The organism is Pseudoalteromonas rubra, assembly GCF_004212645.1.
Lineage (GTDB): Bacteria > Pseudomonadota > Gammaproteobacteria > Enterobacterales > Alteromonadaceae > Pseudoalteromonas > Pseudoalteromonas rubra_G.
Window position 1 is genome coordinate 57672 of sequence record NZ_PPUZ01000046.1, and the last position, 57671, is coordinate 115342.

50 protein-coding genes and 3 tRNA genes (1 of these 53 only partly in view) are annotated in these 57671 nt (G+C 49.1%); 23 read left to right on the forward strand and 30 right to left on the reverse strand.

The annotated features are described in order from the left end of the window. Positions 1-235: 235 nt before the first annotated feature. From C3B51_RS16750 to C3B51_RS16785, 8 genes are read right to left on the reverse strand one after another with little or no spacing between them, the layout of a single operon-like run. On the reverse strand, positions 236-967 hold the full coding sequence (locus C3B51_RS16750; RefSeq protein WP_130245807.1) for a DUF3379 family protein: 732 nt from the start codon (positions 965-967) through the stop codon (positions 236-238). Beyond that, on the reverse strand, positions 967-1482 hold the full coding sequence (locus C3B51_RS16755) for a sigma-70 family RNA polymerase sigma factor (protein ID WP_046005947.1): 516 nt from the start codon (positions 1480-1482) through the stop codon (positions 967-969). Before C3B51_RS16755 ends, C3B51_RS16750 begins: the two co-directional genes overlap by 1 nt. Before the next feature lie 51 nt (positions 1483-1533). After that, positions 1534-3165, reverse strand: coding sequence for a BatD family protein (locus tag C3B51_RS16760; protein WP_130245808.1), 1632 nt, complete (start codon positions 3163-3165; stop codon positions 1534-1536). Next, positions 3159-5066: a vWA domain-containing protein gene (locus C3B51_RS16765; protein WP_130245809.1), complete on the reverse strand. Its 1908-nt coding sequence runs from the start codon at positions 5064-5066 to the stop codon at positions 3159-3161. Before C3B51_RS16765 ends, C3B51_RS16760 begins: the two co-directional genes overlap by 7 nt. Next, complete coding sequence (locus tag C3B51_RS16770) at positions 5063-6052, reverse strand: vWA domain-containing protein (RefSeq protein ID WP_130245810.1); 990 nt, start codon at positions 6050-6052, stop codon at positions 5063-5065. Before C3B51_RS16770 ends, C3B51_RS16765 begins: the two co-directional genes overlap by 4 nt. Next, positions 6045-6473, reverse strand: coding sequence for a DUF4381 domain-containing protein (locus C3B51_RS16775; protein ID WP_165389180.1), 429 nt, complete (start codon positions 6471-6473; stop codon positions 6045-6047). Before C3B51_RS16775 ends, C3B51_RS16770 begins: the two co-directional genes overlap by 8 nt. Before the next feature lie 6 nt (positions 6474-6479). Next, the gene (locus C3B51_RS16780; RefSeq protein WP_130245852.1) at positions 6480-7418 is read right to left on the reverse strand and encodes a DUF58 domain-containing protein; all 939 of its coding nucleotides are present in this window, start codon (positions 7416-7418) and stop codon (positions 6480-6482) included. 24 nt (positions 7419-7442) lie between these two features. After that, the gene (locus tag C3B51_RS16785) at positions 7443-8399 is read right to left on the reverse strand and encodes an AAA family ATPase (RefSeq protein WP_054013946.1); all 957 of its coding nucleotides are present in this window, start codon (positions 8397-8399) and stop codon (positions 7443-7445) included. 316 nt (positions 8400-8715) lie between these two features. On the opposite strand from C3B51_RS16785, the gene fadI reads away from it, so the two are divergent. The 6 genes from fadI (at position 8716) to C3B51_RS16815 (ending at position 15763) form a co-directional block, all read left to right on the forward strand. Further along, positions 8716-10026 (forward strand): acetyl-CoA C-acyltransferase FadI, encoded by a 1311-nt coding sequence (fadI, locus tag C3B51_RS16790; RefSeq protein WP_046005954.1) that lies wholly within the window; start codon positions 8716-8718, stop codon positions 10024-10026. Further along, positions 10026-12125: a fatty acid oxidation complex subunit alpha FadJ gene (fadJ, locus tag C3B51_RS16795; protein ID WP_046005955.1), complete on the forward strand. Its 2100-nt coding sequence runs from the start codon at positions 10026-10028 to the stop codon at positions 12123-12125. Before fadI ends, fadJ begins: the two co-directional genes overlap by 1 nt. 96 nt (positions 12126-12221) lie before the next feature. Continuing rightward, a complete protein-coding gene (locus C3B51_RS16800) occupies positions 12222-13727 on the forward strand; it encodes a GGDEF domain-containing protein (protein ID WP_165389181.1) in 1506 nt (501 codons plus the stop codon). Between the two features lie 77 nt (positions 13728-13804). Further along, positions 13805-14359, forward strand: a complete 555-nt coding sequence (locus C3B51_RS16805) for an elongation factor P hydroxylase (RefSeq protein WP_130245813.1) — start codon at positions 13805-13807, stop codon at positions 14357-14359. Then, on the forward strand, positions 14349-15476 hold the full coding sequence (locus C3B51_RS16810; RefSeq protein WP_125716449.1) for an ATP-NAD kinase family protein: 1128 nt from the start codon (positions 14349-14351) through the stop codon (positions 15474-15476). Before C3B51_RS16805 ends, C3B51_RS16810 begins: the two co-directional genes overlap by 11 nt. Before the next feature lie 8 nt (positions 15477-15484). Further along, positions 15485-15763 (forward strand): YfcL family protein, encoded by a 279-nt coding sequence (locus tag C3B51_RS16815; protein WP_046005959.1) that lies wholly within the window; start codon positions 15485-15487, stop codon positions 15761-15763. A 215-nt stretch (positions 15764-15978) separates the two neighbouring features. On the opposite strand, the gene C3B51_RS16825 is transcribed toward C3B51_RS16815, so the two are convergent. Together C3B51_RS16825 and C3B51_RS16830 are read right to left on the reverse strand one after the other, a co-directional pair. Continuing rightward, a complete protein-coding gene (locus tag C3B51_RS16825; RefSeq protein ID WP_130245854.1) occupies positions 15979-17154 on the reverse strand; it encodes an NRAMP family divalent metal transporter in 1176 nt (391 codons plus the stop codon). 165 nt (positions 17155-17319) lie between these two features. Further along, positions 17320-18165 carry an HDOD domain-containing protein gene (locus C3B51_RS16830; protein ID WP_130245814.1) on the reverse strand — a complete coding sequence of 282 codons (846 nt, stop codon included), beginning with the start codon at positions 18163-18165 and terminating at the stop codon, positions 17320-17322. 214 nt (positions 18166-18379) lie between these two features. Between C3B51_RS16830 and C3B51_RS16835 the strand changes: the two genes are divergently transcribed. After that, complete coding sequence (locus tag C3B51_RS16835; protein WP_130245815.1) at positions 18380-19933, forward strand: AbgT family transporter; 1554 nt, start codon at positions 18380-18382, stop codon at positions 19931-19933. A 571-nt stretch (positions 19934-20504) separates the two neighbouring features. After that, on the forward strand, positions 20505-21407 hold the full coding sequence (locus C3B51_RS16840; RefSeq protein WP_130245816.1) for a LysR family transcriptional regulator: 903 nt from the start codon (positions 20505-20507) through the stop codon (positions 21405-21407). Here C3B51_RS16840 and C3B51_RS16845 read toward each other — a convergent pair. Beyond that, positions 21404-23623 carry an EAL domain-containing protein gene (locus tag C3B51_RS16845; RefSeq protein ID WP_130245817.1) on the reverse strand — a complete coding sequence of 740 codons (2220 nt, stop codon included), beginning with the start codon at positions 23621-23623 and terminating at the stop codon, positions 21404-21406. The genes C3B51_RS16840 and C3B51_RS16845 overlap by 4 nt on opposite strands. 536 nt (positions 23624-24159) lie before the next feature. On the opposite strand from C3B51_RS16845, the gene C3B51_RS16850 reads away from it, so the two are divergent. The 5 genes from C3B51_RS16850 (at position 24160) to C3B51_RS16870 (ending at position 28639) form a co-directional block, all read left to right on the forward strand. Further along, positions 24160-24636, forward strand: a complete 477-nt coding sequence (locus C3B51_RS16850) for a sterol desaturase family protein (protein WP_130245818.1) — start codon at positions 24160-24162, stop codon at positions 24634-24636. A 220-nt stretch (positions 24637-24856) separates the two neighbouring features. After that, entirely contained in the window at positions 24857-26923 is a 2067-nt protein-coding gene (locus C3B51_RS16855) for an LruC domain-containing protein (protein ID WP_130245819.1), read from the forward strand. 9 nt (positions 26924-26932) lie between these two features. Continuing rightward, on the forward strand, positions 26933-27508 hold the full coding sequence (locus C3B51_RS23620) for a hypothetical protein (protein ID WP_165389182.1): 576 nt from the start codon (positions 26933-26935) through the stop codon (positions 27506-27508). A 298-nt stretch (positions 27509-27806) separates the two neighbouring features. After that, positions 27807-28196 (forward strand): hypothetical protein, encoded by a 390-nt coding sequence (locus C3B51_RS16865; RefSeq protein WP_125716458.1) that lies wholly within the window; start codon positions 27807-27809, stop codon positions 28194-28196. Positions 28197-28309: 113 nt separating this feature from the next. Continuing rightward, positions 28310-28639 carry a hypothetical protein gene (locus C3B51_RS16870; protein WP_130245820.1) on the forward strand — a complete coding sequence of 110 codons (330 nt, stop codon included), beginning with the start codon at positions 28310-28312 and terminating at the stop codon, positions 28637-28639. Positions 28640-28679: 40 nt separating this feature from the next. Here the strand turns inward: C3B51_RS16870 and C3B51_RS16875 are convergent, their stop codons facing one another. Continuing rightward, positions 28680-31082, reverse strand: coding sequence for a hypothetical protein (locus C3B51_RS16875; RefSeq protein ID WP_130245821.1), 2403 nt, complete (start codon positions 31080-31082; stop codon positions 28680-28682). Between the two features lie 66 nt (positions 31083-31148). On the opposite strand from C3B51_RS16875, the gene C3B51_RS16880 reads away from it, so the two are divergent. Both C3B51_RS16880 and C3B51_RS16885 read left to right on the forward strand, forming a co-directional pair. Further along, entirely contained in the window at positions 31149-32921 is a 1773-nt protein-coding gene (locus tag C3B51_RS16880; RefSeq protein WP_130245822.1) for an MFS transporter, read from the forward strand. Positions 32922-33036: 115 nt separating this feature from the next. Then, the gene (locus C3B51_RS16885; RefSeq protein ID WP_130245823.1) at positions 33037-34314 is read left to right on the forward strand and encodes a metal-dependent hydrolase family protein; all 1278 of its coding nucleotides are present in this window, start codon (positions 33037-33039) and stop codon (positions 34312-34314) included. A gap of 66 nt (positions 34315-34380) precedes the next feature. Here C3B51_RS16885 and C3B51_RS16890 read toward each other — a convergent pair whose 3' ends face one another. Beyond that, positions 34381-36093 (reverse strand): serine hydrolase, encoded by a 1713-nt coding sequence (locus C3B51_RS16890; RefSeq protein ID WP_240701917.1) that lies wholly within the window; start codon positions 36091-36093, stop codon positions 34381-34383. 455 nt (positions 36094-36548) lie between these two features. Here C3B51_RS16890 and C3B51_RS16895 point away from each other — a divergent pair, with 455 nt between their 5' ends. Continuing rightward, positions 36549-37685 (forward strand): helix-turn-helix domain-containing protein, encoded by a 1137-nt coding sequence (locus C3B51_RS16895; RefSeq protein WP_130245825.1) that lies wholly within the window; start codon positions 36549-36551, stop codon positions 37683-37685. Positions 37686-37826: 141 nt separating this feature from the next. Next, entirely contained in the window at positions 37827-38504 is a 678-nt protein-coding gene (locus tag C3B51_RS16900) for a DUF4386 domain-containing protein (protein ID WP_130245826.1), read from the forward strand. A gap of 49 nt (positions 38505-38553) precedes the next feature. Here the strand turns inward: C3B51_RS16900 and C3B51_RS16905 are convergent, their stop codons facing one another. The 5 genes from C3B51_RS16905 to C3B51_RS16925 all read right to left on the reverse strand — a co-directional run bounded on the left by C3B51_RS16905 (position 38554) and on the right by C3B51_RS16925 (position 41958). Continuing rightward, entirely contained in the window at positions 38554-39261 is a 708-nt protein-coding gene (locus C3B51_RS16905; protein WP_130245827.1) for a hypothetical protein, read from the reverse strand. A gap of 4 nt (positions 39262-39265) precedes the next feature. After that, the gene (locus tag C3B51_RS16910; RefSeq protein WP_130245828.1) at positions 39266-40258 is read right to left on the reverse strand and encodes a S66 family peptidase; all 993 of its coding nucleotides are present in this window, start codon (positions 40256-40258) and stop codon (positions 39266-39268) included. A gap of 1 nt (position 40259) precedes the next feature. Further along, entirely contained in the window at positions 40260-41045 is a 786-nt protein-coding gene (locus C3B51_RS16915; RefSeq protein WP_130245829.1) for an alpha/beta fold hydrolase, read from the reverse strand. 56 nt (positions 41046-41101) lie between these two features. Further along, positions 41102-41398 (reverse strand): antibiotic biosynthesis monooxygenase family protein, encoded by a 297-nt coding sequence (locus tag C3B51_RS16920; RefSeq protein ID WP_130245830.1) that lies wholly within the window; start codon positions 41396-41398, stop codon positions 41102-41104. Positions 41399-41586: 188 nt separating this feature from the next. After that, positions 41587-41958: a VOC family protein gene (locus tag C3B51_RS16925; RefSeq protein ID WP_125716470.1), complete on the reverse strand. Its 372-nt coding sequence runs from the start codon at positions 41956-41958 to the stop codon at positions 41587-41589. Between the two features lie 729 nt (positions 41959-42687). Between C3B51_RS16925 and C3B51_RS16930 the strand changes: the two genes are divergently transcribed. Continuing rightward, the gene (locus C3B51_RS16930) at positions 42688-44547 is read left to right on the forward strand and encodes a S8 family peptidase (RefSeq protein WP_125716471.1); all 1860 of its coding nucleotides are present in this window, start codon (positions 42688-42690) and stop codon (positions 44545-44547) included. 54 nt (positions 44548-44601) lie between these two features. Here the strand turns inward: C3B51_RS16930 and C3B51_RS16935 are convergent, their stop codons facing one another. Then, on the reverse strand, positions 44602-45792 hold the full coding sequence (locus C3B51_RS16935) for a class I SAM-dependent methyltransferase (protein ID WP_125716472.1): 1191 nt from the start codon (positions 45790-45792) through the stop codon (positions 44602-44604). Positions 45793-45875: 83 nt separating this feature from the next. On the opposite strand from C3B51_RS16935, the gene C3B51_RS16940 reads away from it, so the two are divergent. Beyond that, positions 45876-46523: an HD domain-containing protein gene (locus C3B51_RS16940; RefSeq protein ID WP_125716473.1), complete on the forward strand. Its 648-nt coding sequence runs from the start codon at positions 45876-45878 to the stop codon at positions 46521-46523. Here C3B51_RS16940 and C3B51_RS16945 read toward each other — a convergent pair. Further along, entirely contained in the window at positions 46520-47500 is a 981-nt protein-coding gene (locus tag C3B51_RS16945) for an ion channel (protein ID WP_125716474.1), read from the reverse strand. The two genes, C3B51_RS16940 and C3B51_RS16945, sit on opposite strands and share 4 nt — an antisense overlap. Before the next feature lie 72 nt (positions 47501-47572). On the opposite strand from C3B51_RS16945, the gene C3B51_RS16950 reads away from it, so the two are divergent. Beyond that, positions 47573-48250 carry a M48 family metallopeptidase gene (locus tag C3B51_RS16950; protein ID WP_130245831.1) on the forward strand — a complete coding sequence of 226 codons (678 nt, stop codon included), beginning with the start codon at positions 47573-47575 and terminating at the stop codon, positions 48248-48250. A 37-nt stretch (positions 48251-48287) separates the two neighbouring features. Here the strand turns inward: C3B51_RS16950 and C3B51_RS16955 are convergent. The 3 genes from C3B51_RS16955 to C3B51_RS16965 form a co-directional block, all read right to left on the reverse strand. After that, positions 48288-48372: transfer RNA gene (locus tag C3B51_RS16955), tRNA-Tyr, on the reverse strand. Between the two features lie 23 nt (positions 48373-48395). Next, a tRNA-Tyr gene (locus tag C3B51_RS16960) sits at positions 48396-48480 on the reverse strand. Positions 48481-48503: 23 nt separating this feature from the next. Then, a tRNA-Tyr gene (locus C3B51_RS16965) sits at positions 48504-48588 on the reverse strand. A 112-nt stretch (positions 48589-48700) separates the two neighbouring features. On the opposite strand from C3B51_RS16965, the gene C3B51_RS16970 reads away from it, so the two are divergent. Then, positions 48701-49222, forward strand: coding sequence for a VC2046/SO_2500 family protein (locus C3B51_RS16970; protein WP_130245832.1), 522 nt, complete (start codon positions 48701-48703; stop codon positions 49220-49222). Between the two features lie 265 nt (positions 49223-49487). On the opposite strand, the gene C3B51_RS16975 is transcribed toward C3B51_RS16970, so the two are convergent. The 3 genes from C3B51_RS16975 to C3B51_RS16985 all read right to left on the reverse strand — a co-directional run bounded on the left by C3B51_RS16975 (position 49488) and on the right by C3B51_RS16985 (position 50968). Further along, on the reverse strand, positions 49488-49943 hold the full coding sequence (locus C3B51_RS16975; RefSeq protein WP_240701918.1) for a YchJ family protein: 456 nt from the start codon (positions 49941-49943) through the stop codon (positions 49488-49490). A gap of 16 nt (positions 49944-49959) precedes the next feature. Beyond that, positions 49960-50385, reverse strand: coding sequence for a SulA-like leucine-rich domain-containing protein (locus tag C3B51_RS16980; protein ID WP_130245833.1), 426 nt, complete (start codon positions 50383-50385; stop codon positions 49960-49962). Between the two features lie 136 nt (positions 50386-50521). Next, on the reverse strand, positions 50522-50968 hold the full coding sequence (locus C3B51_RS16985; protein WP_130245834.1) for a tetratricopeptide repeat protein: 447 nt from the start codon (positions 50966-50968) through the stop codon (positions 50522-50524). A gap of 118 nt (positions 50969-51086) precedes the next feature. On the opposite strand from C3B51_RS16985, the gene C3B51_RS16990 reads away from it, so the two are divergent. Continuing rightward, positions 51087-52376, forward strand: a complete 1290-nt coding sequence (locus C3B51_RS16990) for an NCS2 family permease (protein ID WP_046005981.1) — start codon at positions 51087-51089, stop codon at positions 52374-52376. A 6-nt stretch (positions 52377-52382) separates the two neighbouring features. Here C3B51_RS16990 and C3B51_RS16995 read toward each other — a convergent pair whose 3' ends face one another. Continuing rightward, entirely contained in the window at positions 52383-53144 is a 762-nt protein-coding gene (locus C3B51_RS16995) for a hypothetical protein (RefSeq protein WP_130245835.1), read from the reverse strand. Between the two features lie 279 nt (positions 53145-53423). Here C3B51_RS16995 and cysB point away from each other — a divergent pair, with 279 nt between their 5' ends. Further along, the gene (gene cysB / locus C3B51_RS17000; protein WP_130245836.1) at positions 53424-54401 is read left to right on the forward strand and encodes an HTH-type transcriptional regulator CysB; all 978 of its coding nucleotides are present in this window, start codon (positions 53424-53426) and stop codon (positions 54399-54401) included. Positions 54402-54462: 61 nt separating this feature from the next. On the opposite strand, the gene C3B51_RS17005 is transcribed toward cysB, so the two are convergent. The 3 genes from C3B51_RS17005 to pabB all read right to left on the reverse strand — a co-directional run. Next, complete coding sequence (locus tag C3B51_RS17005; RefSeq protein WP_125718728.1) at positions 54463-55839, reverse strand: L-serine ammonia-lyase; 1377 nt, start codon at positions 55837-55839, stop codon at positions 54463-54465. A 195-nt stretch (positions 55840-56034) separates the two neighbouring features. Further along, positions 56035-56592, reverse strand: coding sequence for a CoA pyrophosphatase (locus C3B51_RS17010; RefSeq protein WP_130245837.1), 558 nt, complete (start codon positions 56590-56592; stop codon positions 56035-56037). Then, on the reverse strand, positions 56589-57671 hold the 3' portion of the coding sequence (gene pabB, locus C3B51_RS17015; protein WP_130245838.1) for an aminodeoxychorismate synthase component I. Its footprint extends 258 nt past the window's final position; the window shows 1083 of its 1341 coding nt (coding positions 259-1341); its start codon lies off the right edge, out of view; it ends in the stop codon at positions 56589-56591. Before pabB ends, C3B51_RS17010 begins: the two co-directional genes overlap by 4 nt.

Below are 57671 nucleotides of genomic sequence, written 5' to 3' on the forward strand. Positions count from 1 at the left end.
TCAATGAGGTGAAGCGAAGCAATTTCAAGAGCACAGCCATATGGAATATGACCTAATTTTTCATAAGTTTTTGTATTTAAAGGTTTTTACTGGGTTTTGGCGTAGCGTCGAAATATTCTTTCTGACCATTCGAAAATATCTGATTAGTGCATTTTTACTATCAACTATTTACTCGTGATAACGAAACCTCAGTGCCCACACGTTGGGGAACTGAGGCCTAGAGAGGTATGAAGGATTATAACCAGCGCAGCGAGTCGTTTACTGCTGTCTGATATTGTTCAAGCGGGGCATCCAGATTAGCTACTAAAATGGTATCTGCCCGCTCACCGGGTTTGATGCTGCCGCTAAAGCGCTCATCGGCAAAGCGTTGCTGAGTGCTTGCTGCGTCAGTGCTGTCGGTTGGCACAATAAAAACGGTCACCGGCCCATGATCCGACTGAAAAACAAGATGCAAACTGCGTTGCCCTTTGAAATTACAGAATGTGGCATAGGTCACCTTGCCGGGCATGGCTTCGAGCTTGCCACCAAACATGGCCAGTTTCTCATTGACCTCCTGAAGCTGTACCTCATCTGTCAGGGCTAATGCCTCTGCTTCATAATACACATGCTGCAAGGCGTGCTCTCCGGCTTGCAAAGGCGCATGCACCGACGTAGCAAAATACAAAGATACCGCCAGCAGGGCCGAGGCTGCGGTGGCCAGCGGCGCTTTAAAACGCCGATACCAGGCAAGTTGCTTCACCTCTGCGCTTTGTTTGCTTGAGGTGTCTGTATCTGCCTGCTGTTTTGCCAGGATCTTCTGCGCCAGATCATCAGGCACGGAAATATCCAGTGCGCTGTGCAGCGTCGCATCAAAATCTTGCATCTCTTTGACGAGACGTTGTTTGGCCGGGTCTGTGTCTGCCTGCGCAATTACGTCCTTATCATTGGGGTCGGCAAACAAGCGGCGACGAAATTCGAGTTCATCCATCAGTTTGATGCCCCTTTTGCTGTTTCGGTCACTTGTGTTAAAGCCTCTTTCAATTGGTTTCTGGCACGGTAGAGCCTGGTCATCACGGTATTTTTGTTGAGTTCCAGGATCTGTGCAATTTCTTCGCCGGAGCAGCCCATCACCACCTGCAACAACAGCGGCTCCCGATATTCCTCTGACAGTAAGCTGATCTGTCTTTGGATCATCATTTGCTCTGTCTGTGAGTCGGGTGAAGCACTGGTTGCATCAACCAGGGTGTCTTGCTCAACATCGGCATAATCAAATTGTTTGCGCTCAAAACGACGCGCATTTTCACGCCGCAATATGGTTAATAACCAGGATTTGGCTGCGCTGTCATCCTGCAAGGCGTCCAGTGATCGCCAGGCGCGTAAAAAGGTTTCCTGAACCAAATCTTCAGCAATGGTCGGGTCCTGGCACAACCAGTAAGCAAAGCGATAAAGCTCCTTGTTGTAAACCTGGACCAGACTTTCGTAACGTTTTTGTTTTGTGGTCATGCTAATAAGACCTTGTCTTTAGCAAAGTTATTTCATTAAACCGAAGAAAAATTAATATAACGGTTCAAGAGTTTGTTTTTTCGCGTTTTTAACCTGTTTATGCTGGGTCGCCAGAAGGCGGTACAGTAAGCTCAGATCGACGCTCTCCTGGTTGGCACTATAGAGTGCGCCTTGCAACTTTGCAATTTCGTTTTGCAACTCCCGGCTGAGCTGATGACGCCAGGCAGCGAGATGCGCATAGCCTTGTGCCCGAGCCAGGGCTTTAAGCGCCTGATAACAGGCCGCTGTATCCGAGGCGTTTGCTGCTTGCTTGAGCTGCTTGAGTGCCTCAGCTTCATCGGGCAATTTGCTTGTCTGCTCAGGCGCTGCCGGTTTGCGTGGCGTTGAGTGGCGAGTCACGAACCAGATAGCCAGAGTAATTAGCCACAACACATAGCCGGATGCAATCAATGCCCAGTCCAGCCAGGTTTTATCCGCCGCCTGGATCACAATTTGTGGCTCGGCCTGGGTTGTTGTTTGTTGTGGCGCGCTGACAACCGGAGCGGGCGCGACCGAAACCTGGTTGGGATCGGCTTTTACCTCAATGGTTTTTGATGGCAAGGTGGCATACTGCACTTTGTTGATCACGGTATTAAACCAGGGCACCTTTATTTCAGGCAGGGTATAAGTGCCGGGTGTCTGGGGTAGCAGGGCGTAGGAGGCGATCAGTTGAGAAATCACGCGGCCATCGCGAGTCATTTGTTTGCGATCGGTTTCATCCGGGTAAGTTCTGAAGCCATCGACGTCAGGTACCTGAATGTCAGGCAACTGCTCTTTGGTGACGCCCAGTGCGGTGAGTGTCAGGGTGCGGGTAATGGGTGTGCCAACCACTACGGTTTGGTCACTCGGCTGCCATTCTTCGCTGAGGTTAACCAGTTCACTGGGCAGCCAGGTGCCGGAGTAGTCGTTCGGGATGGGCTGTACCTCCACCTCTATGCTGTCGCCCATCGCGGATACGGCCATACGGCGGTAGCCTTCGCGGATCTGGCCGTTAAAGATAGGCGGCTCCAGCGTATAGGTGCCGCTTTTTTGTGGCTGCACCAGATATTCTCGCGTTACCACCATGTAGCGACGACCATTGACAATTTCATAGTCTTCACTTTGCTTACCCAGTTGGGCGATTTGTGCATCCTGCATCTGTGGGGCGCTGAGTTGACCATCGAGCAGATCCTGACCAAGATACAGTTTCACCGTGTATAGGGCCGCCTGTTGGACGTGCAGAGTATCCGGTTTTAGCTCTGCCTTAATAAAGATATTTTGCTGCGCCTCGCCATCTTGCTCACGGGCAAGAACTTTAAGTTTGATAGGGCGAGACTGATGACCCGCAACCTCAAAACTCGGGATGGTAAATTCCCCGGCTTTGCGAGAGAGCAGCTGCATTTGCCAGCTGGTGGTACTGCTCATACTGCCATTGATAATACTGGTACGTGAGCTGGTACTGATTGGGCTGGTAACAAATTGACTACTCAGCGCGCTGGTATCGGGTATTTCACCAGACACTTTACCGTTGGCCTCTATGGTCAGGGTAAAATACTCGCCAACCAGCACCGGGTTTTTATCTACACTGGCGCTGAGTTGGTCCACAGCCCAGACAGGCATCATTGTAATAAGTAAGATCACGGATCCCAGTAATCGCGTTACCATGATTTTTCTACTCCTCGCGGGCGGCGCTGACGCACCCGTTGTTGTGATTCCAATAACATTTTGTTGCGCAGCAAGATAGCAGGATCGTCTGGTACTTTACGCAGTAACTGATCGAGTTGCTGTGCTTTTTCTTTTTCTTCTGGTGTCAGTGGGCGACTTTGCATCATTTGCTGTGTCCCCTGAGGCTGACTTTCATTGTCAGTAGCTTGTTGCTGTGCCTGCTGCATCTGCTGAGCAGCCTGTTCAGCTTGTGGTTCCTGTGCTTCCTGTTGCTGCGGTTGCGCAAGCTCAGGGGCATTGTCATTGTCTGACTCAGGTGTCTCCTGAGACTCAGCGTTTTGCTGGTTTTGTGTGTCACTTTGTGACGCGTCTGATTGTTGCTCAGAGTCAGACTGTTGTTCAGAGTCAGATTGCGAAGACGATTGCTCGTCCTGTTGTTCGCCTGATTGTTGCCCGCTTTGCTGTTCACCGTCTTGCTGCTGATCACTTTGCTGATCGCCGGACTGCTCCTGATCATCAGACTGGTCGCCATTTTGTTGCTGAGACTGCTGCTGTTGCTCCTTGAGGCTCTCGACCAGCTGTTTATTGTCCTGCGCCTGCTTAAAGTCGGGGTCCAGCTTCAGGGCCTGCTCATAGGCTGCAATGGCCTGGTCGAGTTGTCCCGACTTGGCCAGTGCATTGCCATAGTTATACTGCCCGGTGGCAGATGTGGTGTGCTTAAGCTGCTCGGCTGCACGTTCATAATCACCGGCTTTGTACAATGCGGTGCCTTTCAACAGCGGGTTGTCAGCGGCCTGGGCTTGCTCAAAGTCACCTTGCTGATACGATTCCAGTGCCTGCTGATCCTGATTTTTAAACCAGCTGGTCCAGTCTGCGCTATACCCAACTTGTGGTTGCAGTAACGCAACCACAAGCAATCCCAGCGTGAGCGGCTGGGAGCGCATCAGCCAAAGCGCCAGTGGCACAATAATAAACAACAAATATTTACCCGCATCCAAGTGCCACAGCGTTTCACCTGGCTGTTCATTACTGTCCAGATCGGTCACTTTGGATGGGGCAAAGGTTTTGATGTCACTGTCACTGGGAGTATAAGTCGCGTAGCGGCCGCCGAGTCTCGAGGCTAGCGCAGACAGACGCTCAGGATATAGTTTCGGTACCACAATCTGCCCATAGCGGTCTTTCAAAAAACCGCCTTCAGGCAGGCCAATTGGCGCACCGTCTAGCGTGCCAATACCATAAACGTGTAGTCGGTAACCTGTGCCATTTAGCAAGTCTGCGATATCTGCCAGCTCTTCCTGTTCGACCTCGTCGCTGATCAGGATAATTTCACCCTCAGTGTAACCGGCCTGATCCAGCAAAGTCTTAGCCTGATCCAGCCCCGCCAGAACATTAGCGCCTTTGCTGGGCATGATGTCAGGGCTCAGGCTGGGTACCAGGTTAGCCAGGGTTTTGACATCATCAGTCAGGGGAGATACCACAAAGGCGTCTCCTGCGTATGCAACCAAAGCGGTGTCGCCTTCGGTAAACTGCTCAATCATATCCAGCGTTTTAAAGCGGGCCTGAGTGAGCCGGTTAGGCTGAATGTCGGTGGCAAACATGGAGTAAGACATATCCATGACCAACACCCGGGCCTGTTTGCTCTTAAACACCGGGACTGTGTGCTTCTCAAAGCTAGGTCCTGCTGCGGCTAATATACTCAGCAGTAATAACAAGCTCACCAGCCAGGGGGTACTTTTACTTTGCTTGCGCGGACCCGCCTCCAGTACTACCTGCGCAAGGTGTGGGGCGATTAATTGCTCGTCGTTACTGCGATGTCGTTTAAGCCATTGCACTCCCGTTAGCAGTAGCCAGGGCAGCAGTAACCATAATAGCGTTGGACGGATAAAAATAAACTCTGTCATAGTGGCTTAGCTCGCAAGTGTCTGATGGCGTGACTCACTAATGTCAGGCTCCACAGTGCCAGTGCAATCAGCAAAGGCAAGTAAAATAGTGACTGCCTGGGCCTGAAGGTCTGGTTTTCATCGGCAACTGGCTCAAGCTTGTCCAGCTCGGCATAGATCTGTTGCAGTCCTTTTACATCCTTAGCGCGGAAATAGGCGCCACCGGTTTCTGAGGCAATGTGTTTCAGGGTGTTTTCATCTATGCTGCTGCCTGTCATTCCGCCCATGCCAAACAGGCTGAAACCGCCACGGCCATCCGAGCCGACGCCGACGGTGTAAATTTTAATGCCTTCTTCACGGGCCAGGATCAGGGCTTCTTCCGGGCTCAGGTTGCCCGCGGTATTTTGGCCGTCGGTCAGGAGGATCAGAATGCGGCTGCTTTGCTCTTTTTGGTTAAAACGTTTAACCGACAAGCCAATGGCATCGCCAATGGCGGTTGCCCGGCCAACCAGACCGATTTGTGCTTCGAGCAGCATTTGGCTCACGGTTTGCAGGTCGCGGGTCAGCGGGGTTTGCAAAAATGCGGTGTCACCGAACAAAATCAGACCGAGGCGATCCCCTTGTCGTTCGACAATGAAGTCAGACAGCACGGCTTTGACCACCGACAGGCGATCAACATATTTGCCCTGGTAGGCCATGTCCTGCTCTGTCATTGAGCCCGATAAATCGACGGCCAGCATGATATCGCGACCTTCATTAGGCAAGGTGATTGGATCATCGAGCCAGCTGGGGCCACTGAGCGCCACAACCAGGCACAGCCAGATCAAGGCTTCGATCAGGTTTACACTGCGCTTTGGACGTTCAAGGCTTTGCCCGCTTGCACTTTGCTGTTGGTAGCCTGGCATCCGCAGGCGGACCTGAGTTTGTGCCGCCTGTGGTTTAAAACGGGCAATCAGCCAGGGCAGGGGTAACAGTAGTAAGGCCAGTGGCCAGTCAAGTTCAAACATGCACGGCCTCTTTGGTTTTAAAGGTTTTAATAGCCGCCATCAGTTTGCTGCAATCAATCGTGGGTTGACTGCTGTAAAGCGAACTGAGGTCCTGCTGGCTAAACTGCTGACGAGTGAGCTTGTTTAACAACCGCAACCACTGTGCTGTCGGTTGAGCGGCCTGTTCAGTGCCGTAGTAATGTCGGGTCAGCCGTTTGAGTATGCCATGCAGCGCCAGGGCATCTTGAGTATGCTGCTGACTCAGTTTAATGGCTTCTCGTTTCGCCGCATTATGCTGCCAGTGTCTGACTGTCAGCCAGATACCGGCACTCACGAGGAGCAGCGCGATAAGGATCACAGCCCAGCTGGCCGGGGTCAGCGGCCACCAGCTCACCTGCTCGGGCGGGATCACATCATGGAGTGCATCTAGTGGGTTTTGCATCATCACTTACCTGGAGATCTGTGTTTCTATTGGTGCTGAGGCACAAAACGTTTGCATACTCATACCGGCGCGTTGTAAGCGGGCCAAGCGGGTCTGGAAAGCCTGTTCGGCCTGCTCGGCAAATCGGGTTCTGAATTGTTTATCCGCCAGTGGCAGCGTCCAGCTACCTGAAGCCGAACTGACTTCAATCGCATCTTTATAGGCGGGCAGGGTATGCTCGAACGGATCGCTGATTTGGCAGCCAATCAGTTCGCAGTGCCGGCTGAGATGCTCAAGCTGTTTAAAGCTGGCCTCGTTAAGCTGGCTGAAATCGGAGATCAGATAAATAAGACTGCCGGGTTTGGCCAGATGCGACAAACGTTTCAGGTTATTATCAAACGTCGAGGCCAGATTTTCGCTGCGCTGAGCCAGGCTTTGCGTGTGGATATCACACAGCTGGTGGCAAAATGCCAGCACGCCTTTGTCGCGCGCGGTGGGCTTAAGCTCATGGTGGCCTTGCTCACTGAACACCACACCACCGAGTCGGTCACCGCGGGCGCATGCGGACCAGGCAACCAGGGCACTCAGATGCGCAGCCTGAACAGACTTGAGCAACAGGCGACTGCCGAACAGCAAAGAACTGGAAAGATCGCAGAAGATAAACACCGGACGTTCTTTTTCTTCCTGGTACAGCTTGGTATGGGCCTCACCAGTACGCGCCGTAACACGCCAGTCGATAGCGCGAATATCATCGCCATACTGGTACTGACGTACCTCGGCAAATTCCATTCCCCGGCCTTTGTGTGGTGCCAGATATTGCCCGGCCTGATCACTGCGGATGGCGCGCTTGGGCTTGAGATCCAGCAAGCGCGCTTTGCTCTTATAATAAAGCAGCTCTTTGAGTGTCAGTTCAACACCATTGCTATGGCTTTGTGCCAGCCACTGGGTGTGATCGGTGTGTTGCATTGAATGCTTCATCATCGCGACCACTTATGGCACAGGGACCAGTTCCAGAATACGGCTGATCACCTGATCTTTGCTGATCCCGTCCGCCTGCGCTTCATAACTGAGAATAATACGATGACGCAATACATTGTGCAGCACAGCCTGAATATCATCCGGTGTCACAAAGTCCTGACCCTGCAACCAGGCGTGAGCACGTGCACACTTGTCTAGTGCAATGGTTGCCCGCGGACTGGCGCCGTACTCAATCCAGGCACCCAGTTGCTGATCCAGCTTAGCGGCTTCACGGGTGGCAATGATTAACTGCACCAGATAGTGCTCAAGCGGTTCAGCCAGATGCAGTGACAGCACTTTTTTACGTGCTTCAAACAAGGTTTGCTGTGAAATCGGCGTAAACTGCGCGGTTTGTTCCGACAGCGCCTCGCCACGGGTTAACCGCAGGATCTCCAGCTCAGTGCTCGCTTGCGGGTAATCAATGTTCAGGTGCAACAGGAAACGGTCTAGCTGCGCTTCTGGTAGTGGATAGGTGCCTTCCTGCTCAAGTGGGTTCTGCGTTGCCATAACCATAAACAGCTCTGGCAGCGGGTAAGTTGTTTTGCCTACCGTGATCTGCCGCTCTGCCATGGCTTCGAGCAAGGCAGACTGCACCTTAGCCGGCGCGCGGTTAATTTCATCCGCTAAAATCAGATGATGGAATAAGGGGCCTTTTTCAAATACAAACTCACTGGTTTGTTGGCGATAAATATCGGTGCCGGTGATATCGGCGGGCAATAAGTCCGGGGTAAACTGAACACGCTGAAAGCTGCCTTCTATGCCTTTGGCCAGTGCGTTCACGGCGCGGGTTTTTGCCAGCCCTGGCGGGCCTTCTACCAGTAGGTGGCCATCTGCCAGCAAGGCAATCAACAGTGCCTCTGTCAGTGCGCTTTGACCTAAAATTTGAGAGTCGAGATAGTTTTTCAGTTCACTAAATGCGTTTACTGCCATGGTGCTTTGTCCTTGTTATGACAAATTTTTTGCTTATTTATAAGGATTAAGGCGCAAAACTCAAGGTTTTGCGGGCGATTTTTTGTAACTTGATTAGACACTGAAGCAGACGAAAGTTCCCAAAACTTCATTTATTTTTCAGTGACTTTTTGAATTGAGCAAAAATCAGGCTAGATTTAAAAGCGGCGTTTAGATGGACCATCTCAGTCATGCTCGAATGATAAGATTTTCCAATTTGCTATTGGCATTAAGGATTCGGTTGTTTAGAATCAAACGACAATAACAGGTCAGACCTGTCAGCGGGAGAGCAAAATTCATGTCTGAACAACACATTCTAAAAACAACAAAAGGGGACCGCATCGCCATTGTATCTGGTCTGCGTACACCCTTTGCGAAGCAGGCTACGGCCTATCACCACGTACCGGCACTGGACCTGGGTAAGGTCGTTGTCAATGAAATGCTGGAACGCCTTAACATAGATAAAAACGAAATCGACCAGCTGGTTTTCGGCCAGGTTGTGCAAATGCCGGAAGCGCCAAACATTGCGCGTGAAATCGTGCTGGGCACTGGCATGCCGGTATCCGTCGATGCCTATTCCGTATCTCGTGCTTGTGCCACCAGTTTCCAGGCGGTCGCTAACGTTGCCGAGTCTATTATTGCAGGTCACACGGCGGTGGGCATCGCCGGTGGTGCGGACTCATCGTCTGTACTTCCCATTGGAGTGAGCAAAAAGCTGGCTGGCAGCCTGGTTGATTTAAACAAAGCACGTACCTTGTCACAGCGTTTGAAGATTTTCTCAAAGCTCAGACTGAAAGATTTGATGCCAGTACCGCCGGCTGTTGCTGAATACTCAACGGGCCTGTCTATGGGTCAAACGGCAGAGCAAATGGCCAAAACCCATGCTATCAGCCGTGCCGATCAAGATGCGCTGGCGCATCGCTCGCACACTCTGGCCGCCAAAGCCTGGGATGCCGGTTTGCTAAAAGACGAAGTCATGACAGCACATGTTGAGCCGTACAAAGGCTTTATCGACAAAGATAACAACATTCGTGCTAACTCGTCTTTGGAAGGCTACGCCAAATTGCGTCCGGTCTTTGACCGCAAACATGGCTCGGTTACTGCGGCAAACGCAACGCCGCTTACGGATGGTGCCGCTGCGGTACTGATGATGAGCGAGAGCAAAGCCAAAGCACTGGGTTACGAAATTCTGGGCTATGTGCGTAACTATGCATTTACCGCTATCGGCGTACACGAAGACATGTTGATGGGTCCGGCTCACTCCACGCCACTGGCACTGGAGCGCGCGGGTCTGACTCTGCAAGACTTAGATTTAATTGAAATGCACGAAGCGTTTGCGGCGCAAACTCTGGCTAACATGAAGATGTTTGCCTCTGATAAGTTTGCTCAGGAGAAGCTGGGTCGCAGCAAAGCGCTGGGTGAAATCGATATGGATAAATTCAACGTAAACGGTGGCTCTTTGGCCTATGGACACCCGTTTGCGGCAACAGGCGCGCGTTTGATCACGCAAACCCTGAATGAACTGAAACGTCGCGGCGGTGGACTTGCGCTGACTACAGCTTGTGCGGCTGGTGGTCTGGGTGCAGCCTTTGTATTGGAGAGTGCATAATGTCAGTATTTAGTTATGAATTAAACAGCCACCGCGTGGCCATCGTCACCATCGATGTGCCGGGCGAGAAGATGAATACGCTGCGCGACAGCTTTGCTGATGAACTGTTGACTATCCTGGAGCAGGGTCGCAGTGATGATGTAACTGGCATGGTGTTTGTCAGCGGCAAAGACGATAACTTTATTGCCGGTGCCGACATCAAAATGCTGGACCAGGCAAAAACCCGCGAAGACGCGCTGCGCTTGTCTGAAATGTGCCAGCAGGCATTTTTCAAAATGCAGAAGCTGCCATTCCCAACGGTTGCGGCCATTCACGGTGCGGCACTGGGTGGCGGTCTTGAATTCGCGCTGGCGTGTGATTATCGCGTATGTAGTGATGACGATAAAACCAAACTAGGCTTGCCAGAAGTGCAACTAGGCCTGTTACCAGGCGGTGGCGGCACACAACGTCTGCCAAAACTGGTGGGTATTCAAAAAGCATTAGAATGGATGCTGACGGGCAAGCAAGTGCGTGCCAAGCAGGCTAAAAAAGCCGGTCTGGTAGACGACAGCGTGCCGCACAGTATTTTACTGGATGTGGCCATTAAACTGGCTCGTGGCAGCAAGCCTAAAGCACGTAAACCTAAGCTGGATAAGCTGAGCCAGCTGCTGGAATCAAATCCGTTTGGTCGTAATATCATCTTCAAAAAAGCGCAGGAAAACGTCGAGAAGAAAACCGGTGGTCACTATCCGGCACCACTGGCTATTATCAAGGCCGTGCGTGCTTCGGTTGAACTGGGTGAACTGAAAGCCTACAAAACAGAAGCCGAAGGGTTTGCCGACCTGGTGATGACCGAAGTGTCTCAGTCTTTGCGTGGCATTTTCTTCGCGACCACAGAGATGAAAAAAGAGTGGCAAAGCGACGACGCGCCTAAGATTAACCGCGCGGCGGTATTGGGTGGCGGTCTGATGGGCGGCGGTATTGCTCACGTAAGTGCGGTAAAAGCCGGTGTGCCTGTGCGCATCAAAGATGTCGCGCATCAGGGGATCAGCAATGCCCTAAGCTACAGCTACAAGATCCTGTCTAAAAAGCAGAAAAAACGTATTCTGTCTAAAGCCGATCTGCAACTGGCGATGAACCGCATCACAGGTACAACCGATTACACTGGCATGCGTCATACTGATATCGTGATTGAAGCGGTATTTGAAGACTTGGCTCTGAAGCAAAGCATGGTGGCCGACATCGAGCGCGAATGTACAGAGCAAACCATTTTTGCCAGTAACACGTCGTCGTTACCGATTGCGCAGATCGCTGAAAAAGCAGCACGTCCTGAGAACGTGATTGGCCTGCATTACTTCTCGCCGGTCGAGAAAATGCCTCTGGTTGAGATCATCCCGCATGAGGGTACATCACAAGAGACCATTGCGCGTACCGTGAATTTTGCGCGCAAGCAGGGCAAGACGCCTATCGTGGTAAAAGACAAAGCGGGCTTCTATGTCAACCGTATTCTGGCACCTTACGTTAACGAAGCAGCCAACCTGCTACTAGCGGGCGAGCCGATCGAAAAGATTGACCAGGCCCTGGTTGAGTTTGGCTTCCCGGTTGGGCCTTTGGCACTGTTGGACGAAGTGGGTGTGGACATCGGCTCTAAGATTGCGCCAATTCTTGAAAAAGAACTGGGTGAGCGTTTTAAAGCACCGGATGCTTTTGCCCGCATGATCGACAGCAAGCGTCTGGGTCGTAAGACCGGCAAGGGCTTCTACAAATATGAAGCCAAAGGCAAGAAAGTGGACGAGTCTGTCTATGACTTGCTGGGTATTACACCGGCACCACGTCTGAACAAGCAAGAAATTGCCAGCCGCTGTGTGGCGCAAATGCTCAATGAAGCTGCGCGCTGTCTGGACGAAGGTATCATTGATAGTGCCCGCGATGGTGACATTGGTGCCATCTTTGGTATTGGCTTCCCGCCATTCTTGGGTGGGCCGTTCAGCTATATGGACAAACGCGGTCTGAACAAAGTGTGTTCAGAGCTGTCTACTTATGCCACCGACAACGCTGTGTTTACACCAGCGGAGCCGCTGTTGGCTAAGGCCGAAGCTGGCGAAGCTTACTACAGCTAAGCATTTGTCTGAGCATTAAAAAAAGCCGCATTGATGCGGCTTTTTTATTTTCAGCTAAAATTAGTCAGATACTCTGTGTATTGCGATGTAAAAGCGATGAAAAAAACGCTTTTTTTAATTGTTCTTGCTGTTTTACTGGTGCTGACGATTGCAGCCAATGTCGTGCTGTACTTAATCAGTGATGATGTCAATGACATGATCCAGACATTTGAACAGCAATGGCAAGAGCAGGCAGATATTGTTTTGCAAGAAGCTCGGCTGTTGGATGATTTGGAACATCAGCTCAGTCAGGCCAAGGCAATACATCAGGTGCGTGATTATCATCACCCAGAGCCGGACGCCGAGCCATCGGCAGACGAGTATATGGTTCACCTGTATCGCACTTTGGGGCAGCTGAGTGAGCTTGATCTGCAAGCAGGAGAAATCGAAGCGTTAGCTGTGGTGACACATTATGCGGGCCTCTACCAGAAACAGTTAACTGAGGCTGACAGCGCAGGTATTCAAAACCAAGCCACAGCTGCGCTTTCTGAGCAACTCAAAAACCAGCACCAACATTTAGACGAAGCCTTGCGCACGCTAAGACAAGGTCTTGAAACGCGCTTCTCGCGCACTCGTGAAGCACACCAGCTGACATTACAAGACATTATTTACCGGGATAGTCTGGAAGGGCTATTGTTGTTGATACTGATAGTGATGATGCTGCTTGTCAGTTTTATGATGCTCAGGGCGCAGATCAGGGCAGCAAAAGAGCGTGACTGTCTGTTCGATGCCATCCCGGATGCACTACTTTACTGTGACTCTGAGGGCCGTATCACCCAGGTGAACCATTCATGTTCCGAGCTATTTGGCTACTCTGCGAAGGAGTTAGTCAATATGCAACTCGAAGCCTTAATGCCTGAGCGCTTCAGGGAGTTGCATGCCAAGCACAGAGCCTCTTTCTATGGGCGTGCAAAAATGCGTCGTAAAGGAGAGAATGGACTGAATATCATTGGTTTGCATAAACTAGGTCAAGAAATACCTCTGGATATAGCGATTGCCCGAACAACCTTTGGGCAGGAAACCTATTATGTGGCCGTGATCCGGGATCTGCGTCCCGAATTACAGCTACAGCAACGCGCTGAATTAGACTTCCTGACCCAGGCCTTTAACAGAGGCCAGATAGAGCGAGTGCTGGGCGATGAGCTGACACGTGCTGTGCGGTATAGTCGCGCGTTGTCGGTCATGATGGTCGATCTGGATCACTTCAAAACCCTCAATGACACCATGGGCCATCAGGTTGGAGATGCAGCGTTAACTGAGCTCAGTGCCTTTTTAAAGCGCTCGATCAGGCCCAGCGACTGTCTTGGCCGCTGGGGAGGCGATGAGTTTGTTATTGTATGCCCGGAAATCGCCTCAGACGAGGCGCTATTGATGGCGCAAAGGTTGGTGAGTCAGTACCAGCAAATGAATCAATACGATCTTGAAATGAGTATCGGCGTAACCAGTCGCGCCAATCTGTCGTCGGGCGTGGAGTGCGCTCAGTTAATTGGTGAGGCCGATGATGCCTTATACCAGGCCAAAGCGGCGGGTCGGGGCAGGGCAGTACTGTTCAGTAACCAGTAGCGCGGGTTTTTACTTTCCACCTAAAAATTCGTACAATCTGCGGCCATAAAACGATTAGAGGGCCGCCTGCGAGTTGTATGCACCACATTGACGATCTGATCTCGATATTTAACGCCTTATTTTATCCAACGCACAATACCAAACTGGTCGCAGGTACTGATGAGCCCATTTATCTGCCTGCGGATACACAGTGCGATTATCACCGCATTGTTTTTGCACATGGTTTTTATGCCAGTGCGATGCATGAAATTGCGCACTGGCTGGTGGCTGGTAAAGCGCGGCGGGAGCTCGAAGACTACGGCTACTGGTACTGCCCGGACGGGCGCAGTAAAGATCAGCAACTGGCGTTTGAGCAGGTGGAAGTAAAGCCTCAGGCCATTGAATGGGCACTGAGCGCAGCAGCCGGGTTTGCCTTTAATGTCTCTGTCGACAATCTAAATGGCGAGCCGACGTGTCGATTTGCGTTTCAGCGTCGTGTTCATGCACAGGTGCTGGAAATGTTAACCTGCGGGTTTAATGCCCGAACCGAAGCTTTGTTAGAAGCGTTATCTCAGTTTTACTCGACCCCCTGGCCACTCAGTGCTGGCCAGTTTGAATGGCATTGTCCACAGGAGTTTGCAGATGCAGTTTAAACTAGGATTAATCGTGAACCCGGTTGCCGGGTTAGGCGGTGCTGTGGCACTCAAGGGCAGTGATGGCAGTGAAACCGCCGAGCTTGCCCGCTCGCTTGGGGCTGAACCCAAGGCACACAGCCGCACGGCACAAGCCCTGGCGCTGTTGCAGCCTTACCGGGACATGATTGAAGTCTATACCGTGAGTGGTGAAATGGGAGAAGACCTCGCCGTTGAGCACGGTTTTTCTACTCAGGTGGTGATGACCTGTGGCACGCCGACGACCCCAGAAGATACCGAGCAGGCAGCCAAACTGTTGGCCGATGCCAAAGTCGACCTGTTGCTGTTTGCCGGTGGTGATGGCACTGCGCGCAACATCTGCGCAGCCATTGGCAGCCAAGCCCCGGTGCTGGGCGTACCAGCCGGTTGTAAGATCCACAGTGGCGTGTATGCAATTACCCCTAAAGCGGCTGGTCGGGTAGTAGAAATGCTCATTAAAGGGGAGCTGGTGACTATAGACGACGCTGATGTGATGGACATAGATGAAAGTGCTTTTCGGGCAGGCACTGTGCGCGCCAAGCGCTATGGTGAAATGCAGGTGCCCAGTGAGCTGCGTTATGTACAAAGTGTAAAAAATGGCGGCAAGGAAAGTGACGAACTGGTACTGGCAGATATCGCTGCGTATGTGATTTCAGAAATGGAAGAAGATGAGCAGTATATTATGGGCTCGGGCTCAACGGTGGCCGCCATAATGGAAGAGCTGGGCCTGGATAACACCCTGCTGGGGGTTGATTTGATCCGCGACCATGCTCTTCTGGGCAGTGACCTGACGGCGCAACAGCTACTGGATGCGGCTTCACAGGCCCCCACAAAATTGGTGATCACCCTGATAGGCGGACAGGGCCATATATTTGGCCGTGGCAATCAGCAGCTCAGTCCGGCTTTGATCCGCCAGATTGGCAAAGATAATATCATAGTGGTTGCAACTAAGACCAAGTTGCAGGCACTCAATGGTCGCCCTCTGATAGCAGATACGGGCGATCAGGACCTGGACAATGAACTGAGTGGCTACATCAAAGTAGTGACAGGGTATAATGACCATGTAATGTATGCCGTCGGGCATCAGGATTTAATTTAGGAGACAGAATGTCACTTCAAGCGTATATAGAAGCTGCGCAGCAGTTTTTTGATGAATTAGTAGATAGAGCAAGCGATGACGAGCTGTTTGCTGGTGGCTACTTACGCGGTCATTTCGACCTGGCGGTTGGCTATGCTCAGGTTGAGGAGCTGGCGCTGTCAGTGGATGAGCTGAATGCTAAAGTCGAGGCAAGCCTGGTAAAGGCGTATCGTGATGGCGAGCTTAACGAAGAAGACAAGCACCACGTGGTGACCATCTGGGAGCGTCTTAAGCAGCTAGGGGCTTAGCCAGGGGCTAATACCAATTTCATTTAATACCTGTTCAATTTGACGGAGCAAATATGACGCTAACGGCGTTAAAAATTTCTCATTTAGAACAACTAAATAGCAAAATTTTTGCCTTGTTATCGACCCTATTTTCTCGCCTCAAAATGGAACACTTAATTAAGCAAATTGGTATAACTTCCCTTCGAAAAAGGCGGTGTAACACCGCCTTTTTTCATTTATAGTATCCAGCGCCACACCACAAATAATACCGCAAAAGCAATCAAATAACTCAGGCCTGCCCAGGTCAGTAGTTGCACCGGCTTGCTTTGCTGCGCAAATAACTCTTTGCGGATCAAAGAGAAGTTCAGCCAGGCAAAAAACGGCGTAGTTAAAAACGCCAGCGTCATGGCAAACATCAACATGTCTTTCAGATTGGCTTTAAAGAACAACACCAGCACCATACCGAATATGGCCTGAACGGTAATGAAAATCGACAAACTGGCCTTATTTTGGTGGGGTTTGATCAGCTTAACCGCATCGTCCAGGGTTCTGGCATAGCCATCCAGTACCGTGATTGTGGTACCGAACATACACAGAAAGGCAATGGTGGCGATTAACCAGCGGGCCCACTCACCTAAAGTCAGTACGTACATATCAATCAGCTGTTTAGAAAAGGCCACTCCGGCGAGTTCTATTTTCTGGCTCTGCCCGTATTGCAGTAACACACCCAGAGAAAAGAACACTACGGCTAACAATAAAGTTAAAAAGTAGCCCAGATTAAAATCAAACAAGCCCTGGGCTTTACTCAGCGACTGAGTGCGGGTTTTGGCTTTTAACCACAGTGAGTTAATGGCCGATATTTCAATAGGAGCTGGCATCCAGCCCATCAGGGCTACCATAAAGCCCAGTAAAGCCAGCGAATAAGGAGAAGGCGCAGGTTGAGGTGAGGGGTGAGCCTGACCCTGTGACACGGCCACCAATAAAGCCGCCAGTGTGGTAACACACAGTATCGCCATGATCCCTTTACTGGCTTTGTCGAGCAATTTGTAATGTCCGAACAGTAAGATCCCCAGGCATACAAACAGCAGGGCATAGCACAAGGTTGTCAGTGAGAGGCTCCAGGGCAGAGCATACTGCAACAGGGCCGCAGTGAGCAGCAGCACACCGGCGGTGTTCACCACTGCGGCAATGACATTCAATGCCACAAAGAGATAAAACAGGGCGCGGTTTTTATTGTGGTATCCGATGATCAGGCTGTTGCCGGTGTGCAGGGTGTACTCCACACCAAAACGGAAAAACGGATACTTGAGCAGATTAACCGCCACCACTAACCACAGCAGTTGCCAGCCAAATAAAGCACCGGCCTGAGTAGCCGCAACCAGGTGTGAGCCACCGACCGCAGCCGTGGCCATCAGGATCCCGGGACCCAGGTTCCTGAGTTTAGAAGAAAGTGATTCCAACACGACGTTCCTTTGTTTTTGCCACTCATGTTAACGATTTGAAATCGTTTGCCAAGTGGAAAATGACTGGGCTAATGAGGTTGGGAGTCAAAAGCCCTGTCAGGACGTGTAATTTGGTTAGGTGGTGAAGTACTCTTCGGTGTCGTCTTTGAGGTCCTGGTAATCGTCCTCATCAAGATTAAGTGCATCTAGCACGCTTTGCTTCATGATGGGCCAGTCTGGCGCAGCCACAAAGCGTTTGTTGGTATGGACCAAGTTCTCTGCCATTTTCAGGGTAGAAAATGTCAGCATTTCTTCGTCGCTCCGTTTTTCCTGAAGATAAGTGACATCGTGATGCCTTAAAATAAGCTGACAAATGGGTTTGGGCAGATTCCAGCTGTTCGCCAGGTAATAGCCAATAACGGTATGGTTAGTTTGATAGCGCTCTTCTTCGAACTCGACCAGCATTTTATCGTAATTACTATTTGCAGCGCCCAGTACTTCGACATAATCTGGATAGTTGAACGCCATGGCGGGAATACCGGCATCGTGGAACAGGCCCAGCATATAGAGGTTCTCAACCGGGACTTTACTTTTTATCTTATTGCCTATCAGGGTTGCAACATCGGCAATTTCCTGCGCACTGTCCCAGAAACGTTCCAGTTTGATGCAGCACTTTGACTGGTCAAAGGCCTGCTTGAGCAAGTAGCCCGTCACCAGCATGGTAATGCTGTTGAGGCCAAGAAACATCACTGCCTGACGAATATCGGTAATGGTCCGGGAAAAGCCATAGCTTGAGGAATTAATGACTTTGAGCACTGCGGCGGAGGTTGCGACATCTGTTGCTATCAGGGCTGCGATTTCACCCAGTTCCGGCTCAGGTTGTTGTAATAACTGATGCAGGCTTTGCAACAACTCTGGTTTTGCGGGCAGGCAAAACCCATGGTTCATATCCTTAAGCACGGCGTTATCTATTTCGATCATGGCGGTCTCGTTAAAACAAATACGGAATACACGAACAGCCTGTCGAGTGTCAGGCTGATTTGCCAAGTATAGTAGCTAAGCCAGATTACGCATTCTTTGCGTCAACGCAAAAAACGCATAAATAATACCCACGTAATGGATAAAGGAACAAATGAATTGGCATTGTTACGGTTGTTAAGTTAAAGTTGGCTAATTTTCTTTTTAGGGATTAACTATGGAACAAGCGAAAAACGCAAATAACGATGCTAGCTTCGTTATGCGATTCCTCAATAATATTGAAAGGGTCGGTAACAAGCTGCCCGACCCGGCCATGATCTTCCTCGGTGCGATGCTCCTCATCTGGTTATTATCCTGGATGCTTTCGGGCGTCAGCTTTGATGCCATTGACCCGCGCACCGGCGAGGCGATTGTTGTTCATAACCTGCTTAGCGGGGATTCTTTGGCAGGCTTCTTGGCCTCAATGGTGAAAACCTTTACAGGCTTTGCGCCGTTGGGTGTGGTGCTGGTCGCCATGCTGGGTGTCGGTGTAGCCGAGCACTCGGGTTACATTAATGCTGGCCTGAAACTGATGCTTAAGCGCACGCCACAGGCACTGCTGACGCCATCCATTATCTTAATTGCAATTGTCAGTCACACCGCGACCGATGCGGGTTATGTGTTGGTGATCCCGCTGGCTGGCGTTATTTTCTATGCCATGGGGCGTCATCCGCTGGCCGGTATTGCGGCGGCGTTTGCTGGCGTAAGTGGCGGCTTTAGTGCCAACTTCATCCCTTCAGGCATCGATCCTCTGTTACAGAGTTTTACGCAAAGTGCGGCGCAGATCATCGACCCGGAAATCTCAGTCAACCCGCTGAATAACTGGTTCTTCACCTCGGCGTCAAGTGTCTTTATTATTCTGCTTGGCTGGTATATTACCGATAAAATCATTGAACCGCGCCTGGCATCAACTAAGGTAGACGGGGATACCGACGACCTACCAGAATTTAACGAAGTCACCGCTAAAGAACGCTCGGCATTTTACGCAGCTTCGGCTGTGATGCTTGCTGGTATCGGTTTGCTCATCTATGCCGCCAGTGGCGAAGACTCTGCGCTGCGCAGTGAAAGTGGTGCACTGACCGACTTTAGCGCGCCGCTGATGCAGTCTATTGTACCGCTGATCTTCTTACTCTTCTGGATCCCGGGGGCCGTATTTGGTTTTATGGTCGGGACCTTTAAGTCCTCGAAAGATATGATAGATGCAATGAGTAAGTCGATGAATTCGATGTCTTACTACATTGTTATGGCTTTTTTCTGTGCGCTGTTTATCGCGGCATTTAGTAAGTCAAACCTGGGCGCGTTACTGGCCATTGAAGGCGCAGAGGTCTTAAAAGCCATGGCACTGCCAAGCTCAGTGACTGTGATTGGTATTATCTTCCTGACCGCCTTTGTAAACCTGTTCGTGGGGTCAAGCTCTGCGAAATGGGCACTGTTGGGTCCGATATTTGTACCTATGCTGATGCAACTGGGTATTTCTCCAGACTTGTCTCAGGCGGCGTATCGTGTTGGTGATTCCAGCTCAAACATCATTACCCCACTGATGCCTTACTTCCCGCTGGTCGTGGTGTACTGCCAGAAGTATGTTAAAGACACGGGCATTGGTACATTGCTGGCACTGATGCTGCCATATTCCATCGCCTTTTTGATCGGCTGGAGCTTATTCCTGCTGGCATACTGGGGTCTGAGCATTCCACTGGGCCTGCAATCTAGCTACATCTACCCGGCAGGTTAATCTGCCCGTCACTGGGTGAGGTCCCGCGCCTCATCCAGCTTTGCAGGACATCCATTCAAAACCATTTCAAGAAACATTCACATCCAGCTTTGCAGGACACCCATTCAAAACCATTTAAAGAAACATTCAAAAGACACCCAATCGAAGACACCAATCGAAGACACCCAATCCCAGACAAATACTCATAATTACCGGATTAGGTATTAACTTACGGACAGGAAAAAGAAAAAGCCGACTTCTGCCGGCTAGATGGATTTGCGATTGGTTGGGCCAAAAGCACCAAGGGAAATCTTACTGCCTCCGTGCAGTAAATACTCAAGGGAGGTTCAAAAATTAAAGTAACCAATAAGAGTACATACTGGTCAAAAGCAGACGCATTGTATCCCTGTTAGATGAACAAATTATGACAAACTGTGCAGGCCATTCGATTTGTTAGTTTTACATTGCCGTCGCACAGGCATCTGGCTATGAAAAATTGTGCACACGGCACATCAATAGAGAAAAGTGATTGAATAGATTAGAATAGTTACAAGCACAGTGGCCAGTGTGGCCCAATGACGAGGAAGGTGAGATGTTAAGAGTCACGCTTGAGCAGTGGCGTATGTTGCGTGCTGTGGTAGAGCATGGTGGGTTTAATCAGGCAGCCAAAGCTATCCACAAGAGCCAGTCGAGTATCCATACCGCAGTGCAAAAAATTGAAACTGCGCTATCCGTCAAGTTATTCCAGGTAGAAGGGCGTAAAACCCGTCTTACTGAAGCGGGTGAAATGATGCTGCGCCGGGCCAATTATCTGCTCGATGAAGCCGAAAAGGTGGAGGCCGTCGGCCAGACGCTGGCAAAAGGAGTCGAGAGCCACCTGCGTATAGCGGTGGATGAAGTTTTTCCTCAGGCACTGCTTTATAAGGTGCTGGAAGCAACCTCGCAGGCTTACCCATTGCTGCGTATCGAACTGGTTGAGTCTATCCTGTCTGGGTCATTTGAGGCGCTTCAGAACGCCAAAGTTGATATTGCCATCTCGCCTATGGTGCTTGCACAAGGCTTTAGTGAGCAGCTCTGTTTGGTGGAGTTTGTGGCTGTTGCTCATCCCGAGCATGCGTTGCATCAGCTCGGTCGTGAGCTGAACTTGGAAGACCTTAAATCATTCAGGCAAATTGTGGTCAGGGATTCGGCACTAGGTAAAGGCACTGATAGTGGCTGGCTGGGGGCCGATCAGCGTTGGACGGTCAGCCATTTGCGCACTATGGTGGATATGGTTACTCAGGGACTGGGTTTTGCCTGGCTGCCCAGAAGTGCCATTACCACGCAGCTTAGTAGTGGTGCACTGGTGCCATTGCAACTCACGCACAATCGCACACGTCAGGCTCAGCTTAATCTGCTCTTTAAAGACGGAGATACGCTCGGACCCGCAGCCAGAGCGTTTATAGGAGAGCTCAGGTATCAGTGTATGGCGCTAGAGGCTCAGGACAGCGACTAAGTCGCCTGTGTATCGTAAGCGTGCGCCAGCACTTGCTCAACAGCCACTGGGCGGCTAAACCAGTAGCCCTGGAACTCTTTCACCCCCAGCTCCTGCAGCTTATTGAGTTGCGCCTGAGTTTCAACGCCTTCTGCCAGCGCTGCAATGCCCAGGTTATCGCACATAGTGAGGATCCCCAGCAGCAGCGCCTGTTGTTTTTGATCTGAGGTGATCTGCGTCACCAAAGAGCGATCCAGCTTAAGGCGCTTAATGGGCGAGGCCAGCACTCGCGCAATATTTGAGTAACCTATCCCAAAATCATCAATACTCAGGCTGAAGCCCATTTTATCGAGCGCCTCCATGATCTGATTATGATCGTCGGCAAAGCTGTATTCGGTCAGTTCAAACTCGAACATGCGTGGGCTCAGGCCATAGCTGTGCACAATAGACAGGGTGTTACGGGCAAACTGCTCGCAGGCAATGTCGCGGGAGCTGACGTTAATGGCGATAGGTACGTGAATATCCGGATGACACTGCAAGGTATGGCAAACCTTATGCAATATGCGTTGTGTCAGCTGATTGACCAAGCCGAATTCCTCGGCAATGGGCACAAACTCTCCGGGGGAAACCCACCCCAACAAGGGGCTGTGCCAGCGGGCCAGGGCTTCGTAGCCAATCACCGAATGGGTGTTGTCATGCTTGCTCTGTAAGACTATCTGTAGTTCATCATGTTCCAGCGCCTTTTCAAGCAGCAGGGCCATCTCGTGGCGCGCCAGTGTCTGGCGTCGGGTGCCGTGGTCAAATATAGCAAGGTCATCACCTGGGCCGCGCAGTTCACAGGCCTGCTGGGCATTTTTTAACAACCGCTCAGGGATATAACCGTGCTCCGGGTAGGTAGCAATCCCCACGGCGTAGCGGGCATGAAATTGGTGCTGTCCCAGCTTGAGCCAGAAATCAAGATGCTGATGCCAGCGCTGCGCAACCTCCAGTACCGGCGCATCGGGTTCGATAATAATCGCCAGTCTTCCTGCACCAATATACGCAATCTGGTCGAGCAAACTGGGGTCGTGTTCTGCAACCTGGTTAATGTGGCCGTATAGATGTTTGTGCAGCTCGCCGTCAATCAGGTAATCCAGTACGTGCTTATTGAGGTTTTCGGCGATCAGCAGGGCAAATGGCTGGCCGCGATCAATATGCACCTGTAGCTGTTCAGTGAGCCAGGTTTTATTGGGCAGGTTGGTTCTGGCATCAAAGTACTTAGCCTGCTGATGTGCCACATCCAGGGCCAGCAGATCTTGCTGAAGCTGGTGCTGATCAGACACATCATTGAGATACCAGGCACACAATTGCTCGGAGTGGTATTCCCGCGAAGCCAGCTCTATGGTGCGCTCTCCTACGTGGAAAGTCTTTAGGTCGGCCTCGTGCTGGTCGCCGTTGTTAAGCAGCCGACTCAGATCATCTTGTGTAACGCGGGCAAAATTACAGGGCAGGGGTTGAGTCTGGATCCCCAGTAAAATGCGCGCCTTTTCATTGGCTTCAACGATATTAAACTGCTGGTCGACTAATACAATGGCGTGAAAAGATTTCTGAAAGAAGCGTTGATAGATTTGTTTTTGTGAGGCCAGCAGTTCGTTATTACTGGCCATATGCAAATTTAACCGGCTGGCGGCCAGACTGGTACGCCACACCGCCAGCGGCACGGTACAGTTAAAAAAGAAAAACAGCAAAAAGTGGATATAAATATCGCCGTCGACCAGCATACGCTCGCCGTGTGGGATCACAGATAAATTAACCTGCTGAACTATTAATAAAAATGGAATAATATTCAGTGCGGCGTAAAAAATCGCGGTGCGCTTACTCAGCAGCAGTAACGCCAGAATTGGCGTGATGTAAACAAAAATAGAGCCCAACTGGGCAAGGGGTAATAGAGGAATAAATAACTTGATGGCCACTCCGGCCGCCACTATGGCAATCATCAGCAGGTGCGCACACAGTTGATAAGCGCTGCGACTCAGAGTGAGCAGCACACCTATAGTGAGCGTAAAGCCCGACGTCAGCGCCAGCACATAGTCAAGTTCAAATGCCAGCGCAGCGGGCAAGCTGTTGATAAAGATCCCAAGGCATAATAAAAGCCCGGTCACCAAAATAATGCGCAGAGCACTGACACGCCAGTTAGGCACGTCGCTTGGCGATTGGGTTTCTTCCTCAAGTAAGAAAAAGCGGCTTAAAGAACTCAAAACGTTACAGTTATTATTATTGTTTTTCCCGATACTAAGGCCATCAGAGCCGCAATTCAATGGGCAGAGGCAGTAAAACCTGCGCTAAATCAGCTTAACTGCGGTTTTTTTCAACATAGTGGAGGGGAAATAGGCAAACAACCTTGTAATTTCATTAACAATCTTGTCATCCCGGATGCGTACGAGCCGAGATCTACCCAAGTACATGGCAGCAGCCTATTGTTGCAGTGAACGTGACATACGCATTTGTTGTATCATGCACAGTTCCAACTTATCACGTACCCATGCGAGCCGGGATCCATCAAAACGCGGTGCGAAAGTGCCACCAGACTATTGAAGCATGTCAGAGAAGCATGAAATACGTCTACCTTATGTGTCGAGGGAGTAAACCCGCTGCACGTAGTTTCTGGTATAGTCTGAATTTCTCTGCGTGCAAACTTGGTTGTAGTTTAAGGCGAAGTTCCACATAATAGTGTTGTTGATTTAGGAACTATCGCTTTCGTGTTGTTTAGGCTGGATTTACGGATTAGGCCAGTATGGAACTACTTATCTTAATGATAATCATCACAGCATTTACGTGTGTTTTTACCCTGGAAGTCATCGCTCCTGCGTCTAAAAACAGCTGTGACAGGCGCTGGATGATCCTTGCGTCATGCATCAGCTTATTTCAATCTATTACTACAATCGGTGCTGGCCTGATATTTGTTGATATATTTAGTGACCTTTCTGTATTTAGCTTTAACATTCACAATATGTTCCAGCAAGGCATGCTCGGGTTCTTATTAACCAGCTTTGTTGCTTACTGGTGGCACAGGTCGATGCATAAGTTTGACTTGCTGTGGCGTGTTTTTCATCAGTTGCATCACAAACAAAATTATGGCTTAGCTATCTGGGATTTGTTGTTTGGCACATTCTCAAACCCAAAAGGGTATATACAAAAGGTGGGCTTTGATGAAACACGTGAGAACAGAGTTTACGACATGCTCAAGACCAAAGATGTCTATAAGTCCTGATCCGTGAGCGACAGAGTCAATTAACTCAGTGATTCATAGTGATTGATTGAGCACGAGCCGAGCATGCTTTTTCACCCCGTTTTTTCATTCCGATTTTCATACCGCATCGCATATTGCAATAACACAAACCAGAAAAAGAAAAAGTCTTTAAAATCATGTGTATAAAGTTGGCCTTGTGCTTGCAATCTCTCTAACAGCAAATTAAGCGTTGGAGAGTCACATGAAAAAGTTATTGCTTGGAGCCTGCGTGTTTTCCGCAGGACTATCTGCCGCCCCATTCGACACATGCCCGTCAAAAGCCTTTTTGGTGCAGGGCAATACAGCAACTATGTACGGCGTTAATCTGGTCTCGGGTTCGTACACTACTTTCGCTGAAAACGTTGGCACCAATAATAAGCTCAATGGGATTGGGTTCAGTGTTCACGACCGTTACATTTATGGTTGGGATTACAGCAATAAAGACATTGGTCGGTTGGGAAAAGACTATGTGCTTGAACCTATTATGACGTCGGGATTTCCTGATACCAACTTTTATGTAGGTGACGTTGCCATCCACGAGAATGCATTTTACGTTTACAAAAAGGGTAGCAGTCTAGGTCTGTATCGTGTATCTCTCGACGCAAATAGCGACGACTATTTGCAAGCAGAGCGTATCATTGATGGCAGTGCGCTGAGTCTGAATATTTTTGATATGGCGTTCGCTCCAAATGAAAATGCCAGTTTAGCTTACAGTGTGGATAGCAATGGAAATTTGCATCGCATTGACGTATCAAACGGAACCAGTACCAACCTCGGCAACGTAGGACAATCAGGCACATTCGGTGCAGTCTATTTTGATGTTGAAAATAATTTCTATATTAGCCGTAATCAGGACGGCCATGTTTATAAAATAGACATAAATAATCCGGCTAATACCCAGCTTTTCGCTTACGGCCCAGTCTCAAATACTAATGACGGGGCACGCTGCGCGACAGCCCCCATTATTGATGATACAGAAGACCCAACCATCGACTATGGTGATGCACCCAACAGCTATGGTACATCGCTCAATGCCAATGGAGCCCGTCATAATGTGGGTGATCTATTCTTTGGTCAAAGTGTCAGTGCGGAATATGTACCCAAAGCCACAGATGACGATGATGGTATTAGCTTTTTAACCAACCTAGAAACAGGGTACGACACACTGATTTCCTTCTCCTTGTCAAAATCAGGGTATGTAAATGCCTGGATCGACTGGAATGGTGATGGTCAGTTTCAGCAGGCGGAGCGAGTGATCAGTGAGTATCAGGGGATTGCCGGTGAAAATCGTGTACTTATCCCTGTTCCTGTTGATGCCGTTGCGGGTAGTACCTGGGCCAGGTTCCGAGTATCCGACAACAGTGATATTGCACCTCAGGGTGGAGTTGATAACGGTGAAGTAGAGGACTTAAATATCTCCATCGTCGCCAGTAGTCTGATCCAAAATTCGACTTCCTGGAAAACAGCGGCGTTTGAAGATCTGTGGCCGCAAAAAGGCGATTACGATTTTAACGACGTGGTGGTTCGATATCGTGTGACGACCAGCCAAATTGGCAACCAGGTTGTGCGATATCACATTGAAGGGGCACTGATAGCAGTCGGGGCTGGCTATCACAATGCCTTTGCGATTCGTTTAAAAGACATCGCTCGAAAGGATGTTGATGAGGGCCAGATTGAACTGACTATTGATGGTACGCCGCAGATGAGTAGTCCGCTGGAAGCCAACAGAAACGAAGCCATAGTCGTTGTGTTTGCAGATACCAGAGAGATGGTACCGGTTGAGCCAGGCTGTAAATTCTTCAGAACAGAAACCGGCTGTAGTGATATCCAACGAGCGCCTTACCCGTTTGAAATCTCTATCCCACTAGCAACCACCTACAACGCCAATATCGCGACAAACAGTCAGGTTGACCCGTTTATCTTTGCGGTAGATGGCCACTACCACGGACCTTTTGTAGACCAAAATAACGGACGCGGCTGGGAAGTTCACCTTAAAAATCATGAGCCAACAGAAGCGTTTGATAGCAGCTATCTGGATCAGGGAGATGATACTTCATCAATCAATGGCTACTTCCAAACGTCTACAGGTCTGCCCTGGGCACTCATCATTAACTCTCAGTGGGACCATCCAATGGAGCGCGTTGATATGTCTGCAGCTTACCCGGATTTTGCCGCGTTTGCAGAGTCGGCAGGTGCTCAGAATGCAACCTGGTTTGAAAACCCAGTACCTGGCAACCAGTACACCATCAGCAACGCAGCGCAAAACTAGGAGAGCATCATGAAAAAACTAATCGTAACTCTAATCTCATTACTATTAACAGCATGCGGTGGTGGTTCTGGTGACTCACAAGGGCAAGCCCAGATAAATAGTACCACTGTGAGCGCAGCGAGTGACAAGGGGCAAAACGGTTCGGTCAATGCTGCGCAGGCACAAGGTAATAACGATACTGAACTGAGCAGCGATACCGAATCGCAAGAGGGTTCAGCACAGCAAAGCGAGGATGTGCAACCTGAGCAAGACAGCGGCAGTTTAGAAGGCATGGAGGCTGTAGTTGTTGATGAAGCGTTCGACTTTCGTACAGATGTCCCCGTGACTGTGTCAATTGCACCGGGTGTTGTGAATAATCGAGCATTTATTAACATTTGCCCTCAGGAAGCAACATTGACAAATGACGATGCGTGCTTTTTGAGAGCGCCCATCGACAGTAACGGACTATTTGTTCAAATAGTATTACCGCACTCCGAGCAAAAGCTGAAAGCTGAGATCTGGTACTACAGCACTGATGTGGCCCCTTTGGTGTACAGCTGGGAGTTCGATGGAGCGCAACAACAGCAAATATGGGAATTAAATTAAAGTATTGTGGTGACTCACAATAGTCCAACGCAAAGCATATCCCTACTCAGAGATATGCTTTTTTCTTTAGTTGTGAACTTTCGGGTAGCAGCCATATGTATCAAAAAGCTTATCACTCACAATCGAATGGGTGCTTGAGGAATCAACTATCGGATGGTCGTTCTTTTGCTCAGCTAATGTTTGCTTAGGCAGTGTTAGTCAGTCAGAGATAAACGCTTTTTAATCTCGCTGTATCTATTTATGATAGTGTTTTAATGCCGTTGGTACATGAATCCAACAGTAAGTATAGGGAAAATTTATGAATGAAGAACCATGGATTAATAGCGAGCTCTTTGACGGGGAAGCGATCACAGGTAATAGAGCGGGCCTGGAGGTGCTGAAGGCTGCGATAGAACAAGCGCTGGATAATTCTTCGGGTTCCGAATGTGCTGATGTCTGTACCGGAATTGTTGTGGTTAATTTAGACGATAAAGCAAGCTACTATGATAAACTCAATCAGGATGAGCGTTCTGTACTTCAAAAGATAAGAGATCAACTACTTGCATTCGTTTTTGCTATTTGGTTTTTCTTTTTGCCTTTTATTGCCGTTGGCTTAGTGGTTTACGATACGTATTTCGAGACGCAAAGGGAGTGCCGCTGCCTGATACCAGCCCAACCAATTCAGGGTCCTAAGATGCCCTGGCAGTAGCGGGCCGAGTATGTGATTCTGGCGCATGGTTTTCTCAAACTGTTTGTATACGGTGTGCATCGCGCTGACATTATTCCAATTTAGATAACTTAATAAAATAAAGGGTTTTTCGGATGAAACAGGTGTTTTTTGTCATTGTTTTCTTTTTTCTGTCAGCACTTTTAAATCAGGCTAATGCTGCTTCCGGGGGAAGCTCCGGTGTAATTAAAACAATTTTATGGTATGAAGGCCATACAGGAGTGCTCGTAAAGCAAACCGGTATGTCAGATTTAGGTAAATGTGGTCGTGCAGATTACTATATTTTGGATGAAGATCACCCTTTCTTCCAGGAAATATATTCCCTGCTCCTTGCTGCACACATGGCATCTCAGCCACTCTCGTTGCATTTAGATGGTTGTGTGCAGGGCATTTCAAGAATCAAGCATGTCACCAGTAATAAGTAATAAAGGGTGCAAATAATGTTGACCTGCACCCCAGGTTTTTCTAGAGCTTAAAGCTTTCCACCAGTTTGATAGGCTCTCCGTCTACGTCTAATATGGCGACGACCTTCAATACTCCGTTTTTGAGCTCTTCAGACTGGCGTAAGTGTGGTTGCCAGTGCTTTTTCTCATAGGGAGAAATGCTGATGTCCTGCTCCCAAAGTGCAGGCTGAGCTGCCGGGCTTTGGTAGGGAAGGAACTGTACCGACAGTTTCCCATGGGTGTCGCCGGAATAGGGTCCGGTCAGACTGATCTCCAGATCTGAGTTGCCTTTGCTAAGCAGGGCATTTAAATGCACGCCATCAAAGTGCTGGTTTTCCAAAGTGATCTGGCCCGTCTGCGTTAGGCCCTGCCAGCTAAGCGTGTAGTCTGCTTGGTTCTGGGTTACCGACAACGGCAGTTTGTGTCTACCTGGCGGCAAAGAGTAGGCTTTGCCGCTCTGAAGCTTAACTTCGGCTGTTTGCAGGCTGGGGTTATGCGCTGAAATAAAAGGGTCATCACCGTCAAACCGTAATGCCAGTTCGATGCCACTGAGCGAATACAAAGCATCATCAGAGAGCTGTTGTTGCCAACTTTCGAGCATGCTTTGTAAGTTCGCGCTCAGTGCACCGTGCAGGCTCTGATCGGTTTGTTTTGCCAGATGAGTGGCCAGTGTGGCCATACAATTCGGGAGTTGCGCCGAAAATGCGACACAGGTATTGAAGGCTCTGTGTGCCAGATTTGCACCTGCAAAGTACCAGGGGTTAGCAGTGGCCAATTCCAGTTCTGGTACTTTATAGGTATGACCATACAGATAAGGCGTAACAGTATGATTCATGTTGCGACCCAGCAGGGCGACTTGTTGGAAATTAATTGTATTCAATACGTTGTCAGGCAGTGTAAAGGTGACTCTTTGTGTGCTGCCAGCTGATTTAAGCTCAATTTCCAGCCCTGAACTGGTGGTACGCATATTGAGGCCCAGTTGCAAGGTTTGCTCTACACTATTGAGCATTGCCGGCGTGAGTGCAACTTCCTGAGTGGTACCGCTGGTTGTGTCAATGACGGATAGTCGCGTGCCATCTGTAAGCAGTACTTGCAACATCTGATCCTGAGTAAAGTCCGCTTTTTCAGTCAATCCAGCACGTTGGGCAAGGCTGTCTTTGCTAAGTTTGGTTAGCAAGCCGATACCTATATCACCCCGGGTTCTTTGTTCTGGTTGCAGTGACAATAAAGCCGCGAATGACTCTTTGCTAAGCGGATTAATGGCAGGGTGGGGGTCAGGCGCCGGAAAATCTAAGACCGGATGAGTAGCGTTATCCATTGGGGTAATGTCCAGCCGTTGCAGGTTTTTGTCGTCATTGCTGCGCAACCAGTAGCCAGCACCATTTTGCTCCCATGGCCCGCGCACAATATTAAAGCTCGGCCGGGCAGATTTCACGAACTGAGCAAAGTCGCGCTCTAACTGTGGCCAGTCAGCAAAGGTGCGCTTGAGTAATTTATTGGCAGTGGGCAAAGTGGCGTCAGAGTCCGGGTTTAGTGCCATCAGCGTGCGCAGGTAGCGTTTAAAATACTGATAACGTAGAGGATCGCTTAACAAAAAGTGCACAATAAAAAAGTTAAGGCCACGGTGTAATTGTGGATCATCATTAATTTGTTCAAAGCTGGGCTGCGCATTCTCATAATATTGTGTCAGCCCAAGTGACTGATAATTCATTGGCGCACGGTCGAACACCATTACTCTGAGCTGCTTCTTATCGCTGTCGTAAGTATGACTGGCAATGGCATCGGCCATGCCTTCTGTGATCCAGTTGGGTGCCCAGGTTGAGTGGCCATTCAACGCCATATGAAAGGCATGCATGGTTTCGTGGATCACAATATAACGCTGATGGTGATGCCTGTGACTGGGGAAGCTATATCCGGCCCGGTTATAGTACATGGTTTCACCGCCCGCCGTTTTGTGCACGCCGCGCAGAAAACCGTCGTCCAGCATGGCTTCACGCACCCGTTCACGAGAGCTGCCATACACCACTGCAATTCGCTGCTTATCTATATTGGCAGGCGCCAAACCGAACAGCTCTACATAGTGGGGATAAGACATCTCAAGCAACTCAAGATACAGCCGCACTTTGTCCTCACTCAGATCGCTTTTCAGTGCAAAGTGCTTGCTTACCCACCAGTTATAGCCGCGACTGTTGGATATTTTGCCTTCGCTGTAGGTACGTGGGATTTGCTTACCCACATAAGCAATGTCGATATGCTTCAACGTGCTGACTCTGCCAGCAACGTCAATATCAACGCGCATCTGGGCCGGGCTTGGAATGGGCTGTGCCACCTGTGCTGACTGTTGTGTAGTGTGTTGCGGCCTCACACCCTCGGTCGACTGACATCCGCTCAGCAGTGCCAGCGCAATTAAACTCATACGTAACATTTTGACTTTCTCTTATTTGTACTTTATGTATATTGTATACAATAATAATCAATAGGATCTAAGTCAATGTCTATAAGCTCACCGCCCGGTCAGTCCAGCGCCGGGGCGCAAACTGTGAATACCCAAAAAGCGGGGTTCAGCCGCGCTTTTTATGTCGCAAATTTGATGGAAATATTCGAACGATTAGCCTGGTATGGCTTTTTCGCCGTCTCGTCTGTGTATATGACAACACCCAGCGCACAAGGGGGCGTCGGTTTTTCCGATCTGGAGCGTGGCGCTGTGCAGGGGATCATTCCCTTCTTTTTATATCTGCTGCCTGTACTAACGGGGGCACTAGGCGATCAGCTGGGCTACCGGAAAATGTTTTTACTGTCGTTTGCCATCATGGCGCCCGGTTATTATTTGCTGGGACAGGCGCAAAGCTTCTGGCCGTTTTTTGCGGCGCTGAGCCTGGTTGCGCTGGGAGCGGCGTGTTTTAAACCGGTTGTTGTCGGCACCATTTCCCATAGTACCAATGACAGCAATCGTGGCCTGGGTTTTGGCATTTTTTATACTATGGTGAACATAGGCGGGTTTTTGGGCCCGCTACTTGCCGGGGCGCTCAGGGCCATCAGCTGGGATGCGGTGTTTATGATGTCGGCTTGCTGGATCCTGATCAACTTTATTCCTGTTTTTTGGTTTTACCGCGACCCGCCCAGCCTTAAGCGTGAAAAAGCCCCGCTGGGTAATGTACTGAAAGAAGCCCAGTCGGTCTTGGGTAATGGCCGTTTTGCACTGACCCTGTTGGTTGCCGTTGTCCTGCTGATGTGCTCCGGCGTTGAGGTGCTGAGCTACGGACAGGCGTTTACGCTGATCGGAGTGTGGCTGGTGGCTAACCTGATCTGGGATCGCATTGCACATAAAGTGACAAAAGCAAACACACCCTGGTGGGCACAACCAATGCAAATCAGCAATGTGCGTTTTGCACTCTATCTGGCCATCATTGCCGGGTTCTGGACGGTGTATAACCAGCTGTTTTACACCTTGCCCTTGTTTATTCGAGATTATGTGGATACCCGCGACTTACTGAACTTTATTGCTTTTTTTGGCGAAGATGCCGTCGCATTCTTTGCATATGTTGATAGCAGCCAGCTGCAAAGTGCAATTCAGGCACTACATGCTCAGTTGCATGAAGGCACTCAGCCAACCGCCGAAGCACTGCGATTGCAGTGGGTACACCTCAAAGTTAATGTGCCAGTCGCAGAACTCAACGCCCTGATGGCACAATTGTCCGCATCGGTAACGCTGTCAAGCGCGCAGCTTCAACACTTTACCAACGAGCTCTTGATTTATCGGCAGATCAACCCTGAGTATCTGATCAATCTGGATTTTGCGGCCATTGTACTGCTACAGATCCTGGTCAGCTACTTGTGCCAGCGGATCAAGCCATTTTATGTTCTGACCGCCGGGTTAGTGGTGATGTGTGGTGCGTTTGGGTTGATGGTCACAGAGCTGACTGCAACAGGAGGGGCATTGATAGTGACCGTGATCTTGTTGATTGCACTGGGTGAAATGCTGACTTCTCCGAAGAGTCAGGAATATGTCGCCAGCATTGCGCCACCATCTCAGGCGGCTTTATATATGGGTTACTATTTTGTTTCTATGGCGCTGGGCTTTCTGTTTGCCGGGTTTTTATCTGGCTGGAGCTATGCCACTTTGGTACAGCAGCAAAACCGACCCGATTTAATGTGGGCATTGTTTGGTGCGCTTGCCTTAGTGACCGCCATCGCCTTGTTCTTGTTTAATCGTTACCTGATCCAAAAGCCGGCTCTGCAAGCGCCAACAGAGCAGGTTGCATAACCATGGGTTGCCGGTTCGAAACTTTTACGGGGAACACTTAGTCGCACATTGGTTGCCTTTGTCAGCTTGCCGTGGCTAGACTGGGGCGACTAATTACTACAAAAAAGAAGCGAATATGTTGAAAACAACTCTGATCAGTGCCGCGGTGCTTATGGCCTGCGGCAATGCTTTTGCCGATACTTTGGTACTCAATGCGGATGCTGCGCTGGATGTAAAAAGCGGTAAGTTGATCCGCCCGGCCACTGTGGTGGTTGAAGATAACACCATAGTTTCGGTGTCACGCACCAATCGTAAGGCACACCCGCAAGATGCAACGGTGATTGACCTTGAGGGGCACACTTTGCTGCCAGGCTTATTCGATATGCACGTGCACCTGACCGGAGATGCGCAGGTCCATGGTTATAAACGGCTGCAGCGCACGGCACCGCGTTCGGCAATTACCGGTGTGCGCAATGCCAAGCGCACATTAGCAGCTGGATTTACATCGGTGCGTAACCTGGGCGCACCGGGTTATGCCGACCTGGCACTACGAGATGCAATTTACGACGGCGATGTGCCAGGGCCGCGGATCTTTGCTTCGGGCCCGGCGCTTGGGATCACCGGTGGGCATTGCGATAATAACCTGTTTACTCATGAACATAAGGTGGTAGCAGCGGGCGTAGCCGATGGCCCCTGGGCGGTCAGGCAAAAAGTGCGCGAAAACATCAAGTACGGAGTTGATGTTATCAAGTTCTGCGCAACCGGTGGGGTGCTGTCTAAAGGTACAAAGGTAGGTGCGCAACAGTATTCTTTTGAAGAAATGCAGGCGCTGGTGGCGGAAGTGCACCTACGCGGGCTAACCGTTGCAGCACACGCACACGGTACCGATGGTATTAAGTCTGCTATTCGTGCCGGGGTTGATTCGGTAGAGCATGTTAGCTTTTTAGATGACGAAGCCATTGCGCTTGCCAAAAAGCATGGCACTTACTTCTCTATGGATATCTATAATACCGAATATATCCTGAGTGAAGGCGAAAAAGCCGGTATCTTACCCGAAAGCCTTGATAAAGAGCGTAAAGTGGGCGGCACGCAGCGCGCCAGCTTTAGCAAAGCCGTGAAGGCCGGCGTTAACATGGTATTTGGCTCCGATGGTGGCGTTTATCCGCATGGTCAAAATGGTAAGCAGTTCAGCCGTATGGTTAAATTTGGTATGAACGAATTGCAGGCACTCCAGGCCGCAACCATCAATTCGGCAACCCTGCTCAAAATGCAGGACAAGTTAGGCTCTTTGGAGCCGGGTAAGCTGGCCGATATCATTGCTGTGCCGGGCAACCCGCTGGAAGACATCCAGGTGATTGAAACCGTGACCCTAGTGATTAAAGACGGCAAAGTCGAAGTGGATACACGTCAGTAAGCAAGTCGCATATTGTAAGCATACCGGCAGTCGGCCGGTATGCTTGGTTTGCTGTCCGGGTTCTGGTTATCGCCAGAATATTGCGGGCAAGTGTCCCCAGGCTGCAAGCACGCAGCACAATTGGATGGCCAAAATAAGAAATAGACCATCGCGTTTACTGCCTTTTACCCCCCAACCCTGCTGGTAACAACGCCATAGAGAATGTAACAGGCTGACAGGCAAAAACATGGTTACCAGAGCCAGCGAGATGCTTGCCATAGTGATGTCACCAAAAGCCAGAAAAGACTGATTAAGAAACAGCGCCGTCGGTATAGCCAGCGCGAGTAAATTCATTAAACTCCATTGCAGGCGTCTGAACCCAGCAGTGCGTTTAGTGGTCAACCTGAACAGAGCAATCACCAGAATATATACAAAGCCACACAGTCCGAGCAACAGACTGAGCCAGTACAGTGCTATGTCTGTTACACCGATCTTTTTGAAGGTTTTTAGACCATTGCTGAATAATTTACCTCCTGCTGTGCTGCTATAGAACACATGAGATGGCTGAGTTCTTTCTGAATCCCGATATAGGCCGCCTTCTATATGGTGCAGTACTTGGGGCGCGCTCTGCAGCGAGTGCAGCGTTATTTGATTGTCTGATGCTGTTACCCAAACTGGGCCGAATACTTTATCAAGGAACTCGAACTCTGCCATATTATTAGGTGACAACACATACAAGCCCGTCAAGGCGGACAGGTCAATTTGCGAGGTGCTGGTTGGGATAATTTCGTTATGGTCCAGATTGAGCAGTTCGACAAACAGTGTCTTAAATGCCTCATAATCAGCGCCTTCACTGTCCGTATTGATGGCATAAAAGTAACCTTTTTTTTGCTCTGGAAACAGGCAAATATTGGCACGAAAGCCAAATGTGGTTCCAGGGTGACATTGCCCGACAACACCGTATCTGTCGCGGTTTGCAAATGCCAGGCCGCGGCCTATCTTAAGGCCTGCTTTGTCTGCCTCTGTACCCTCAAAATAAAAAAGCTTATCCATCAAGTCGGAATGCACAAATTGTTCCCCGTCAATTACCCCATCGCCCATGACAAACTGAATAAACCGAGCCATATCCGGCGCTGTTGTTGTGAACTGACCTGCCGGGCGAGTATAAACGGGCACGGCAGCCTGTGCGACTTGATTTTCATGGTATCCCATGGCGAGTCTGGGGTCGCTGTGCTGAGCACTAAATTCGAAGCTACTGTTGAGCATCCCCAGTGGGATAAGCAGATGTTGATCCAGGTAGGCTTCATATCTTTGGTTGGTGACTGCTTCGATGACCATACCAAGGAGCGTATAGCCCATATTGGAGTATGAATATTGCGTGCCTGGTTCAGTTCTGATCTTAAGCAAATCACTACTATCACTAGGGAAAGCGTGCAGAAGAGGCGTATTCGGCGTGGGTGTCTTGCTTAGAAATTGCCACATGCGAATATTGTCCAGTCCAGCAGTGTGCGTGAGCAGGTGTTTTACGCGCACGGGGGCGTTGTTTTGCCAAGGGTTGTTGAATTGCAATTGAGGTAATAAAGGCTGTACGTCTGTGTCGAGCGTAAGCTGCCCCTGTGAAATTAATCGTAAAACCCCCAATGCCAGCACCGTTTTGGTAACTGAGCCGACATGCATCTTCTGATCTGGTTGCATCTCATAAGAATGCTTGATGTTGGCGTATCCCGCACTTCCTGTGGTGACGCGCTCCTCAGTCACCATGGTCCAGGTGATCCCTGACAGCTTCTGTGCTTCAAGCATCGCTTTTATTGTTGTGTGTGCTGTTTGAGACGCTACTGCACAGGTTGAACAGGACACTATCCAAGTGGCCAATATAATAAGTTTTCCGAGCACTACTTTTTCCTTCTCAGGCCTTTAAACTTTGCTCTGGAGCCAGATTGCTGATGAACATGCACCATAAAGCTAAGAGCACATAAATGTCGAGTTAATTTAACAACTTACTGTGTGAAAAAGAAGTGAAGGCCGGGTTTCTTTATTTATCAGCGAACGTACAGTCATAAAAAACTCGATACCGCCTAAGCTTTCTCAGTACGCTCAATATTATAAATTAGCTAAAGCGTTGTTAATTATGACCTTTAATTGGATAATGACGACGCATCAATAAAATGTAGTAAACTTGATTGGCTGTATAAGCCTGTTAATCAATGGGTTACACAGCTGTGCAACCTACACGGTGTTTTTCTGGGGAGTGATTAATGGATGTACTAGGCACACTGATTTACGCCACTATGTTGGGAATATTGGCACTGGCGTTACTACAGGCGGTGAATAAACCCTGGCAAATGCAAACGACCTGTCTGATAGCGCTGCTGGTGTTATTTATCATTCATGTTTGTGGTGAGCTGGTGGTGTATTCTGGTGCGTATCAGTATGTTCCCTGGCTGGTCGGCGCGCAATTTCCTATCCGTGTGCTGCTGGGGCCGGCCCTCTATTTTTATGCCTGTGCGACCATGTCTCCCAGCCCTGAATTTTCGAAGCGAGACTATTTACTGGCACTGTCGGGCCCTCTGCTGGTGATAGCTGTGATGCTGCCGTTTGTCACCGGTCTGAACTCTGCTGAAAAACTGGCGCTTGCAAATCCTGCCACCCGTAATCCCGAACATTATAAACTGGCCCTTTTCTCCTGTTTTGCTGCAACACAGATCTTTGTATTTTACACCGCCGTTTACTTTTTCAGGGCATTGAAGCTCCATTCCCGCCACCGCCAACAACTCATGGAGCGTTTTTCCGAGATAGAATCGCGCTCTGTCAATTGGTTTGGGGTCATCTTATTACTCTGGGGGTTGGTGTGGTTGTGTTATGCCATCAGCTATATATCTGTATTTTTTGGCTGGCGCTGGTTTGGACAGGGTGTGCTATTACCCATTTTTGAGGCATGTGTATTACTGGCATTCGCTTATCTTGCACTTAATCAAGCAATTTTGGCTCCCTCAGATAAAGCTGAGCCGCGTGTGCAGCAGCCTCGCACCACAACGGTGAGTTTGGATCGAATGCAGCGCATTGCAGCCAAACTGAAAAGGGCAATGAAAGACGAGCAGCTGTTTATGGAAGAAGACTTGTCACTGAATAAACTTGCCAGTGTCATTGGCGTCAGTGAAAACCATGTTTCTGAAACTCTGTCACAATTGCTGCAAACCAATTTCTTTCAGTTTGTGAATGGCTACCGGATTGAAGAGGCTGAAAAGCTGCTGAAAAGTACAGACAGTCAGGTGTCGACCATCCAGTTTGACGTTGGGTTTAATTCAAAATCCACCTTCAACACGGCATTCAAAAAAGCCACAGGACTAACCCCGACTCAATATCGAAAACAAAAAAGTACTGTAACTCACTAAAACTTATATAAATAAAAAGTTCGAACGGGCCCATTCGAACGACAACCAGACTCTCCTTCCGGATAATGGCGTTATCACATTAAGCCACAGGCACTGGCAGCTTTTAGATTGCCTGACACCTTCACTAAGGGAGTTTTAACTATGTCTCATCAACTCGCGGCACGTATTGCCGGATTACTCTTTCTTGTCTCGACCAGCTCGTATATGTATGCGGACTCAATCTTATCACCACTGCTGAGATTGCCCGATTTTCTTATGCAGGCTGCGCAACATGACTCGACTCTGGCCCTGGCGGCATTACTAGAGTTTATCAACTGTGCGGCGGTGGTCGGTATTTCCATCTTGGTTTACCCCATAATCAAACAGTACAGTGAGCGGGTGGCGATAGGCTACATTGCCGGACGTGTCATTGAAGCGGCTATGCTTATCTCCGGTGCAGTTATCCTGATGACCTTTGTTACAATGGGCGATAAGATGGCTGTCAGCTCTGTCGTAAATAGTGAGCAGATATATATCATGGGCAGTGCGTTAAAGGCGGAGCGTTATTTCAGTTTTTTGATGGGGATGATAGCACTGGCAATAGCTGGATTTTTGCTCAATGTTACTTTGTTTAAATATCGCCTGATCCCGCGGTTGTTGTCAGCACTCGGATTGCTGGGCTATGTCATGTTGCTACTGAAAGTGCTGTTTGATTTCTTTGATGTCAGCATGGGTGGTTCATGGATGTATATGCCTGGCGCCCTGTTCGAGTTGTTATTGCCACTTTGGCTTATTTTTAAAGGGTTTGATTTGCGCCATCAACCCACAACAGCCGTCTAAGAAGTCTTGTTTAAAAATGTCGTTGCACAAGCTTGGCATCAGCTTGGTATTAGAACAAATACGCAACGGCATAACTTGCCACAGTTGCCGTGACAAGTAACACTAAACACACTTTGGTGCTGCGGTATTTCCACTTTTCGGCACAGCCGATCTGCCAGAGGATGAGCCCTGTAATCGCAACCGTCGGCTCGTAAAAAAACCGTACCGGGGCATCAAGCGGGAAGAAAAACAGGCCATGGATCAGGCGGCCCAGCCCCGGCGGTAACAGCATCACGGCAGCCAGGAGTATCCAATGGGCGTGTGCATGCGGCGACTGGGTGCGAACAATAGCGTTATACATGAATACAATAAAGGCTGGAAAAAGCACCAAGTCCAGGCTCAGTACAAGCCGGAAAATAGCGGCGGTATTGAAGCGTGCCTGATATACCGTGCTATAAAGCCACAGGGTAGAGCCAATAAAGGCCAGCAAAATGCATAGCAGCCAATATCCCAAAACCCGATGGCAGGTGAAGCGATGTTGGTGAATAAGAGAGGTCTGGACGAGCATGCCAGCAACCCACAACAGGGACACAGCTGCATGCCAGTGGTGCGCCTGAGTTAAGGATGAAAACTGCATCACATAGCTGGGAATAAAACCCAGTAAAATGAGCAAGCTAACTGTCCAAAGCCACTTCACATAAAAAGATAATGGCAAAGCTGGACTCAGTGCTGTGTGTAAAACCGGCTCCTCATCCGTGGAAATTGAGCTAAACGACATACGTTTATCCCTTCGAGTCTGAAACGCACGAAGACACTTTTATTGTGACTGCCTCTCCAAGTGCATTGACTTTACATTGCCCGCCAATTGGCACGGTGAAGATGGGGGTCGTGTGGCCAAAGTCGAGGTTACAGACCACTGGACAGTGGTTAAGTTGCTCAAAACTGCACAGCAATTCAATCAGGTCGTCGAGCTGGATTTTACTGTCTGTTTGAAAGCGACCTAGCATGAGGCCGTGAATGTGTTCAGCTCCCTTGTGTGATAACAAAGATTGCAGATTGCGTTCAAACTCCGTCAGGGTCAGCTCGCCAAGCAGGTTGTCCTCTTCTAAAAACAGCACTGCTCCGGTTAAATCGGGCATATATTGGGTGCCCTGTAACAGGTTAAAGGAACACAGGTTACCACCCAAAATGGTGCCCGTACACGTTCCCTGATTGACGATAACCGGTCCCGCGTTGTCGAAAAAGGTGCGCCTGGTTTGATCGATAAACCAAAGATCATCTGACCAGGCAGCCGATATATCCAATGCATACTCAGCCCCTTCGAACAGCGCGCGTTCAAAATGCCTGAGGGTGTATTCAAAGCCCTGCTGCATACCGAACGAAGAAAAATGGGGTCCCAGATAAGTCACCTGACCGGTTTTGGCATAAATGGCATTGAGCAGCACAGTGATATCCGAGTAGCCACACAGGGGTTTAGGGTGAGTGCGGATCATCGCCCAGTCCAGGTGGTCGAGTATTCTGTTGGCATTGTGGCCGCCAATGGTGCTCAGAATGAGTGCCACGCTGGGATCGGCATAGGCATCGTTGAGATCTTTTGCTTTGTCTTGAATTAACTGGGCGGTTGTCACTGCCCGGTGCTTGTAGTGCTCTGCAAAGTCACAATGAATATTAAGCCCGGCAAGTGTCTCAATGGCAATCGCGGTGGTCTCTTCGGATAAAATATCGGCCGACCTACTGGGTGAAACAATGCGTGCTGTTTTTCTTTGCGTGTTCATATCAATCCTTTAGTTTGCGCCGCTCGGTGTGAGAAAAAAACTGTTGAATGACAGGGCATACCAGCTCAGGTAACTCCTGGTGTGCAGCATGAGAGGCGAAAGGTATATTTGCGAAGCTGGCATCCGTTATCTGGGCTTTAAGCGCGACGGCTTCCTCGAGCGAAAACAAAAAGTCGTTATCGCCTCGCATTATCAGGGTAGGGCACTTTATTTGGGTGACTAAGTTGCACGGATAGCCGGTTTCGCTGGTATCGAGCCAGAGCGTTTTCACAGCTTCAACCAGGGCCGGGAAGTCGGGTGCTGGATTGGACGCGTTATAATAAGCAACGTCTTCGGGAAACATCTCGCTCCAAAGCTCAACCGAGAGATTTTGCAGAATTTCGATTGCAGGGTCATTTTCTTCCAGGCGCCAGGATGACCCTAAGGTGACCAGTCGCATTACCTGGCTCGGATTTTGCGCAGCCAGACGATAAGCCACAATGCCACCATCGCTGAAGCCAAACAGAGCGTATTGAGTGACTTCCAGCTTATTGAGCAGAGCCTGTATATCACTTTGATACTGAGCATAACTCAAGGTCGCATTGCCAAAGTGCGACTTTCCTTGGCCTCTTAAGTCGATGGAGATCAGGCGGAAGTGCTCACTCAGATACTCAGCGATGACATCCAGGTCGCGCGTCGAACCCAGGCCGCCATGGATCATAACCAGGGGAAAGCCATTCTGGATACCGCTTTGCTCATAATGGAGTAGGGCGCCGTTGATGTCGGCAAACGCTGACTGCTTATTCATTGTTACTACTGTCCTTTTGCGTAGATATTGTATTAAGTAGGCTTTGGAAAGCCGTACTATCGGGTTCTGTCTTCTATTTCTTCGAAGGTTTCAACCGAAATGCGCTTGGCAAGTTCGCGCATGCGTTGCATTGATTGCGGATTGCTATTGCCCCAAAAGTGCAGCCAGTCCTCGCGTGAGCGCCATTTAGCGATGGTCAGCACTTTTTCTGGCTGCTCGGCGCTTTGCAGCATAAAGCTGCCCAATGCTCCGTCAACCGACGCATGGATAGCATCGGTTGTGTTTTGCCATACCGCTCTAAAGGCGGTCATGTTGTCAGTGGGCACCTGCCACTGGTAAATAACCCTGAACATAGCGGATCCTCCATGCAGTGATAATCTGGCCTTGCAATGGGTTAGTGGATATGGGTTGCCGTGAGTGCAAGGTTGGGTACAGGTTATCATTGAATCTGGCATGATGTCTGCCTGATCTGCATTCTGGCTAAACTCTCATGACATGGGTTGTCATTAAAAGTGCGTTGCGAAAGAGTGTAATGGCGCACCTATTCTTCATGCAGGGCGATGCAGTTTCCTTCTGAGTCTTCAAACTCAGCAACCCAGCCAAACCCGCCAATTGATGTTTTTGGATACAGGACTTTTCCACCCAATGACAAAACTTTGAGTAATGTGGCGTCTATGTCTTCAGTATGAAAATACAGCCTTGCACCAGCTTTAGATGGCACATAGCTGTCTCCTTTCACCAGCGCACCGGTGATCCCCGCCGCATTATCATGTGAAGGGAAGAGCGCCATATCGTGACCATCTATCACTGCGTGCTCAAATTCGAAGCCAAATAGAGAATGATAAAAGGCGGCGGCACGCTCTAAGTCAGCCACCGGGATTTCAAAATATCTAACTGGGTTGTTAAGGTGCATTTTAGGTTGTCGCCTCGTTTAGGTGTTTTGTTGAGTATGGCACGAGCGTGTCATCTTGCCTTCAGAAGTCAGGAAGTTTGTGCTCGCCTACGGCATTGGGTTATTAACTCGTTCAGAGCATGGTGTATCAACCATATTACGTTTGTGAGTCAGGCCGGATTAACAAGCCCAAAAACCGGGTGTCGTACTCTGTGATCATTAAGCTCATTAGAGCGACCATTGACTCTGTTCACAAGTGTTTTTTTGGGTACGGTTGATTGCAGAGCAAGGCCCGTATTTGCAGCCCGTTGATCCCGTTGTCTTTGCAATAGCGTTGCTTGCGGTGGGTGTCCCTTACTATTTTCCATTCAGCTCAGCTGTAAGTTAATGCGGGTTATCTGGTAACTAGTTTCCACGTACATGGTCACATAGTGATGAGGAGCTGTAATTTGCTCCTGCTTCTGTCAAAGCCAAACCTGATCAGTCGTGTCAATTGCGCTTGGACCTGGTTGTATGAACAAAATTAATTTCCTCCTTACCCGTTAAAGGTAATAAAGGGGCTGAAAAAATTAAATTTTAAAATTCAATAGGCTAATGGATAATTCATGAAAGTGAAAAAAACTAATGTAAATTTAGATTTACAAAAAATGTAAACATAGTTAAATAAATGTTCTAATTTGTTGTTTATTTTTTTTTCATATGCGCTACATTTTGATTGGAAATTAACCAAACAACAAAAAAGGAACAAGTATGCGTAAACTAAACACACTGGCTTTTGCCATTCTGGCAGGCCTGTCTGGACAGTCTATGGCTCAGGCCGAGTTGTTGACTGCAGAGCAAGGCAAAGCCATTCCAGGCAAGTATATTGTCGTGTTTAAAACGCCAACTGTGCTTAATACACAAAGCGCTATGGCTATCTCTGACTATGCAAGCACACAGGCACAGGCACTCAGCAACGCTTATAATATCAATGTTGCGAAGCGCTTTAACGGTGCGCTAAACGGTGTTGTTGTCGATGCATCGGAAGGCGATGTTAAAGCAATGCTGAAAGATCCAAACATTGCTTACATCGAGCAAGATCAGATTGTCACAGTTACCCCGCAGGCCTCTGGCGATCAGAGCAATGCGATTTGGGGTCTGGACCGGGTTGATCAGCGCGCATTGCCTCTAAATTCAAACTACCACTATGACTTTGACGGTTCAGGCGTTACTGCTTACGTTATCGACACTGGTGTACGTATTTCGCACAGTGAATTTGGCAATCGCGCAAGCCATGGTTATGACTTTGTTGACAACGATGCTGACTCGTCTGACTGTAACGGTCACGGTACACACGTTGCCGGTACTATCGGTGGCTCAGAGTACGGTGTTGCAAAAAATGTTAATGTTGTCGGCGTGCGCGTATTGGGCTGTAATGGTTCAGGGTCTTACTCTGGTGTGATTTCAGGGATTGACTGGGTTAAGAATAATGCGTCAGGTCCGTCTGTTGCTAACATGAGTTTGGGTGGCGGCGTATCTCAGGCAGTTGATGATGCTGTTAATGCGGCTGTTGCTTCTGGTGTTACTTTCGTTGTGGCTGCCGGTAATGACAACAGCGACGCGTGTAACTACTCGCCAGCTCGCGCAGCGGACGCAATCACTGTCGGTTCAACAACAAGCAGTGATGGTCGCTCCAGCTTCTCTAACTATGGTTCTTGTCTGGATATCTATGCGCCAGGTTCAAGCATCAAGTCAGCCTGGTATAACTCAGACAGCGCGACGAATACCATCAGTGGTACGTCAATGGCAGCGCCTCATGTTGCTGGTGCGGTTGCCTTGTATCTTGACCAGGATCCTACGCTGACGCCAGCGCAGATTGATTCACTGCTGAGCAGCAGAAGTACCAAAGGTGCGGTGTCTGATGCCAAAGCAAGCTCACCGAATGAACTACTTTATACGCTTGAAGGTGATGCGCCACCTCCACCACCTCCGCCGGGCCCAACTGAGCTTACTTCGGGTGTTGGTGTAACAGCGTCTGGTGCGACTGGCTCTGAGACTTTCTACAAGCTGGCAGTGCCTGCCGGAGCTGCGTCTGTTTCCTTCACGCTGGCGGGTGGCTCAGGTGATGCCGACCTGTATGTACAACAAGGTTCACAGCCTACTCAAAGCAGCTATGCATGTCGCCCTTACAAAAACGGTAACAATGAGTCTTGTGAATTCTCAAACCCGGCTGCCGGTGACTGGTATGTTATGCTGCATGGCTACAGCCAGTATTCAGGCGCTACGCTGACAGGCACATTCGGTGATTCATCAGGCTGTGGCCCCAATTGTCTTGAAAATGGCGTGCCGGTAACAGGTTTGTCAGGTGGTTTGAACACAGATACGCGTTATACCATCGAAGTTCCGGCCAATGTGACGCTAAATGTCAGCATTTCCGGTGGTTCAGGTGATGCAGACCTATATGTACGTAAGGGTACTCAGCCAACAACCAACACTTACGATTGTCGTCCTTTCCGCTCAGGTAATAACGAAAGTTGCAGTTTGAGTTCAGGTACAGATGGCGGTACTTACCACATCATGATTCGTGGCTATAGCAGCTACTCAGGCCTTACTCTGCAAGGCAGCTTCTAAATACTCATTGAGTAAACGACAAAGGCCGGTATAAACCGGCCTTTTTGTTAGTTACTAATACACTTTGCAGATCAGGCCTTTAAGGTAAAATCCTTCCGGGTAACAGCCCGCGATAGGGTGATCAGCCGCCTGATTCAGGCGTTCCATAATTAACAGATCCTTGCCGGCATCCAGCGCCGCATCGGCGACCACTTTTTGGAACAGGTTTTGCTCCATCAGGCCAGAGCACGAGAAGGTCAATAGTGTGCCGCCCGGTTTAAGCAACTGCATGGCCAGCATATTGATGTCTTTATAGCCACGGCAGGCGCCGTTGAGCTGGGCTTTACTCTCGGCAAATTTAGGAGGATCCATCACAATTGTGTCAAACTGGCGGCCTTCCTCACGGTATTGTCTGAGCAGTTTAAACACATCCTGCTTAACAAACTGGGCACGAGACAGGTCTAGTTCATTGTGTTCTACATTACGCTTGGCAGTATCCAGCGCCGGCTGTGAGACATCGACATTGATGACTTCGTCACACTCGCCACGAAGCGCATACAGACCAAATGTACCTGTGTAGCAGAAACAGTTTAGTACCGATTTGCCTTTAGAGAAGCGCTCCAGTGCTGCACGACTGTCTCTTTGGTCCAGGTAGAAGCCGGTTTTGTGACCGGACTTGATATCGACTTCAATTTTCAAGCCGTTTTCCATGATCACAACGGGCGCCTCTGGCTCGTCTCCCCACAACACGCCTGTGGTTTTCTCCAGCCCTTCTTTTTTACGCACATCAACGTCAGAGCGCTCGTAAATATTGCACTCGGGGAACAGGCTTCTGAGCGCTTGTACGATTTCACCTTTGTGACGCTCTGCACCTGCGCTAAGCAACTGACAGACCAGATAGTTGTCAAACTTATCTATGGTAATGCCCGGCAGACCATCCGATTCAGCAGCACAGAGCCTGAAACCGGTTAACTGACCTTCTTCGATAACTTGCTCGCGCGCGGCAAGTGCTCGTGACAGTTTTCTTTCGAAAAACGACTGATCGATTTGCTCAGATTGATCAAAGCTCCAGATCCGGGCCCGGATCTGAGAGTCAGGGCTGTATGCGGCTGTGGCCAGGTATTGACCGTCGTGACTATAAATGGTCACGGTATCGCCAAGAGCAGGTTTGCCTTTGACTTTTTTTATTGCTTTAGAAAAGATCCAGGGGTGTTTTCTTTTTAAAGATTTTTCACGGCCAGGTTGTAAATACAGCGCGCAAGACATATAAATTCCTTACAGTAGATAATGGTGATATTTTAGTGAAGCCACTAACAACATACAATCAGAACCATAAGGTTAAGGGATAAATGACAATAAATATGACGGAATTTGAAACGGCATGCCGAGATTTTATGCTCACCACTGAGTTTGCCGACACCGCCCATGATTTATCGCACATCCTGCGTGTGGTTAAAACAGCCAAACAATTGTGTGCCGCGGAAGGCGCCGATCTTGAGGTTGTGCTGCCTGCTGCCTGGTTGCACGATTGTGTAGCGGTGGCGAAGAACCATCCGGACAGACCCATAGCCTCTAAACTGGCTGCGGACAGGGCTGTTGCCTTTTTATCGACACTGGATTATCCCAAAGATAAGCTGCCTGCCGTGCACCATGCCATTGTAGCACATAGCTTTAGTGCCAATGTGACGCCTGATACACTGGAGGCCAAGGTAGTCCAGGATGCAGATCGTATGGATGCCTTAGGCGCCATTGGTGTGAGCCGGTGTATGAAAGTAGGCGGCGCCATTGCCAGACACATGTATCATATTGATGACCCATTTTGTCAAAACCGAGAAGCGGATGACAAAAAATATACTTTAGATCATTTCTACATCAAGTTGCTGAAAATCGCTGAGCAAATGCATACTCAGTCTGCAAAGCAAGAAGCTCAGCGGCGCACTGAGTTTATGCATGGGTTTTTGCACGAACTGGGAAGAGAGATTGGGATCTGCGACTAGCGCGTCATACGTTTTACAAAGACAACGACGAACAACGCCAGCGAAAAGCTACCGGTAAATGCCTCAACCGTTGCCACCAGTCGGGTGATGCCGGTTGGCGTTATGTCGCCATAACCAAGCGTTGTAAAGGTGACCACACTGAAATAAATGCAATTGAGTAAAGTGCTTAGATTGTCCGACCAGGAGGCCTGGCTGGAAAACTGAATGAGCCCGTCATTGTAATTGATCCCGAACAGGAAGTAGCAGATAGCGCAGGCGATGATCATGCCTAAACTGAAGCGGATGACATTTTCGGGTTTCTCGCCGTAACCACATAACATGTCAACAAAAGAGGATACCAGGCGGCGCTTGGAAAACTTGGGATACTGCGCGTGGCGCATGCGCAGTTCGCTGTAGGTATATTTCCCGGCCATCTCAAACAGACCCTGCTGTTCGGCCCCCTTTCTTAGCAAGCGGTAGATTTCTTCGGATTGTAAAAACAGATCGTTCGCTTCATCCAAGTCTTGTTGTTTAAGGGCTTCATGGGCTTGTTTTTCCTGCAACAATTTATCACCGAGGTAGAGGTTGTCGATGCGGGTTTTATCGAGTTTCATACCCAACAGGTTGGTATTTTCAAGCTTGCAACAGTGCAGGTTGGCGTCACGTAAATCCGCCTTCATCAGCGATGCATGCTTGATGGTATTGTTGAACAGGTGAGCACCTTGCAAGTTGGCACGATAAAAGTTGCTGTATGACAGGTCGTAGCCTTCGTGGTGGTCAAACTTAACCAGATTAAGGCCCTCAAGATTAGCCCGTTTTAATTCCAACCCCTGTAGAAGGCCACCTCGCTTGGCATAGCGCTCCAGTTTTTGTGTTAACTCCAGACCGCTTTTGTCAAATTTGCTATCATGCCAAAAGCAGTAGCCAGAACCCATGTCTATTTCCTGGCATTGATGGCCATCGGGAGATTCATATTGGCAAAGTGGTTTGTTGTTCATATTGCGCCAGTTTAATCCTTCTTATTAGTAAGGGTAGCAGTAATTTTTCAGGGTAAATAAAAAATTGTATCTATGTCATTCGATTATCAGTTAAGCATTAGTAAACGCCGACAGAGCGTTGCGATTAAAGTTACAGCGGATGGCGTTAAAGTCTTCGCGCCTTATGGCATCGATAAGCACTGGCTGGATGCCTGGTTAAAAAGTAAGTCACAGTGGGTTGAAAGCAAAAAACAGTCGGTGTCTGCCCAACAACAGCGGATCCAGGCGCCTTTCGACAGTCAGCAAATTCTGATATTTGGTGAGCAGTATAGGTTTGAGTGCTCGAAAAGTCGTTCTTATGTTGACCATGAGACACAATGTGTCGAGCTGAAAACCCGTGCGCAACCCGGCTCAGAGGGCGCGCGTAAGGCGCTGTTGAAATTATTGAATCAGACGTTGCTCAACTATGTTACACCGGTACTGGCAGCGTATTCGCGGCAGATGGGCAGCCAATATCAGGAACTTAAGATCAGAGAATATAAACGCCGCTGGGGGAGTTTGTCATCGAATGGCACGCTGGCGCTAAATAGCCTGCTGGTTGGGGCACCTAAGTGGGTGATTGATTATGTGGTTGTGCACGAGCTGGCACATTATCATGTGATGGCACACAATCAGGCCTTTTGGCAAATTGTTGCTCAGCATTATCCGGATTATCGCGAAGCACAAGATTATTTAAGGCAGCAAGGTGTCAGGCTTCAGATAAAGAAGTAGTAGGTTTGGGAGTAATTAGTGAAATAAAAAAGAAAAGTGGTGGAGGGGGCTGGATTCGAACCAGCGAAGGCAGTGCCGTCAGATTTACAGTCTGATCCCTTTGGCCGCTCGGGAACCCCTCCTCAGAGAAAAACAAATTGTAAAGTGGTGGAGGGGGCTGGATTCGAACCAGCGAAGGCAGTGCCGTCAGATTTACAGTCTGATCCCTTTGGCCGCTCGGGAACCCCTCCTAAGAGAAATACAAATTGTGAAGTGGTGGAGGGGGCTGGATTCGAACCAGCGAAGGCAGTGCCGTCAGATTTACAGTCTGATCCCTTTGGCCGCTCGGGAACCCCTCCTCAACAACGGCGCTGATAATATCAAAGTTTTTAGTGAAGTAAAGAAATGTCCTAAAGAAAATTGAAAAAATGCCGATAAATTTTCATATTTCCTAAATTGTGGCGATTTTACATGCAGATAGATGGCATTTTGTGCAAAGAAGCTCAGCTGGGCAGTGCACTTAATCACAGCGTTCATGAAGCAAGACGCGGTGATTTTGCGTTGCTTTTGTCTTTGCTGTCTCAGGATGCGCTGGATTTTAGCCAGTTTGACCTGCCTCATACGTCACAAGAGGAGCCCGATAAATCTGAAGCTGCGCTAAAAAAGGCGTTGCAGCTTGGTCCACAGAAGCCACTTGCCCCCGAACAGTTCAATATGTTGATAGGCCAGGATAACGGCTTTTTGGTTAGCGATGGTGACTTGGCCAGCCTGCGTCTTAAAGAATGTTTGCAGCCAGAGCCTTATGCGGTACGCAACGATAAGAAGCATATCCCCCTGCATATCGTGGATAATCTTGAACCTGCAGTGAGACAAAAACTAGAAAAAACCAGAAACCCTCAAATGCTGGTAGGTAATAAAGACATAGATGCAGCAGGATTTTATGATCAGCTGGCTGGTGGTGAAATGCAATCTATGTTGCAGGTCGCTGTATAACTCAGGTTCGAGATAACCAGGATTTAAGAGGACACCGTAATTAATTTAAGGCGCTTTTCCATCGCAAGCTTATGCCTGTTCGATGAGTGAAACGCTTTGAAGGCCGGCCGTAAAAACGGCACCAGCCTGAAAATAAGACCCAGGCTGAGGCGCTTGAGCCAGGTTAATCGCCTGTATTAGTCCAGGCAAAAGGTAATGTACGAGGTGTTAAGCTCCGGACAAACGAAGTGGCCAAAGCTTGCATTAATCCGCCTTGCTTACCTGGTTAGCCGTGGCATTTTTTGAATTTCTTCCCACTTTGGCAGGGACAGGGATCATTCCTGCTGATTTTTTTCTCAGGGCAGGGGTAAAGCTCGCCGTCCAGATAACGCCACAAACCAGCTTCTTTGATAAATCGGGAGCGCTCATGCATTGTAACGCACACACCACCATCCAGATAAGCCGCTTTAAACTCTACAAAGTGATAATCGGGCGACTCACTGCACTCAATGACCTCTAACCCGATAAAGGTGACCTGCTCGGCAAATGCTTTGATACTGGCTTCACTGTTTTGTGCACGTTTACTCTGTGCATAAGTATCGTGTATATACCTTGTGTCTTTGAGGCAATAAGCACTATACCGTGAGCGCATTAGCTGCTCAGCACTTTCAGGTTGTTTATGACCTTCCATAAAAGGCAGGCAGCACGCATGTGCTTCAATTTCAGAACCGCAATAACACATAATTTCTCATTTGAACTTAATGCGCAACGACAGATGCTTCATGGCCGGAGGTGCGAGTAAAGCAAAATAACTCAGTATCGCTGTCTACCAGCTTAAACCGGGCAAGCTGTTGCTCAGATACAATGTCCGTCCAGGTGATCACCGCTGCAAAGTTGCCTTTGCATAAAGCGCTGTTAATAACATACTCCAAGTTTATCAAATGTCTCTGGCGCAGCACCAGCAACTTACTACTGTCAATTGAGCTGGTATCCAGTAGTGCCTTGCTGGGAATATTGTCTGGTGCAATGAGTAGTGTCCATCTGTGTAGTGAGTTGCACCGGTACAGGATCTTAAGCAGTTCTAAACTGCTGACTATGTCATCTTCTGCATGTACCAGCTGATAGCGTTTATCGGCTGAGCAAGTTTTGTGAGAAGAAATATTTTGCACTTGAGTATGTAACATGAGCAGACCACTGATTTTCTATACAGTGGTTATACAGTATTTCATACAGTGCTATTTGGCAAGTAAATTGTCGCGTATTTTTTGTGCTTTTTTATTAGTGCTTTGATTGCACTTAGTTTAATTATTTATCAGCGTCCTAATTAAAATGCATCATTTGGTGAATTTGCTCATACAGGGTTGCGGCATAACACTGGGCGTCAATAAAGCGTTTTGCCGTCAGGTGCGTACGCACTTGTTCCAATGTGCCTGTTGCAGCCTGGTTACCCTGGCTTTGCGCAAGCGATAGCCAGGCAATGCCATGAAATACACTCTTTGGTACACCCTGGCCTTTAATAAACAGCATGCCAAGGTAAAACTGTGCTTTGTTGTCTCCCGACATAGCAGCCAGGCGCAGCCACTTAGCGGCAAGCGGATATTGTTTACTCTTCAGATAATAAAGCCCTTTTTTATAGGCGGCTTTGCTATCCGTATCTGTTGGCCAGCGGTTTTCGGAGTCAGGCGTTGCGGTAACAAATTCCAGCACATTGAGAAGCTGTTGTTCCAAGTCATTGCCGTTTGCAACTGCTAATTGGTTCTTTTTCATACTGATTTCACTTAATACGACCTAGATCAGAGTGTAGTTGATTTTTAACTATTTTGTCCGATTACACCAGAGATTTGTGATAAAATCCGACTTTCGTTTCTATATAAAATACAAAGACATGCTGGAAAAATTATTTTCGCTCCGTGCACAGCAGAGCACAGTCAAAACCGAGTTTATTGCCGGTCTGACGACATTTGTCACTATGGTTTACATTGTGTTTGTAAACCCGGCCATGTTGGCTGAAGCGGGTATCGATCATGGTGCTGCGTTTGTCGCGACTTGTTTAGCGGCTGCCATAGGCTGTTTTATCATGGGCCTTTGGGCCAACTATCCACTGGCATTGGCGCCTGGTATGGGACTAAATGCCTTTTTTACCTACGGTGTCGTGCTGGGAATGGGTCATACCTGGCAAAGCGCGCTGGGTGCGGTCTTCTTATCTGGTTGCTTGTTTTTATTGCTGAGTATTTTTAAAGTCAGGGAATGGGTGATCCAGGCAATTCCCTTGGTGCTTAAACAAGCGATTGCCACAGGGATCGGCGCCTTTCTTGCACTGATCGCGCTAAAAAATGCACAGATCATCGTCGCCAGCCCTGCAACGTTTGTCCAGCTGGGGGATATCACCAGTCCGGGGCCATTGCTCGCTATTCTGAGCTTTTTTGTGATTGCGGCATTAATGTATCGTGACATGAAAAGCGGGGTGCTGGTTAGTATTTTGCTGGTTACTGTACTCGCCTGGGCTTTGGGGTTAGTTGAATACGCAGGCATTGTGTCGGCACCGCCAAGCATTGCCCCCACTCTTGCCCAACTGGATATTGCCAGCGCACTAGAAATTTCGATGCTGAGTGTGGTGTTTGCCTTTTTGTTTGTTGATTTATTCGATACCAGCGGTACTTTGGTCGCGGTTACGCAAAAAGCTGGAATTGCAGACCAGCAAGGGCGCATGCCACGCCTTGGCAGAGCACTGTCTGCGGATAGCTCAGCGACCATTGCGGGCTCTTTTCTTGGCACGTCTACCACGACCTCTTATATAGAGTCTGTATCTGGCGTTTCTGTGGGAGGGCGTACAGGTTTAACCGCTGTGGTCGTTGGTGTGTGCTTTTTGTTGATGATGTTCTTTGCGCCGCTAGCGCAGATGGTGCCTGCGTACGCCACAGCTGGGGCCATTTTATATGTGGCAGTACTGATGTTGCAAAATCTCAAGCTGGTCAACTGGGATGATATGAGTGATGCTATCCCGGTGAGTGTTGTGCTATTAATGACACCATTAACCTTTTCGATTGCCCACGGTATTGCGCTTGGTTTTATTTCTTACACGGCGGTCAAACTGGCCTGTAACAAACGCGAGGAAATCTCAATCAGCGTGTGGGTGTTGACTGTATTGTTTATTGTAAAGTTTGCGATCAGCTGAGGCTGATCACCACTTTTTCTTGGGAGCGAAAAGGACGTCGAGATCGTCCTTTTCTTTCTCGGCTTTCTTTTTCACCGAAGAGGCGTTTGACGCTTTAAGCTCAGTGCTTATCTCGCTTAGATATCCTTCGAGCAGGTTTTTCTTTTCATTGACATAGTCATCTGAATAAGTGACGCCACATATAATCGCATAGGCTTTCTCGAAGTACTGACGTGCAGAGCCCACCATATTGGCGCTTTTGGCGGACAAGCCCCGTTTAATTTGGCTCTCTACGTTAATCATGAGCTGTAACCGCTCCATTTTACGGTCTTCCTGCACAAACACTTGTGTATCCACTTTGCCTTTACTGTGCTCGGAACGCAGCAGATGGCGTAATTTTTTAATCCCCTGAACCAGGGCGATAAGCTGCTTGTCGTTATCGGGTAAGGTGACTTTGTCGGACTCGTTAACATTTTGAGGTTCGCTGTTTAGGCGCTCCTGGGACTCGTGCATGCGGCTTTTTAGCTCGCGAGAGGTTGGCGAGAGCTCGACCATGGAGACCAGCGCATCATGGACCCGGCGTTGGATGATGCGGATCATTGCGCCCGACATCGGAATATTACTGCTGTTGAGGATCACATCTTCGGCTTCTTCGATGATCCGCTTTTGTTTAGCTAGCTCTTTACGGCGTTCCGCTTCTTGTTTTTCTCTGTGCTGTTGAATAGCACTAACCCACACAGCAATAACAATGAGTGCTACAATCAACAAAATTATAACGGTAATAAACATACCCGGATCTCTTCGTAAATCATACAGCTGATAGTTTTTTTATATTACATCAAATAATTGCGGATTGAACAGTGTTAATAACAAGAGACTTGAAAATCCGGCAAATTCCATCATTTTTTAGTATAGCTTAATGACCGCAAGCTGGCTCTAATAGGCTGGGGAAAGTATTGTCCTATCGGATAGACTATAATTGTGCTAGGCTGAGTCATTATTTGCCTGTATCTAACTGATAGCTGGCCTAGTCGTACACCAGATAACAATTAAAACAAACGCTTAGTTATGAAATTACAACAACTGAAATACATAGTTGAAGTTCTGAATCACAACCTCAATGTGTCTGCAACCGCGGAAAGCTTGTATACCTCCCAACCGGGAATTTCCAAGCAAGTGCGTATGCTGGAAGACGAGCTTGGTGTACAGATCTTTGGCCGCAGTGGCAAACATCTTACGCATGTTACCAGTGCCGGCAATGAAATAATCAATATTGCCCGGGAGATATTGTCAAAGGTTGAGGGTATCAAAGCCGTTGCCAATGAACATACACTGCCTGATCAGGGTAAACTCAACATTGCAACCACACATACGCAGGCGCGTTATGCTTTGCCGAATGTGATCCAGGGGTTTATGCAAAAGTATCCCGCAGTGTCTTTACACATGCACCAGGGCACACCGCAGCAGATCTCAGACGCCGCAGCCAGGGGCGATGCAGACTTCGCCATCGCAACTGAAGCGCTGCATTTGTATGGTGACCTGATCATGCTGCCTTGTTATCACTGGAATCGCAGCATTGTGGTTACAAAAGATCACCCGCTGGCCAAAAAAGGCAGCAATATCACAGTGCAGGATGTAGCAAAATATCCTTTGATCACCTACGTATTCGGCTTCACTGGGCGCTCAGAGCTGGATAAAGCTTTCAATGCGCACGGCTTATCGCCGCATATTGTTTTTACAGCAACCGATGCGGATGTGATTAAAACCTATGTTCGGTTAGGACTGGGTGTGGGTGTGCTGGCAACCATGGCCGTAGATGAAGTGACAGACAAGGATCTGGTGTGCATTGATGCCAGCCATTTGTTTGAGGCCAGTACCACTAAGATAGGGTTCAGAAAGGGTAGCTTCCTGCGTGGCTACATGTATGACTTTATTGAGCGTTTTGCACCTCACCTGACCAAAGACCTGGTCGAGCGGGCCAGCCTGATGCGCAACCAGGAAGACGTTGATGCATTGTTTGAAAATACAGAGCTACCCGTCAAGTGATTGATTAAACAACAAAAAAGCCGCAATTGCGGCTTTTTTGTTGTTTGCCCTTGCAGGCTAGTTAACACTCGATAATATTAACCGCCAGTCCACCACGTGCCGTTTCTTTATATTTGGTTTTCATGTCATTGCCCGTGTCGAGCATGGTTTTGATCACCTTATCTAAAGAGACTTTCTGTTCACCACTGCCGCGCATAGCGAGGCGCGAAGCGTTGATGGCTTTTACCGCACCCATAGCGTTGCGTTCAATGCAGGGCACCTGCACCAGTCCGCCAACGGGATCACACGTCAGCCCCAGATTGTGCTCCATGCCAATTTCAGCGGCATTTTCTACATGGACCACGTTACCACCCATGATCTCGGTAAGCGCCCCAGCAGCCATAGAGCAAGCCACTCCCACCTCGCCCTGACAGCCTACTTCGGCACCAGAAATAGAAGCGTTCTTCTTATAAAGAATGCCAATCGCTGCGGCAGTCAGCAGATAACGCGTGGCAATTTCAGCGTCCACTTCTTTGATGAATGTATGGTAATACATAAGCACCGCAGGCAGGATCCCGGCTGCACCATTGGTTGGCGCTGTGACGACACGCCCTCCTGCTGCATTTTCTTCATTCACGGCCAGTGCAAACAGGTCAACCCAATCCATGGCTCGCAGCGGATCATTGCTGTTCTCAACATTGAGCTTTAAGTACAAACTGGGTGCACGACGTTTTACTTTTAAGCCCCCGGGTAAAATGCCTTCGGTGCGCATACCACGTTCTGTGCAGGCTTTCATTACTTCCCAGATATGGAATAGCTCGGACTTGATTTCCTGCTCACTGCGCAGTGTTTTTTCATTGTGCATCATCAGCGAAGATACGCTCAGGCCTGTCTCTTTACACATTTCCAGCAATTGCTGCGCATTTTCAAAAGGGTAAGGGGCCGGGTTTTGTTCACGTATATCCAGCGCAGCTTGTTTTTCTGCATCAAACTGCTCATCTGTGACGATAAAGCCACCACCTATCGAGTAATAGACCTGGCTGTGCACTAACTCACTGCCTGCGTATGCCTGAAGCTCCATTGCATTGGAGTGTTTCGGTAGGGTTTTACGGCGATGAAAAACAATGGCGCCTTGCTTGGGAAAAGCGACCTTGTGGGTCTTGTCCAGATAAATTACTTGCTCACGCTCAATGGTGTCCAGGATCTGGGGCACTTGATCCGCATCTACTGATTCGGGATCGTATCCTGCCAGGCCCAGAATAACTGCTTTACCAGAGCCATGGCCGATGCCAGTCTGGCCCAGTGAGCCAAATAGCTCTACTTTCACTGATGTGATTTGATCAATTATGTTGTTGTCCTGCAGGTCTTTTACAAACAGGCGCGAAGCACGCATAGGTCCGACAGTATGGGAAGATGAAGGCCCAATACCAATACTGAACATATCAAATGCACTAATCATAAACTCTACTCAACATTGCCTCTGAACGGGCGCACATCATAACGTTAATTATTGCATAAGTAACCCATTTCACAGCAAAATTGTATACAGTTTTGGCTAAACTAAAGGCCATGATTAGTAGTTTGCGGTAAAAAATGCTTTTATGTGCGCAAACTCATTTATTTAGCGTGTTATTTGGCGATATTTATGTACTGGTCAGGCCACTCGGGTGAGGAGTTGTTGGACTATTTTAGCAGTCGCGCCCCAGAGCAGACCGTACTGAGTCATCAAGCCATTGAAAGTCACGGTTTTGCCGCGTAACTGGGTCTGAACAGGTTGCCAGGCATGTTGTTGTGCAAGTAATGACAGCGGCAGGGTAAACACGTTTTCTACTTCATCACTTTGCGTTTCCCAGCTGGCATTGCGGTCTAAAACAGCCAGCACAGGCGTGATGCGAAAGCCTGTTAATGTGGTGTGCAAAGGCAATACGCCAACGGGGTTAACCTGCTGTGGGTCAAGGGCGATTTCTTCCTGGCTTTCGCGCAGTGCGGTGGTGATCACGGAGGCATCCTGCAATTCGACTTTACCACCCGGAAAACACAGCTGACTGGGGTGGCTGCGTAGTTGAGCACTGCGCTTGCAAAGCAACATCGATGCCTCGCCATCCACCTCAAGCAGTGGCACTAAAACGGCACTTTCCTGACCTTGCCCCGATACAGGTGTCAGGGTTGAGCCACCCAGACTGAAGCGGCTGATCACGTGTTGTAGATTCATAGAATGGGCAGTATCTTATTCACCTTGTGGTATGTCTCCTGATACTCTAACTCACAGTTAGAGTCTGCGACAATCCCTCCGCCGGCCCAGCAGTAAATTTTTTGCTGATGGCATACCAGTGTGCGGATCGTGATCGAGGTGTCCATCGCCCCACAGGCACTGAGATAACCAATCGAGCCGCAATAGGCGCTGCGTCTGTGTGGCTCCAGTTCTTCAATGATTTCCATTGCGCGGATCTTAGGCGCACCGGTGATGGATCCACCGGGGAATGCTGCTTTGAGCTGATCGACTGCGGTTTTGCCCTCGGCCAGCTGAGCCGTAACCGTACTAACCAGGTGGTGGACAGCGGGGAAGCTCTCAATTTCAAAAAGTTTTGGTACCTGCACACTGCCTGGCTTGGCGACTTTGCCAAGGTCGTTGCGCAAAAGGTCAACAATCATCACGTTTTCTGCACGATCTTTGCTGCTGCGTTGTAAGGTCGCTGCCTGCTGTGCATCTGCTTGTGGGTCTGCCAATCTGGGTAAGGTGCCTTTGATGGGTTTGGTTTCAATTTGGCCTTGACGTACAGAAATAAAGCGTTCGGGTGATACCGAGATAATGGCATCGTCACCCAGATTTATAAACGCGGAAAAAGGCGCTCTGTTGTTGGCGCGTAGGGTTTTATAGGCCTGCCAGGGTGAACCATGATAGCGTGCACAAAATCTTTGCGCCAGGTTTATCTGGTAACAGTCGCCACTTTTCAGATAGGCATGGATTTTGGCAAATTTGTCGGCATATTCAGCCTGCGTCATATTCGCCTGCCAGTCGCTGGTCAGTGTAAACGATTCGTTTGTAGCAGGATGCTTTTCTATGAGTGAGCGGTAGGTGCTGAGCCGGTTATAGCCTGGCTGGGTAACAAAGTACCAGCGGTTATGCAGGTTATCGTGGATCAGTGCATCCGGATAAAGGCCGGCTATCATGTCTGGTAATGCAATGTCTTGCGCTGCACTTTGGGGCATAGTCTCTATATATCTGCCGAGATCATAGCCAAAATAGCCGAGCCAGCCACCACAAAAGGGTACGTCGGTATGCGAGGTGGT

What these genes read in the sequence shown, in the direction of transcription:
- C3B51_RS16750 (WP_130245807.1), bottom strand. Translation starts at nt 967, where the DNA reads ATGGATGAACTCGAATTTCGTCGCCGCTTGTTTGCCGACCCCAATGAT.
- C3B51_RS16755 (WP_046005947.1), bottom strand. Translation starts at nt 1,482, where the DNA reads ATGACCACAAAACAAAAACGTTACGAAAGTCTGGTCCAGGTTTACAAC.
- C3B51_RS16760 (WP_130245808.1), bottom strand. Translation starts at nt 3,165, where the DNA reads ATGGTAACGCGATTACTGGGATCCGTGATCTTACTTATTACAATGATG.
- C3B51_RS16765 (WP_130245809.1), bottom strand. Translation starts at nt 5,066, where the DNA reads ATGACAGAGTTTATTTTTATCCGTCCAACGCTATTATGGTTACTGCTG.
- C3B51_RS16770 (WP_130245810.1), bottom strand. Translation starts at nt 6,052, where the DNA reads ATGTTTGAACTTGACTGGCCACTGGCCTTACTACTGTTACCCCTGCCC.
- C3B51_RS16775 (WP_165389180.1), bottom strand. Translation starts at nt 6,473, where the DNA reads ATGCAAAACCCACTAGATGCACTCCATGATGTGATCCCGCCCGAGCAG.
- C3B51_RS16780 (WP_130245852.1), bottom strand. Translation starts at nt 7,418, where the DNA reads ATGCAACACACCGATCACACCCAGTGGCTGGCACAAAGCCATAGCAAT.
- C3B51_RS16785 (WP_054013946.1), bottom strand. Translation starts at nt 8,399, where the DNA reads ATGGCAGTAAACGCATTTAGTGAACTGAAAAACTATCTCGACTCTCAA.
- fadI (WP_046005954.1), top strand. Translation starts at nt 8,716, where the DNA reads ATGTCTGAACAACACATTCTAAAAACAACAAAAGGGGACCGCATCGCC.
- fadJ (WP_046005955.1), top strand. Translation starts at nt 10,026, where the DNA reads ATGTCAGTATTTAGTTATGAATTAAACAGCCACCGCGTGGCCATCGTC.
- C3B51_RS16800 (WP_165389181.1), top strand. Translation starts at nt 12,222, where the DNA reads ATGAAAAAAACGCTTTTTTTAATTGTTCTTGCTGTTTTACTGGTGCTG.
- C3B51_RS16805 (WP_130245813.1), top strand. Translation starts at nt 13,805, where the DNA reads ATGCACCACATTGACGATCTGATCTCGATATTTAACGCCTTATTTTAT.
- C3B51_RS16810 (WP_125716449.1), top strand. Translation starts at nt 14,349, where the DNA reads ATGCAGTTTAAACTAGGATTAATCGTGAACCCGGTTGCCGGGTTAGGC.
- C3B51_RS16815 (WP_046005959.1), top strand. Translation starts at nt 15,485, where the DNA reads ATGTCACTTCAAGCGTATATAGAAGCTGCGCAGCAGTTTTTTGATGAA.
- C3B51_RS16825 (WP_130245854.1), bottom strand. Translation starts at nt 17,154, where the DNA reads ATGGCCACGGCTGCGGTCGGTGGCTCACACCTGGTTGCGGCTACTCAG.
- C3B51_RS16830 (WP_130245814.1), bottom strand. Translation starts at nt 18,165, where the DNA reads ATGATCGAAATAGATAACGCCGTGCTTAAGGATATGAACCATGGGTTT.
- C3B51_RS16835 (WP_130245815.1), top strand. Translation starts at nt 18,380, where the DNA reads ATGGAACAAGCGAAAAACGCAAATAACGATGCTAGCTTCGTTATGCGA.
- C3B51_RS16840 (WP_130245816.1), top strand. Translation starts at nt 20,505, where the DNA reads ATGTTAAGAGTCACGCTTGAGCAGTGGCGTATGTTGCGTGCTGTGGTA.
- C3B51_RS16850 (WP_130245818.1), top strand. Translation starts at nt 24,160, where the DNA reads ATGGAACTACTTATCTTAATGATAATCATCACAGCATTTACGTGTGTT.
- C3B51_RS16855 (WP_130245819.1), top strand. Translation starts at nt 24,857, where the DNA reads ATGAAAAAGTTATTGCTTGGAGCCTGCGTGTTTTCCGCAGGACTATCT.
- C3B51_RS23620 (WP_165389182.1), top strand. Translation starts at nt 26,933, where the DNA reads ATGAAAAAACTAATCGTAACTCTAATCTCATTACTATTAACAGCATGC.
- C3B51_RS16865 (WP_125716458.1), top strand. Translation starts at nt 27,807, where the DNA reads ATGAATGAAGAACCATGGATTAATAGCGAGCTCTTTGACGGGGAAGCG.
- C3B51_RS16870 (WP_130245820.1), top strand. Translation starts at nt 28,310, where the DNA reads ATGAAACAGGTGTTTTTTGTCATTGTTTTCTTTTTTCTGTCAGCACTT.
- C3B51_RS16875 (WP_130245821.1), bottom strand. Translation starts at nt 31,082, where the DNA reads ATGTTACGTATGAGTTTAATTGCGCTGGCACTGCTGAGCGGATGTCAG.
- C3B51_RS16880 (WP_130245822.1), top strand. Translation starts at nt 31,149, where the DNA reads ATGTCTATAAGCTCACCGCCCGGTCAGTCCAGCGCCGGGGCGCAAACT.
- C3B51_RS16885 (WP_130245823.1), top strand. Translation starts at nt 33,037, where the DNA reads ATGTTGAAAACAACTCTGATCAGTGCCGCGGTGCTTATGGCCTGCGGC.
- C3B51_RS16890 (WP_240701917.1), bottom strand. Translation starts at nt 36,093, where the DNA reads ATGCTTGAAGCACAGAAGCTGTCAGGGATCACCTGGACCATGGTGACT.
- C3B51_RS16895 (WP_130245825.1), top strand. Translation starts at nt 36,549, where the DNA reads ATGGATGTACTAGGCACACTGATTTACGCCACTATGTTGGGAATATTG.
- C3B51_RS16900 (WP_130245826.1), top strand. Translation starts at nt 37,827, where the DNA reads ATGTCTCATCAACTCGCGGCACGTATTGCCGGATTACTCTTTCTTGTC.
- C3B51_RS16905 (WP_130245827.1), bottom strand. Translation starts at nt 39,261, where the DNA reads ATGTCGTTTAGCTCAATTTCCACGGATGAGGAGCCGGTTTTACACACA.
- C3B51_RS16910 (WP_130245828.1), bottom strand. Translation starts at nt 40,258, where the DNA reads ATGAACACGCAAAGAAAAACAGCACGCATTGTTTCACCCAGTAGGTCG.
- C3B51_RS16915 (WP_130245829.1), bottom strand. Translation starts at nt 41,045, where the DNA reads ATGAATAAGCAGTCAGCGTTTGCCGACATCAACGGCGCCCTACTCCAT.
- C3B51_RS16920 (WP_130245830.1), bottom strand. Translation starts at nt 41,398, where the DNA reads ATGTTCAGGGTTATTTACCAGTGGCAGGTGCCCACTGACAACATGACC.
- C3B51_RS16925 (WP_125716470.1), bottom strand. Translation starts at nt 41,958, where the DNA reads ATGCACCTTAACAACCCAGTTAGATATTTTGAAATCCCGGTGGCTGAC.
- C3B51_RS16930 (WP_125716471.1), top strand. Translation starts at nt 42,688, where the DNA reads ATGCGTAAACTAAACACACTGGCTTTTGCCATTCTGGCAGGCCTGTCT.
- C3B51_RS16935 (WP_125716472.1), bottom strand. Translation starts at nt 45,792, where the DNA reads ATGTCTTGCGCGCTGTATTTACAACCTGGCCGTGAAAAATCTTTAAAA.
- C3B51_RS16940 (WP_125716473.1), top strand. Translation starts at nt 45,876, where the DNA reads ATGACAATAAATATGACGGAATTTGAAACGGCATGCCGAGATTTTATG.
- C3B51_RS16945 (WP_125716474.1), bottom strand. Translation starts at nt 47,500, where the DNA reads ATGAACAACAAACCACTTTGCCAATATGAATCTCCCGATGGCCATCAA.
- C3B51_RS16950 (WP_130245831.1), top strand. Translation starts at nt 47,573, where the DNA reads ATGTCATTCGATTATCAGTTAAGCATTAGTAAACGCCGACAGAGCGTT.
- C3B51_RS16970 (WP_130245832.1), top strand. Translation starts at nt 48,701, where the DNA reads ATGCAGATAGATGGCATTTTGTGCAAAGAAGCTCAGCTGGGCAGTGCA.
- C3B51_RS16975 (WP_240701918.1), bottom strand. Translation starts at nt 49,943, where the DNA reads ATGTGTTATTGCGGTTCTGAAATTGAAGCACATGCGTGCTGCCTGCCT.
- C3B51_RS16980 (WP_130245833.1), bottom strand. Translation starts at nt 50,385, where the DNA reads ATGTTACATACTCAAGTGCAAAATATTTCTTCTCACAAAACTTGCTCA.
- C3B51_RS16985 (WP_130245834.1), bottom strand. Translation starts at nt 50,968, where the DNA reads ATGAAAAAGAACCAATTAGCAGTTGCAAACGGCAATGACTTGGAACAA.
- C3B51_RS16990 (WP_046005981.1), top strand. Translation starts at nt 51,087, where the DNA reads ATGCTGGAAAAATTATTTTCGCTCCGTGCACAGCAGAGCACAGTCAAA.
- C3B51_RS16995 (WP_130245835.1), bottom strand. Translation starts at nt 53,144, where the DNA reads ATGTTTATTACCGTTATAATTTTGTTGATTGTAGCACTCATTGTTATT.
- cysB (WP_130245836.1), top strand. Translation starts at nt 53,424, where the DNA reads ATGAAATTACAACAACTGAAATACATAGTTGAAGTTCTGAATCACAAC.
- C3B51_RS17005 (WP_125718728.1), bottom strand. Translation starts at nt 55,839, where the DNA reads ATGATTAGTGCATTTGATATGTTCAGTATTGGTATTGGGCCTTCATCT.
- C3B51_RS17010 (WP_130245837.1), bottom strand. Translation starts at nt 56,592, where the DNA reads ATGAATCTACAACACGTGATCAGCCGCTTCAGTCTGGGTGGCTCAACC.